The following is a 42,220-nucleotide window of genomic DNA, read 5'->3' as shown; positions in this document are numbered from 1 at the left end:
TGTAAAAGCAAGTGCGAATAAGCGCAAATTCGAAAAGAAAGTCGTTCGCAAAGAAACTCGCTCTTATCAAGAACGCCTTAAAGAAGAGATTAATCGAGACCGTGAAGAGCACGGGAAAAAGCCATTCCCACAAGATAAGTTCGATAAGGAAGAATCGAAAGAAATCAAAGAAAGCACAACCGATCCAGAAAGCGGATACTACGTTAAAGATGAACGGACAAAACAGTTCGCTTATTCTTTCCATGCCGCGGCGGACCGAAATGGTTTTGTATTAGGAACGATTGTAACGCCAGGTAACACACATGATAGTAATATGTTAGAGCCATTAGTAGATCAAGTCATTGAGAATGTTGCGAAACCTGAAGCTGTTGCGGCAGATGCAGCTTATAAAACACCTGCAATTACGAATTATTTATTAAAAAACGAAATTACTCCTGCCTTACCATACACACGCCCTCGGACTAAGGAAGGATTCTTCCGAAAACACGATTATGTGTATGATGAACACTTTGACTGTTACCTTTGCCCAGCGGGCGAGATCTTGAAATACTCAACAACGAATAAAGAAGGATATCGGGAGTACAAGTCACCAAAGCACATCTGCGCGACGTGTCCACTATTATCCCAATGTACCGAAAGTCGAGACCACCAAAAAGTGGTGACACGTCATATTTGGCAGGCTTGCATCGAGGAAGCTGATCATCTTCGCCATCATGAAGATGTAAAACCCATCTATGCAAAACGTAAAGAAACAATTGAGCGAGTATTCGCAGATGCAAAAGAAAAGCATGGTATGCGTTGGACAACGTTAAGGGGACTTAAAAAATTGTCGATGCAGGCGATGCTTACTTTCGCTGCCATGAATTTAAAAAAACTCGCCAGCTGGACATGGCGAGCTCCGAAAATGGCATAAATAATGACCTCGCAGAGGTCTACTATTCTCAATAATTGATTCAAATCCAATAAAAATTAAAAAAGGGGTTCGGAATGAGACCATTCCGAACCCCTTTTGTCTACAATCTGAAGCATCCAACTGGATGCTTTTTTTATGCTTTTACTTTAGTCGTTTGAGCACGTGCTTTTCGACGCTCTTCTAATTTTAATCGATCCACATCAGACTTCGCATTGTATTTAGGTAATTTTAGTAATTGGTATGCATTTACCGCTAATAATGGGAACAATAATAAAGTTACGTAACGATCTACGTCTTTTTCATCTACCATCAAAACGGGTAACCATTCTAACGTTGTAATAACAATCATAAAAAATAACGCAGATATGAATGCATGTTTTTTCGTCCATTTAGCTTTGAAATAAGCTACAACTAATCCTGTTGTTATTAGAATAGCCAGAAGGCCTAAATATAACCATAGTTGTGATTGCGAATTTGCAATCGGCATAAAACGAAATTTAATTAAATCAAAAATAACTAATGCAATAATTAATAACTGTACCCAGTTCCATAATGTTAAGGTTTTAAAAATATTAACACCAAATTGATGGACTGTTAAATATGCGAAAAATCCCATTTGACTTAAAACACTCATTGTCATACCAAGAAATACAAACCACAAAAAACTTGCGGCAAATTCTGCATACTCTCCACTTGCAACATATGGTGCAAATGCATCTTGCCATCGAATAATTAATCCAAGCACACCGGTAACTAGACCCCCAATTACAAGTGCCTTGAAGAAAAATATAAACCAATTTCGTATCGTCACAGCAAAAAATCCTCCGTTTTTCTCAAGTTCTTCACTTGATTGTATCAACGAATAAGCAAAAAATCTAATTTACTAATCAATATCTACATATTCTCAAGAAATATGTGAACAATAAATGAAAAGGTCAGTGGAAGAAAAGAGGTTAAGTATGCGAAAATGGATAATACTTTTAGGAATCGTCGTATTAGCAGGTTGTGGAGCACAACAAAGCAGCACCCCTTCTTATGAGGAAACGAAAAAAATGATTACGGATACCATGCAAACTGAAGAAGGAAAAAAAGTAATGCGTCAAATGCTTTCAGACCCTGAATTTAAAGAGCTTTTAATTTTGGAACAAGAAGATGTTAAAAATTCGATTGAGAATACTCTTCTGTCAAAGGATGCGGAAAAATTTTGGAAAGATACCTTTAAAGACCCAACTTTCTCTGAAACCTTTGCGAAAAGCATGAAAAAACAACAACAAGATATCATGACTGACTTAATGAAAGATGCATCATTTCAAAAAGAGTTAGAAACATTCTTTGGTCAACCGGATATGCAAAAACAAATGGAAACGATTTTACAGTCGTCAACAAATCGCAAAGAAATCGAAAAAATTGTGCAGGAAACGATTGATAGCCCGCTTCTAAAAGCGAAATGGGTAGAATTAATCAAAGCGGCTGGCACGACAGAAGAAAAAGGAAAATCGCCAGCAAAAGATTCTAGTGGTGGCGGTGGCGGCCAAGGAAATAAACCTTAATAACAGAAACCCCCGCTCGTAATATGATGAGCGGGGGTTTTACATTATTTTGTTAATTTATTAATGACTTTTGTAGCGATTTCTCCATATAGTTTACCTGTAGGATGCACCTCTGAATACACAGAAGGAGCAAAATCTTCTTCATTCCAATCAGGTTGACCTAGCGGGATTTGACCAAGGAGTTCTGTACGAAGCTCATCTGCAAGCTTCGGACCTCCTCCCTTACCAAAAACATACTCTTTTTCATTCGATGTTTTCGATTGGAACCACGCCATATTTTCGATTACGCCTAAAACTTCATGATCTGTTGAAAGCGCCATGGCACCTGCACGAGCAGCAACAAAAGCTGCGGTTGGGTGCGGAGTGGTAACAACGATTTCTTTAGATGATGGGATCATTTGATGAATATCAAGTGCCACGTCACCTGTTCCCGGTGGTAAATCAAGCAATAAATAATCTAATTCGCCCCACTCAACATCTTTAAAGAATTGATCTAATACTTTACCAAGCATAGGACCGCGCCATACTACAGGTGCGTTGTCTTCAACGAAAAAGCCCATTGAAATAACTTTTACCCCAAATCGTTCAACTGGGATAATGCGAGTACCTTCTATTTTTGGGCTTTGTTGAATGCCCATCATATCAGGTACGCTGAAGCCATAAATATCCGCATCGATTAATCCGACTTTCTTGCCTAAGCGCGCTAACGCAACTGCTAAGTTTACGGAAACGGTAGATTTCCCTACGCCTCCCTTACCAGATGCAATTGAGATAAATTCCACTTTATTTAATGGTGACAATAAATCTTGTGCTTCAGATGCAGTTGTCGTTCCGCGGAACGACGCTAACATTTCTGCTGGCAATTCTTCAAAGCGAATGCCTACTGTACCAACACCCGCTCCTTTTAATGCATCTACGACCTTCATTTGCAGTTGCATTTGTTCAGCAGTATTGATCTTAGCAATCGCAAGCTTTACGCTTACATGATTTTTTTCTTCTTTAATAGATACTTCTTTTATGCCATTTGTTTCAAGTAACGTTTTATGTAAAAAAGGGTCTTGTAATTGCCCGAGCAGTTCGCGAACCTGTTGTTCATTTATCAAATTAGACACTCCTTTAATGTACATTTCGTCCTATAGTATATCATATCAAATATAGCTAGTCGGCATTATAGGATCTTCGTTAGTGTAGGAGGCATTGAATAAATGTTATTCGTCAAACTTCTTCTTACTTTAATAAAGAGGTTATTAGCGTGTCACTGCATTTCACCATCTACGTACTCTTCAATCCCATCAGCAATTGCTTCAGCCATTTTCTTTTGATAGTCTTTAGACGTCAATAATTTTAATTCCTCAGGGTTACTTAAGAATCCTGTTTCCACTAATACTGCTGGCACGGTTGCTTTTTTCAATAAGTATACTTCTTTAATTGCTAATGCTTCACGTTCAGTATTTCCAATATGTTCTCGGATTGCGCCTTGAATAGCTTTCGCAACAGCAGCGCCATCTACATGACCTTCCTTATGGTAAAACACTTGAGCCCCACGCCATCTTGCATCAGGTATAGAATTCACATGGACACTGATAAATAAATCTGCTTCTGTGTTGGCAATCATTTCTTCACGCAATTGTAAGTCTGCACGTTTTCTTGCACGAATGGTTGGGAACGTAGCTTTGGGATTATGTTCGGCTACTGCATCTTCCTCATTCGACCTTGTCATCACAACTTCGGCACCCAGATGTTTTAATTCTTTTTCGAGTTCTTTCCCAAGTGCTAGCGTTATATCTTTCTCAACAACTTCTCCAATAGAAGCGCCACCGTCCATTCCACCATGACCAGGATCAACTACAATTCTCATTCCAGCAAGAGGCGCTGGTAAAAAGAATGCACGATCAGATGCTTGAGTTTCATAAACTACAACTGATACAGAGACTAACAATAAAAGTCCAATTGCTATCCAGCGTTTCAACGCGTACGACACCACCTTTTACACTCACTATACGTATGTCCTATACGAACTATGAGGAAAATATCGTACCTTTTTAAATTGTGAAACCTTTTCCATTTCAAGAAAAGGTTTCACAATTTAAAGACTGGAATCTTCCTTACACAGGAAGTGCCTTCACAAACAAGTATTACAAGTTGTCATCTCTCAAATCCATGTAGACAGAGCCATCTGATTGAATTTCAGCATAAAAAACTTGTTCTATCGAATTAACTCCATGCTTTTTCAATTCATTATCTAACCATTCTTCGGTAAAGTTTTGTCCAGGAAAATTCTCCGTTACGATTTTTCCCTCTGCGATAATTGTGAATGGCATATACTTTGGTACATCGATCTTAGCTTTCACATCTTGTTTTGTCGCATTTTGCTGGGCTACTTTTTTGAAGACACTAAGTTGTCCGTTTGTTTCTAATACTGCAAATTGCACATCTTGGACCGAAAAAATCCCCTGCATCCTTAACAACATATTTAAATCAACAATAGGTAGACGGGCTGACTTGAGTTCATTTTCTAAAATTTTCCCGTCTTTTATGATAATCTTCGGTATATCATCAAGTAAATTTTTTGCCTTTCTTGATTTTAACGTTATATAACTTACGAGCAGAGTAAGAACTGACCACCATACTAAAGAGGTAATCGCATTTAAGAAATGTGTATTATCATGTGAAACGATTTCTCCCGCTATTGAACCGATTGTTATTCCAGTGATGTAATTAAAAAATGTGAGTTGACCCAGTTGTTCTTTACCTAAAACTCGTGCCAAAAAATGCAATACGATAAAAGTAACAGTCGCTCTAACAATCATTTCCCAGAAACTATAATCTTCAAAGTTCATATTTGATAGTCCCCTCTTTTGGCTTCTAGGACTTCATTATTTCCTAACTTACTATCTCTTATTCAATCGCAGGAGATTGTCTTTCAAGTTAATGGTTTATGATTATTTGAAACCAAACAAATTCGCTGAAGTTACATACCATAGAGATAGGGGGGCATTAACTTGAGTGATCATCATTTTCATAAGCAAAAGAATTCAACATATACCCTACATGATTTATTAAAAGGGAAGGACCTTGACATCATTGCTGCCTCCTTATTACTTCTTGGAAAGTTAAAAGTGGAATCAGTTCATTTATTTAGAAACTCCCCTTCTATAAGTGTTACGTTAATTGGGAAATATAAAAATCTAAAAGATGATAAGTCAGAGGATATGTCTGATTTTTTAGATGAAAATGGAGACATGACACTTGATGAGGTGTTTGAAGCACTAAGTAAACGAATGAATAAAAAAAGGATGTGAACGATTGAATAATAATTATCCTCATAAAAAATCTAAGTTTGATGGTGTCAGATTTGTTAATGGGCTCTTACTCATTATCTTCATTTCTCTCCTTCTCTTTGGCTCCACCAAAATCCCTGATGAACCAGTTGTTATTAGCACCATTATTTAACATTTCATTACTCAAAAATAGCCCTGTTCCTCATTGTGAGAAACAGGGCATTAAAAATTAGGATACAATCCCAAACGTAATAATTGGAGAATAATTCTTTTTCCTTTTTACGGTTAATATGCTAGTCATTGTTCCAACACAAATCACCGTGATACCTGATAAGAGGAACGAACTATCGGTAATAATAAAGTTACCAGAAAAAACGATGAGCATATCAATTAAAAAAATAACCATTCCTGGATTTATTCTTGCATAATTGGCGATAATTTGGCCAAGCAAATCAGTCCCCCCAATGCTTGTATCAAAGCGAAGCATGAGTCCAATTCCTGCTCCTACAAATAAACCGCCCAAGATCGCGCTGGTCATTGGGTTCTGATCCAGAATAAGCCCGAGAGCCCGCAATGGATGATAAGTCAAGTCCACAATGAAAGAAGAAAACAACATACCATGAATACTGTTGTATAAGAAAGATCGATTATAAAACCAAGCAAGAATTAACACTGGAATACTCAACGTTATGACCATTAATCCCACTTGGAGCCCTGTTAAATAATGTAGTATTAACCCCATTCCAAAAGTTCCACCGTCTAACAACTCATGATTTATTAAAAAAACATTTACACCAGTTGCCATTAAAAGACTTCCCACAATAATTGATATTGATTTATGTATAAATGGCAATCGTATTCCACCTCTTTAATATCACAATACTAGATGTATATGCTAGTTTTTCAGGAATATTTAAATACCCCTAATGGCATCTTCCATATCAATACCTTTTCCACTATGAGTAAAGCCTTCAAATAATAGCAGTAACATCTAAGACATGAAGCGAATCAATTCCCTATTAAATTTTTTCATCTCACAGTAAAACAAGCCATGGCCACTATAATAAAAAGGAATCAGTTCCGAGTCTTTAATCTCTGCATGCATTAATTCACCAAATACAAATGGACAAACTTTGTCTTGCTTGCCATGAAATATCGCTGTAGGTACATGGATGTCAGCTAAATCTGGTCGTAAATCTTCATCCCTTAGTGAAGCTAGGCACATGGCAGTTGCATGACCTGCAGCTTCTAAACCTAAACTTTGAAACCAGTCTATAAAGCTTTCTGTTAAATATCGTGTAAAAAAGATATCCCCAAAATCAGCAAGCATCTGTGGACGATTGGTGTAGGTTCCTTGGATTAATTTATTGACTTCTTCTTTCGTCTTCCCATACGGATAATCTGGACGTTGAGTAAATACAGGGGCTGCCGCACCAAAAAGAGCAAGTTTTATTATTTTATGTCCTGCATGTCGAGACATGTACCTGATGGCAATGGCTCCTCCCATTGAGTGACCCGCAAGAACCACATCTTCCAACTCGAGTGCATCAATAACGGCACGAATATCATCTGCCATCCGATCATAGTTATATCCATTCCACGGACGATCTGAATCTCCAAAACCTCGGAAATCTACTCCAATACAACGGTACCCCAGTTGCGGCAGTTGGTTGAACTGATACTCAAACATCTTGTGATTAGCTGGCCACCCATGTAAAAACAAAATAGTCTTCCCATTTCCCGGGTTTATATCTTCAACAAATACCTGTACATCTTGTTCAACTGTTATGTAGTAGCCGATTTATCTTCCCCCTGAATTTTTTTCTTACTACATCCTATGTCCAGTTGATTCTTGCCATTCGACCAACCCTATTCAAGATCATCTATTCAAAAAGCCTCTTTCTAGAAAGCAGAAGAGGCTAAAAAAGACCCCCAACCAAAATGGTTGAGGGTCTTGTAACATAGAAAGATTAACGTTTTGAGAACTGAGGTGCACGACGAGCGCCTTTAAGACCTGGTTTTTTACGTTCTTTCATGCGTGAATCACGAGTTAATAGTCCTGCAGATTTCAATGCTGGACGGAAATCAGGATCTACATTAAGTAGTGCACGAGCAATACCATGACGGATTGCGCCTGCTTGACCTGTGTATCCACCACCATTTACGTTTACATGGATATCATAGCTACCAAGAGTTTCAGTTGCTACTAATGGTTGTTTGATGATTGCGCGTAAAGTTTCAAATGGTACGTAGTTTTCTACGTCACGTTTGTTGATAATGATGTTACCTTCGCCCGGTACTAAACGTACGCGTGCTGTTGAACTTTTACGACGACCTGTGCCGATATATTGAACTTGTGCCAAGGGTGTATCCTCCTCTTTAACTTTAATTATCCGCGAAGCTCATAAGCTTCTGGTAGTTGTGCTGCATGTGGATGTTCTGCTCCAGCGTATACGTGAAGTTTTGTGAATGTTTGACGACCTAAAGAGTTTTTAGGAAGCATCCCTTTAATTGCTAATTCAAGCATTCTTGTAGGATAGTTTGTACGCATTTCTAATGCTGTACGTTTTTTCAAACCACCAGAGAATTGTGTATGACGGTAGTAAATTTTGTCCGTTAATTTTTTACCAGTCAAATGAATTTTCTCAGCGTTGATGATGATCACGTGATCACCTGTGTCAACGTGTGGTGTGAATGTTGGTTTGTTTTTACCACGTAAGATTGCAGCTACTTCAGATGCTAAACGACCAAGAGTTTGGCCTTCTGCGTCTACTACTAACCATTTACGCTCTACTTCGTGACCCTTAGCCATGAATGTTGTACGCATGTATTTTGTCCTCCTAATTCGATCTAATATGATTAAAATTTTTCTATATCATCATCAACAACAAGTTTCGGGGCTTATTGTGGGGTTAATGAAATACCATGTGTCATCATATAACGCCACGGAGAAAAAGTCAAGGATTTATTTCAAAACACCAGGAAGTGTTGCTTCATTCAACATAATACACCGATTCTAAGTATAAACCCTGTGCTGGAGCGGTTTTCCCGGCTCTTTTTCGGTCCATAGCTGTGAGTATGTGTGCCATCTCAGACGGTTCACGTTTACCAATGCCTACTTCCCATAAATTCCCCGCAATAATTCTGACCATATTGTATAAAAAACCGTCTCCTTCAATGACCATATGAAGCTCTCCTTGATCATTTTCAATCAATTCCAAACGTTTTATATGTCGAACTCGATCAACTACTTCTGTTCTTGCTGAACAAAAACTAGTAAAATCATGTGTGCCTAAAAACGCTTGGGCTGCTTCTCTCATGAGTTGAACGTTCGGCTTAACTCCTGGCATATATACAACGTAATGACGCTTAAACGGGCTCTCAACGTCGCCTAACCCCCACTTATAGCGATATACTTTACCCGTGGTGCCATATCTCGCGTGAAAATCGCTCGAAACTTCTTCAACAGAGACCACAACTATATCTCCAGGCAACTGAACATTAAGTGCTCGTTGCCAACGATTAATTGGAAATTTGAGGTCTGTATCAAAATGAATAACTTGTCCAGTTGCGTGAACACCAGCATCAGTACGACCACTCGCAACGACTTTCACTTTTGTTCCTTTATGCATTTTAGTTAGTACTTTTTCTAATTCAAGTTGAACAGTACGTTCATTCGGTTGTACTTGATAGCCTGCAAAACCAAATCCATCATACATAATTGTTACTTTTAAACGTTTCACTACTGTTCCCTCCAGTTTTACGATCGCAACAACCAAAGAACTATTGTAACAACCACTAACAACAGTAGGATTGTAGAATCTCGCCAATCCCATTTCAATTGGCGGTAACGAGTTCGACCTTCTCCACCGCGATAACCACGTACTTCCATCGCCACAGCTAAATCTTCAGCCCGTTTGAACGCACTGACAAACAAGGGGATTAACAAGGGAACGACGGCTTTAATTCGCTCTTTTATTGATCCCGTACTAATATCAGATCCACGTGCCATTTGAGCTTTCATAATTTTATCTGTTTCATCCATTAAAGTAGGAATAAAGCGCAACGATATCGACATCATTAAAGCGAGTTCATGCACAGGTAATTTAAAACGCTTAAACGGATTCAACAATATCTCCAACCCATCAGTAATCGATATAGGAGAAGTTGTTAACGTTAATATAGATGTGATAAAGACCAATACTAAAAAGCGCACAGAAATGAAAATACCTTGTTTCAACCCTTCTTCATACACTTCGATAAATTGCCATTTAAACAATAAATCGCCTTCCCTAGTAAAGAAGATATGCATTAAGAATGTAAAGACCAGCAAAAATAATATGGGCTTTAAACCATTAATCAAGAAATATAAGCGAATCCGTGAAAATAACACCGTGACTAACGTGAATGCCAGTAACAAAGCATATGTAACCGCATTATTGGCTAAAAAGACAACTGCGATAAATAAAAACACAAATGCTAGTTTAGAACGCGGGTCTAATTTATGAATAAAGGAATCCCCTGGAATATAGCGACCAAAAATCATTTTCTCCATCATTTAGACTCACGCTCCCCTTGGGCAACGCGACCTATTTCTATAGCCAACTGTTCCTCTGTTAAGCATAATTTTGGTAATGGATAACCGATGAGTGCCTCAAATTCACGTTGAAAACGCACAACACGTGGTGCAGCTAATCGATATTCTGCAAGTTGTTCTTCATTACCAAAAATATCGATTGGATCGCCACTTAACACACATTGACCTTCATGCATAATGGCTACTCGGTCTGCGTAACGTGCGGCATCTTCCATAGAATGAGTGACCAAAATTGTAGTCAACCCTTTATCTACATGCAGCTTTCGAAATAGGTCCATGATTTCTAGACGTCCACGTGGGTCTAGACCAGCTGTAGGTTCGTCTAAGACTAGTACGCTTGGCTCCATTGCTAAAACGCCTGCAATGGCCACTCTGCGCATTTGACCGCCTGATAAATCAAACGGTGATTTATGGAGCACTTCCTCAGGTAAACCTAATTGCTCAATTAAGAGGCGTGCACGTCTCTCAGCCTCTTCTTTAGGCACGCCAAAGTTTAATGGCCCAAACATGATATCTTTTAACACAGTCTCATCAAACAATTGATGTTCTGGGAATTGAAATACAATCCCGATTTTCTGACGAACCGGCTTTAAGTTTTTCACTTTCTTACCAGCTTGTATCATCAAATCTCCGATAGCTACAGTACCTTCAGTAGGTTTTAGTAGTGCATTTAAGTGTTGAAGCAAAGTAGATTTCCCAGAACCAGTATGGCCAATGATTGCTTGAAATGAGCCTGACGGAATATGTAAATTCACATCGACTAACGCACGCTTTTCAAAAGGGGAATCTTTTGCATAGGCATACCCTACTTGTTGAAGTTTGATGTCCATATATCCTTCACCAACTCTTGTTCTGACATATGTGTATCTTTTAAGACGACTCCATTATTTATTAAGAGTTTGCTCATCTTTAAAGCAAACGGTAAATCTAAGCCCAGTTCTACTAACTCTTCTCCACGCGAGAAAATTTCTGCTGGTGTGCCTTCTGCATATTTACGGCCATCATTCATTACAATAATCCGATCAGCGAGCAATGCTTCTTCTAAATCATGTGTAATAGATAAGACAGTTAAATGCGTTTCTTCACGTAAACGATGGACAGTCGATAATACTTCTTCTCGTCCCTGAGGATCAAGCATCGAAGTTGCTTCGTCTAATATTAAAATTCTCGGCTTCAATGCAAGTGCACCTGCAATAGCTACACGTTGCTTTTGACCACCTGATAAATGGTGTGGTTCACTATTTAAGAACTTCTCCATTTTCACTTGAGTAAGAGACTCATGTACGCGTACTACCATATCTTCAAACGGAATCCCGTTATTTTCCAAAGCAAAAGCAACATCATCCTGCACGGTTGCCCCGACAAATTGATTGTCCGGATTTTGAAACACCATACCCATTTGTGAACGAATGTCCCATAAATTTTCTTCATTAAGCGCTTCACCAAGAACTCGTACTTCCCCATTTTGAGGGAATAAAAGACCATTCATGAGTTTCGCCATTGTGGATTTACCAGAACCATTATGACCAACGATTGCAATCCACTCGCCATCGTTCACAGTTAAAGAGATACCGTCTAATGCATTACGACTCTCTGTTTCTTCAGGTGTATATGTATAAGTAACTTCATGTAATGATAAAATCTCGTTCATAAAACATTTACCTCCTCTAACTCAGCTCAACTCAATCTACTCTATTTATATTTTATGATAATAGAAAAATACAGTATACACCACATTGGCGTATACTGATGTCTTTTTATATTTGTCTCCAAATAATGTATATGTTAAATAACTGAAATAAAATAAAAAAGCGCGCACCTCATTCAGAGAAATGCGCTCTTCTATATCTGTATCGTATCCGGTTGCTCAGACCGTCTACGTGAATGAGGTGCGTAGAGCTAGACGAGACGCTACCAAAAGGTCCGCTCATTGTAACGCTCTGCTTTTCATTATGTCGTATAAATCTTTGTTAAAAAAAGAGGGCGGCTACTAACCTAGAACCCTCTTCAAATTTTATTGATTAAACCAATTCAATTATTACTACTGGTGCTCCGTCTCCACGACGAGGTCCCATTTTCATAATACGTGTATATCCGCCTTGACGATCAGCGTAGCGTGGTGCTACATCATCAAACAATTTTTGCAAAGCATAAATTGTTGATTCATTGCCTTCTTCATCAGTAGCAGTTACTAGTTCACGACGAATATATGCTGCCGCTTGACGACGTGCATGCAAATCTCCACGTTTACCTAATGTAATCATTTTTTCACAAACTGAACGCACTTCTTTCGCACGAGCTTCAGTCGTTTGAATACGTTCGTTGATGATCAAATCAGTTGTTAAGTCACGCAACATCGCTTTACGTTGAGAACTTGTACGACCAAGTTTTCTGTAACCCATAGATGTTTACCTCCTTTGTTGAATATTAATCTTGCTTTATCAAAAAAGTCGCTTAGTCTTCTTTGCGTAATCCTAAGCCAAGCTCATCTAACTTCGCTCTAACTTCTTCTAGTGATTTACGTCCTAAGTTACGAACTTTCATCATGTCGTCTTCTGACTTATTAGCTAACTCAAGTACCGTATTGATACCTGCGCGCTTTAAGCAGTTATAAGAACGAACAGAAAGATCAAGCTCTTCGATTGTCATCTCCAACACTTTTTCTTTTTGGTCTTCTTCTTTTTCGACCATGATTTCAGCAGTTTGTGCCTCATCAGTCATACCAACAAAAATGTTTAGATGCTCAGTTAAAATTTTCGCTCCAAGCGAAATCGCCTCTTTTGGACCGATGCTGCCATCTGTCCACACATCAAGAGAAAGCTTATCGAAATTAGTCATTTGACCAACACGAGTATTCTCTACTTGGAAATTGACGCGTGAAACTGGAGTATAAATAGAGTCGATTGGGATCACGCCGATAGGAAGATCCTCACGTTTGTTTTGATCAGCAGGAGTGTAACCGCGGCCGCGTTGTGCATACATACGCATACGCAAATGACCATTTTTACCGATTGTTGCAATATAGAGATCAGGATTTAAAATTTCTACATCACTGTCATGTGTAATGTCAGCAGCTGTAACCTGTCCATCACCTTTAACATCAATCTCAATGACTTTTTCTTCATCAGAGTAGATTTTTAGAGCTAATTTCTTCACATTCATAATAACTGAAGCAACATCTTCAACTACGCCCTCAATAGTAGAGAACTCGTGAAGAACACCATCAATTTGAATAGAAGTTACTGCAGCCCCTGGTAAAGAAGATAAAAGAATACGACGTAGGGAATTACCTAATGTGTTTCCATATCCACGCTCAAGCGGTTCTACAACAAACTTGCCAAATTTGGCACCTTCGCTGATCTCAACCGTTTCAATCTTTGGTTTTTCAATTTCGATCATTCAAATATACCCTCCTTCAAAACATCGAATGTATAGGTTCGTTCCATCAGAAATCGATAGGTACTAGACTTATCGGTGATTGCACAACTCAGTTTGTACAAGAAATGATGTTCTCAATCAATTAATTAATTGAGACGCACCTATTACACGCGACGACGTTTTGGTGGTCGGCATCCGTTATGTGGAACTGGAGTTACATCTTTAATAGCTGTAACGTCAAGACCTGCAGCTTGAAGTGCACGAATTGCAGCTTCACGACCTGCACCAGGACCTTTAACCGTAACTTCTAACGTCTTCAAACCATGTTCAACAGATGACTTAGCAGCTGCTTCGGCAGCCATTTGCGCAGCAAATGGTGTCGATTTACGAGAACCTTTAAAACCAAGTGAACCAGCACTTGACCAAGATACCGCATTTCCTTGCATATCTGTAATTGTTACAATTGTGTTGTTAAATGTAGAGCGGATGTGAGCAATACCGGATTCGATATTCTTTTTCACACGACGCTTACGTGTTTGTTGTTTACGTGCCATGTTAGGAAGAAACCTCCTTTACCGATTATTTTTTCTTGTTAGCAACAGTTTTACGAGGACCTTTACGCGTACGCGCATTGTTCTTCGTATTTTGACCGCGAACAGGTAAACCTCTACGATGACGGATACCACGGAATGAACCGATTTCCATCAATCGTTTAATGTTTAATGATACTTCACGGCGAAGATCTCCTTCAACCTTGAAAGCACCAATTGATTCACGAATTTTGTTTAATTCGTCTTCTGTAAGATCACGAACGCGTGCTTCTTCAGAAACTCCTGCAGCAGCAAGAACTTTTTGTGCAGTTGTTTTACCAATACCGAAAATATATGTTAATGAAATAACAACGCGTTTATCGCGCGGAATGTCAACACCAGCAATACGAGCCATGTGTGTCGTGCACCTCCTTCAAATTAGCCTTGTTTTTGTTTATGTTTAGGATTTTCACAGATTACCATTACTTTACCGCGTCTGCGAATAACTTTACATTTTTCGCAGATCGGTTTCACAGATGGTCTTACTTTCATCTAACCCAACCTCCTTAGTGGTCCGGAGTGCAAAAGATTATTTAAAACGGTATGTGATACGTCCGCGAGTTAAATCGTAAGGAGAAAGTTCAATTGTGACTTTATCTCCAGGTAAGATGCGGATAAAATGCATACGGATTTTGCCCGAAACATGAGCAAGAATCGTGTGTCCATTTTCCAATTCTACCTTAAACATCGCGTTGGGCAAAGTCTCAACAACTGTTCCTTCGACTTCAATTACATCGTCTTTCGCCATCAACCCTGTCTCCCTTCTGTATAAAAAATCAGGTCTCATCAGCAAATCAAACGGCATGTTCCGCAAATTAAATCCCAGATGGACTTTATTCGTTTCAACATATGTTTGTTTTGCATGAGAGATGTTCGAAAGACACTCGTCAGGTTTCGCTTCTGGCAACCTACGGAGTAGACTGACCGGGGTGAACCTGTCTCCCTCATGTAAACACGAACGCTCGGAATGCCTTGGATGAGTTCCACCATATCCGTTACACAGATGCTTCCACGAAACCCATTATACCTTGTCGGAAGTAGAAATGCACGAAAGGACAAAGGGATCCTCTTAAACGTAACACTTACTATTTCGTTCTTTCGTATAGCGGGCATAATTTGCTTTTGCAGCTCTCGAAAAAAAATTCCGTTTACAGTGCCGCTAGATTCAGCTGCGTTTGCTCTCTAAAAGAGCATTTAAATCAGCAAATACCTTATGAATGTCTTGCTGACCGTTAATATTTGTTAGAACACCTTTGTCGCCATAATAGTCGAGTAAAGGTTGTGTTTGTTTCATATTTACTTCCAGACGGTTAGTGACCGTTTCCGGATTATCATCCGCGCGCTGGTAAAGCTCGCCCCCATCTTTATCACAAACTCCATCTACTTGAGATGGGTTAAAGATTAGATGATACGCAGTGCCACATTCTTTACAGATGCGACGCCCCGTTAGGCGCTTAATCAATTCTTCTTGCTCAACTTGAATATTTAGTACGTGTTCTACGTTTTTGTCTAAATCAAGCAATAGCGCATCAAGTGCTTCTGCTTGAGGAACTGTACGCGGAAACCCGTCTAATAAAAATCCGTTATCACAATCAGACTTGCTTAATCTTTCACGAACGATCCCGATCGTTACTTCATCAGGTACTAATGCACCATCATCCATAAACGATTTGGCTTTAAGGCCAAGTTCCGTGCCACCTTTTATAGCTGCTCGGAACATGTCGCCTGTAGAAATATGAGGGATTGCGTACTTCTCAACAATTTTATCTGCTTGAGTGCCTTTACCTGCACCCGGCAAACCCATTAAAACGATATTCATACGTTTTGCCCCCTGCATAATTTGCAGGTTAAAAGGAACGAAGACGTTCCTAAAAACCAAACTTTATTTCATGAAACCTTTGTAATGACGTTTCACTAGTTGTGATTCAAGCTGTTTCATCGTTTCCAGTGCAACACCGACAACGATTAGTAAGCTTGTTCCACCGATTTGAGCAGATGCTGGAAGACCAGCAAAATTAATGAACAAAATCGGCATAATTGCAACTAGTGCTAGGAAGATCGCACCCACGAAAGTTAAACGATACAAGACTGTTGTTAAATAATCTTGTGTGTTTTTCCCTGGACGAATTCCCGGAATATAAGCACCTTGTTTTTTCAGATTATCTGCAACGTTTTCAGGATTCACTTGAATGAACGCATAGAAATACGTAAATGCAATGATTAACGCAACGTAGATGAGCATGCCCACCGGTTTTGAATAATCAAATGTGTTCTGAATAAAATCCGTTACATTATTCTGTCCAAAGAAAGTAGAAAGTGTCTGTGGAGTAATGATAAATGCAACCGCAAAGATTACTGGGATTACTCCCGCAGCATTCACTTTTAACGGTAAGTGTGTTTGTTGTCCACCAGTAGCACCGCGGCCAGCAACACGTTTTGCGTACTGAATCGGTATTTTACGCAACGCTTGTTGAACGTAAATAACTCCTACAGTAACAGCAATTATCGCTAAAACAAGAAGTGCCATAATACCAATACGGATGAATAAATCATCACCAGCTCCATCTAATTGTTGTGCATAGATTTGGTTAGCAGCACTTGGCATCGCAGCAACGATACCTGCAAAGATAATAATGGAAATTCCATTACCAACACCTTTAGCAGTGATCTGCTCAGATAACCAAAGTAGGAACGCAGTTCCACCTGTTAACACAATTGCTATAACAACATAAGTCGCGAAGCCATCTTCTTTAATTAAAGAACCACCATACATACGGTTAAATCCGTATGACATCGCCATCGCTTGGATGAACGCCAACACAATTGTGAAGTAACGTGTGAACTGAGCAAGTTTACGTCTTCCGACTTCACCTTGTTTTGCCCACTCCGTAAACTTCGGTACAACATCCATTTGTAACAATTGCACAATAATCGATGCTGTGATGTACGGCATGATTCCCATTGCTAAAATCGAAAAGTTAGCAAGGGCACCGCCACCAAATGTATTTAAGAAACCAATCAAACTAAATTGGTCTGTAGCTTGCAATACTTGTGCGTCAACGTTTGGTACTGGGATAAATGTCCCAACACGGAAAACGATTAACATTAACAAAGTAAAAATGATTTTATTTCTTATATCTCTAACGCGCATAAAGTTGGAGATTGTCTGAAACATTAAACCACCTCTGTTTGTCCGCCCGCAGCTTCAATAGCTTCTTTAGCAGAAGCAGAGAATTTGTGAGCTTTCACAGTAAGCTTTTTGTCAAGAGTTCCGTTGCTAAGAATCTTAATTCCAGCTTTTTCGCTGCTCACATAACCTGTTTCAATAAGCAATGCAGGTGTAACCTCCGTGCCCTCTTCGAAACGGTTAAGTGTATCAAGATTCACAATAGCGTAAACTTTACGATTAATGTTCGTAAAGCCACGTTTTGGTAAACGTCTGAATAATGGGTTTTGACCGCCTTCAAATCCTGGACGAACACCGCCGCCAGAACGAGCGTTTTGACCTTTATGACCTTTACCTGCAGTTTTACCATTACCAGAACCAATCCCGCGACCTTTACGCTTACGGTTTGAACGAGATCCTTCTGCTGGTTTTAACTCATGCAGTTTCATATGGGTGGCACCTCCTTATTCTAAAATACTAATTATAGTTCCTTTACAGAAACTAAATGAGCTACTTTTTCAACCATCCCACGGATGGCTACGTTGTCAGCATGCTCAACAGTTTGATGCATTTTACGTAAACCAAGAGCTTCTACAGTTTTGCGTTGACCAGGTTTTGTCCCGATTACGCTTCTAGTGAGGGTAACTTGTAATTTTGCCATTGTCATTTCCCTCCCTTAACCTAATAACTCTTTAACTGATTTCCCGCGCAATTTAGCAACGTCCTCAGCACGTTTTAGTCCAGTTAAGCCGTTGATTGTAGCACGAACCATGTTAATAGGTGTGTTAGAACCAAGAGATTTAGAAAGAATATCAGTAATACCAGCTAGCTCAAGTACAGCACGAACTGGTCCACCAGCGATAACGCCAGTACCAGGAGCAGCAGGTTTAATTAAAATTTCACCAGCGCCAAAGTTACCGATAATTAAATGTGGAGTAGTACCACGTACCATAGGCACTTCGATCAGGTTTTTCTTCGCATCTTCAATTGCTTTACGGATAGCATCTGGTACTTCTTGTGCTTTACCAGTACCGAATCCTACGTGGCCATTCTTGTCACCAACAACAACCAATGCAGTGAAGCGGAAACGACGTCCACCTTTTACAACTTTAGCTACGCGGTTAATTGTAACTACGCGCTCTTCAAGTTCAAGTTTGTTTGGATCAATGTGACGCATGAAATGTGTCCCTCCTTCTTATTAAAATTCTAGGCCATTTTCGCGAGCAGCTTCAGCTATAGCTTTTACGCGTCCATGATATAAGTAACCGCCACGGTCGAAAACAACAACTTTAATGTTATTTTCAGAAGCACGTTTAGCGATTGTTTCGCCGATTGCTGTAGCAGACTCTAAGTTACCAGTACCATCGAAATCTTTTTCCATAGTAGAAGCACTTACAAGTGTTACACCAGCAGTATCGTCGATTAATTGCGCATATAAGTGTTTATTAGAACGGAATACATTTAAACGAGGACGTTCAGCTGTACCCGTGATTTTAGAACGTACACGTGCATGACGTTTTTTACGAACTTGATTTTTATCTTGTTTCGTAATCACAGAGGTCACTCCTTTCTAATGCTTAGGCAGCATTATTTACCTGTTTTACCTTCTTTACGACGAACAACTTCGCCTTCATAACGAATACCTTTACCTTTATACGGCTCTGGTGGACGTACTTGACGAATGTTTGATGCTAAAGCACCAACGCGTTCTTTGTTAATTCCTCTAATGATGATTTTAGTGTTTGTAGGAACTTCTACATTTAAACCATCTTCAGGAGTGAATTCTACTGGATGAGAGAAACCTACGTTCAATACAAGTTTTTCACCTTGTAAAGAAGCACGGTAACCAACACCTACTAGTTCAAGAGTACGTTCGAACCCTTTAGAAACACCTTCAACCATGTTTGCAAGCAAAGCACGAGTTGTACCGTGAATCGTACGGTGATCTTTTGTATCAGAAGGACGTGTTAATGTAACAACGTTTTCTTCTTTTTCGATTTTAATATCTGCATTAAAAGTACGAGTAAGCTCGCCTTTTGGACCTTTTACAGTAACCTCGTTGTTTTGACCGATAGTTACAGTAACGTCAGCAGGAACCTCAATTGGTTTTTTACCTACACGAGACATTTATTGCACCTCCATTCGATTGTTGCTTTTTACCAAACGTAAGCTACGATTTCGCCGCCAACTTGTTTAGCGCGTGCTTCTTTATCAGTTAATAGACCATTAGAAGTTGATACTAAAGCAATTCCAAGTCCATTTAATACTCTTGGTACTTCATTTGTCTTCGCATACACACGAAGACCAGGTTTAGAAATACGTTTCAAACCAGTAATAACGCGTTCGTTGTTTTGACCGTATTTCAAGAAGATACGGATGATACCTTGTTTGCTATCTTCAACGTATTCTACGTCACGAACAAAACCTTCACGTTTAAGGATCTCAGCGATCTCTTTTTTCATGTTTGATGCAGGTACTTCCAATTTTTCGTGGCGAACCATGTTCGCGTTACGAATACGTGTAAGCATATCTGCAATCGGATCTGTCATTGTCATTACATTAACCTCCTTCCCAGTTTAGGGGATTACCAGCTGGCTTTTTTCACGCCAGGAATTTGTCCTTTGTAAGCAAGCTCACGGAAACAAATACGGCAAAGTTTAAATTTACGTAAGACCGAATGCGGACGACCGCAACGTTCACAACGTGTGTAAGCTTGTACATTATGCTTTGGCGTGCGCTTTTGTTTCGCGATCATTGATTTTTTAGCCACGTTTACGCCTCCCTTATGTTTACTTTTGGAACGGCATTCCGAATTGTGATAATAACTCACGAGCTTCTTCATCAGAGTTCGCAGTTGTTACAATTACGATATCCATACCGCGTACTTTAGACACTTTATCGTAGTCGATTTCTGGGAAGATTAATTGTTCTTTAACACCTAATGTGTAGTTACCGCGACCGTCGAATGCTTTTTTAGAAACACCGCGGAAGTCACGAACACGTGGAAGTGAGATTGCAATTAATTTGTCCAAGAAGTCGTACATACGCTCACCGCGTAATGTTACTTTACAGCCGATTGGCATACCTTCACGAAGACGGAAGCCAGCTATAGATTTCTTAGCTTTAGTCACAACAGGTTTTTGTCCTGTGATGATTGTTAATTCTTCAACAGCTGCATCTAGTGCTTTAGTGTTTTGAACAGCGTCACCAACACCCATGTTGATTACGATTTTGTTCACTTGTGGCACTTGCATAACTGATTTGTATTCAAACTTGCTCATTAGAGCAGGAGAAACTTCCTTAAGAAATTTTTCTTTTAGGCGGTTCATGTGTGTACCTCCCTTCTTCTTTTACTTATTTATCGATTGTTTCGCCTGATTTTTTTGCAACACGAACTTTTTTGCCATCTTCCACTTTGTAACTTACGCGAGTCGGCTCGCCTGATTTAGGGTCGATTAACATAACGTTCGATACGTGAACTGATGCCTCTTGGCTTACAATTCCACCTTGTGGATTTGCCTGGTTAGGTTTCATGTGCTTTTTCACAAGATTCAAACCTTCAACTAAAACTCGGTCAGTCTTTGGAAAAGCAGCAATGATTGTACCAGTTTTGCCTTTTTCTTTACCTGAGATCACCATAACTTTATCGCCTTTTTTAACATGCATTCTGTCGCACCTCCTTGTTTAGCACTTTCATGTTGATTAAAGAACTTCCGGAGCTAAAGATACGATTTTCATGAAGCTATTGTCACGTAATTCACGTGCAACAGGTCCGAAAATACGAGTTCCGCGCGGGCCTTTATCGTCACGAATGATAACACATGCGTTTTCATCGAATTTGATATAAGTACCGTCTTTACGGCGTACGCCGCTTTTAGTGCGAACGATAACGGCTTTAACGACGTCACCTTTCTTGACAACGCCACCTGGTGTTGCTTTCTTAACTGTACATACGACTACATCGCCGATGTTAGCAGTTTTACGACCAGAACCACCAAGCACTTTAATTGTTAATACTTCACGTGCACCTGAGTTGTCAGCAACTTTCATACGACTCTCTTGTTGGATCACTTAGGTAACCTCCTCTCGGAATTTGGTCTGTCCCGAACTTTATTATTTAAATAATTACCGCTTTTTCTACAACTTCCATAAGACGGAAACGTTTTGTAGCAGACAACGGACGAGTTTCCATGATACGAACTACGTCGCCTAATTTAGCTTCGTTTAGCTCATCATGCGCTTTGAACTTTTTAGAGTATTTAACACGTTTACCGTAAAGTTTATGCTTTTTATATGTTTCAATCATAACAGTTACAGTTTTGTCCATTTTGTCAGAAACAACACGGCCCGTGTATACTTTGCGTTGATTACGCTCAGTCATGCTCGAAAACCTCCTTTATCAGTTATTTGCACTGATTTCTCTTTCACGAATCACAGTTTTCATACGCGCAATAGCTTTACGTACTTGGCTAATGCGTGCTGTGTTTTCTAATTGACCAGTCGCCAATTGGAAGCGAAGGTTAAAAAGCTCTTCTTTCAGTGATTTCACTTTTTGTTCAATTTCTGCAGTGGTAAGGTCACGGAGTTCATTAGCTTTCATTAGATTCACCACCAATTTCTTCACGTTTAATGATTTTACATTTCACAGGAAGCTTATGTGCTGCAAGTCGAAGTGCTTCGCGTGCTACCTCTTCAGAGACACCCGCAATTTCGAACATTACTTTTCCTGGTTTAACTACTGCTACCCATCCCTCAGGTGAACCTTTACCAGAACCCATTCGAACTTCTAGAGGCTTTTTAGTATAAGGTTTATGTGGGAAAATTTTAATCCAAACTTTACCGCCACGTTTCATGTAACGTGTCATTGCAATACGAGAAGCTTCGATCTGACGGTTAGTAATCCAGCTAGCTTCAACAGCTTGTAAGCCGAATTCACCGAAAGATACTTCTTTACCGCCTTTTGCTTCTCCGCGCATTTTTCCGCGGTGTTCGCGACGATATTTAACGCGTTTAGGCATTAACATATTATTTGCCTCCTTCCACAGAATTCTTCTTAACTGGAAGGACTTCACCACGATAGATCCAAACTTTAACACCAAGCTTACCATAAGTTGTGTCAGCTTCAGCATGTGCATAATCAATGTCAGCACGTAAAGTATGAAGTGGTACAGTTCCTTCACTGTAATGCTCAGCACGAGCAATATCAGCTCCGCCTAAGCGTCCAGATACTTGAGTTTTAATACCTTTAGCGCCAGAACGCATAGTGCGTTGTAACGATTGTTTTTGTGCACGACGGAAAGATACACGATTTTCTAATTGACGAGCAATGTTCTCAGCAACTAATTTCGCATCTAGATCCGGACGTTTAATTTCCACGATGTTAATGTGGACACGCTTGCCAGTAGTAGCATTAAGGTTTTTACGTAGTGCTTCCACTTCCGTACCACCTTTACCAATAACCATTCCTGGTTTAGCAGTGTGAATAGTTACGTTAACACGGTTTGCAGCGCGTTCGATTTCTACTTTAGAAACAGAAGCTTCTTTCAAACGTGTTTCGATGTATTCACGAATTCTTAAATCTTCATGAAGGAAAGTTGCATAGTCTTTTTCTGCATACCATTTTGACTCCCAATCACGAATAATGCCTATACGCAATCCTATTGGATGTACTTTTTGACCCACGAATTATCCCTCCTTCTTCTCAGATACCACGATAGTAATGTGGCTTGTGCGTTTGTTAATCGCACTCGCACGCCCCATAGCACGTGGACGGAAACGTTTTAATGTTGGACCTTCATCAACAAAAACTTCAGAAATAACTAGTTTATTCATATCTAAATCTAAGTTGTGCTCAGCGTTTGCAACCGCAGATTTCAATAGTTTTTCAACTACTGGAGATGCGGCCTTTGGTGTAAGGCGCAAAATCGCAACTGCTTCACCGATTTGCTTGCCTCGGATTAAATCGACGACTAATCGTACTTTACGAGGGGCAATACGCACTGTTCTAAGAATAGCTTTAGCTTGCATTAGGATATCCTCCTCTCAATTAGCGTCTTGTTTTCTTATCGTCATTACCATGGCCTTTATAAGCACGCGTAGGTGCGAATTCGCCTAATTTATGTCCTACCATATCTTCAGTCACATATACAGGAACGTGTTTACGTCCATCATATACTGCGATCGTTAATCCGATAAAAGTCGGGAATATTGTTGAACGGCGAGACCAGGTTTTGATTACTTGTTTTTTCTCGGAATCCTTTTGTGCGTCAACCTTCTTCATTAGATGGTCATCAACGAAAGGTCCTTTTTTCAAGCTACGGCCCATTGTGGTACCTCCCTCAGTGATATCGCTACGGCTCTTTGTGTGAACCGCAGATGAATCACTTTATTTTTTAGCGCTACTACGACGAACGATAAATTTGTCTGACTTGTTTTTCTTTTTACGAGTTTTGTAACCAAGAGTTGGTTTACCCCATGGAGACATTGGAGATTTACGTCCAATTGGAGATTTACCTTCACCACCACCGTGTGGATGGTCGTTCGGGTTCATTACAGATCCACGTACAGTTGGGCGTTTACCTAACCAACGATTACGACCTGCTTTACCAATGTTGATTAATTCGTGTTGTTCATTACCAACTTGACCAATTGTTGCACGGCAAGTTCCTAAGATCATACGAACTTCACCAGATTGAAGACGAATAATTACATACTTGTCTTCTTTACCTAGTACTTGAGCAGAAGTACCAGCAGAACGAACTAATTGTCCACCTTTACCTGGCTTCATTTCAATGTTATGGATTGTAGAACCCATAGGAATGTTTTGTAATGGTAATGCGTTACCCGCTTTAATATCAGCTTCTGGACCCGACATGATCATCATGCCAACTTCTAATCCTTTTGCTGCTAGGATGTAACGTTTTTCACCATCTACATAATTAATTAATGCAATGTTTGCAGAGCGGTTTGGATCGTACTCAATAGTAGCAACGCGTCCTGGAATGCCATCTTTATTTCGTTTGAAATCGATAACACGATATTGACGCTTATGGCCGCCACCTTGATGACGAACAGTTAACTTACCTTGGTTATTACGGCCGCCTTTACGTTTGACAGGTTCAAGCAATGATTTCTCAGGCTTGTTAGTCGTGATTTCAGCGAAATCCGAAGTTGTCATGTTACGTCGACCGTTGGAGGTAGGTTTGTACTTTTTAATCGCCATGTTTATTCCCTCCTTCTTGTTAGTTCAATTTGAATCCTGTATGGATTAAACCTCGAATAATTCGATGTCTTTACTTTCTGCAGTTAATTTAACAATAGCTTTACGGCGCTTGTTAGTATATCCACCAAATTTACCAACGCGTTTGAATTTACCTTTGTAGTTCATGATGTTAACTTTCTCAACATCTACTCCAAAGATTTCTTCGATTGCGTGTTTAACTTGAGTTTTGTTGGCGCGAGTGTCCACTAAGAAAGTGTACTTTTTCTCTTCCATTACTTCAGAAGAACGCTCGGTAATGACCGGACGTTTAATAATATCACGTGCTTCCATTATCCTAGCACCTCCTCGATTTTCTCTACTGCAGCTTTTGTCACAACAATTTTGTCATGTCCAAGCAAGTCAAGAACATTAATGCCTGTTGCTGATACTACTGATACTCCTGGGATGTTACGAGCAGATTTTGCTACGTTTTCATCAAGTTCAGCTGTAACGAACAAAGCTTTTTTCTCGATTGAAAGGTCTTTCAACACTTTCAAGAAATCTTTTGTTTTTGGTGCATCGAACATTAAGCTTTCAAGAACGATGAAGTTCTGTTCCAACACTTTCGCAGAAAGAGCTGAACGAAGAGCTAAACGACGAACTTTTTTCGGTAGTTTGTAGCTGTAGCTACGTGGAACTGGACCGAAAACAACACCACCACCACGCCATTGTGGAGAGCGAATCGAACCTTGACGAGCACGACCTGTTCCTTTTTGTTTCCATGGCTTACGACCACCACCAGCAACTTCAGAACGGTTTTTAACTTTATGATTACCTTGACGAAGTGAAGCGCGTTGAGCGATTACTGCATCAAATAATACATTATTGTTTGGAGCGATTCCGAAAACCGCATCGTTTAATTCGATTTCACCAACAGATGAACCTGTTTGGTTAAGTAAAGATACCTTTGGCATTCCTGTTTCCTCCTTTCTCTATTTAATTAGTTAGCTTTTATAGCAGTTTTTACTACTACTAATGCTTTACGAGAACCAGGAACATTACCTTTAACAAGTAGCAAGTTACGATCAGCATCAACTTTAACGATTTCTAAGTTTTGGATCGTCACCATAGTACCACCCATTTGACCAGGTAATTTCTTTTGTTTGAACACGCGGTTCGGAGCAACTGGCCCCATTGAACCTGGACGACGGTGGTAACGAGATCCGTGGGCCATTGGTCCACGAGATTGGTTGTGGCGTTTAATAACACCTTGGAAACCTTTACCTTTTGTAACGCCTGAAACGTCTACAATATCGCCTTCTGTGAAACTTTCAACCTTGACCTCTTGACCAACTTCGTACTCAGCTATATTCAAGCCGCGGAATTCACGGATGAAGCGCTTAGGAGTAGTGCTTGCTTTTGCTACATGTCCTTTTGCTGGTTTGTTAGAAAGCTTTTCGCGCTTATCTTCAAAACCTAATTGGATTGATTCGTAGCCATCTGTTTCAACTGATTTCTTTTGAAGCACTATGTTTGGAGAAGCTTCAATTACAGTTACAGGGATTAAGTCACCGTTCTCAGCAAATACTTGCGTCATACCGATTTTTCTACCTAAGATTCCTTTGGTCATTTGTCACACCTCCTACAATAATTGTTTGTTTAATTCTATTTGTCGTTTACCATTAAAGTTTGATTTCAATGTCAACGCCAGATGGTAAGTCAAGCTTCATTAACGCATCAACAGTTTGTGGTGTTGGGTTAACGATATCGATCAGACGTTTATGCGTACGCATTTCGAATTGTTCACGAGAATCTTTGTACTTGTGAACCGCACGAAGAATTGTGTACACAGACTTCTCAGTTGGAAGTGGAATCGGACCTGATACACTTGCACCTGAACGTTTCGCAGTTTCCACAATTTTTTCAGCAGACTGATCAAGAATTCGGTGATCATACGCTTTCAAACGGATACGAATTTTTTGTTTTGCCATAATTTTCCCTCCTTTTCGCCTATTTACTAGACATTCTCAACGAAAATTTTCCAACATCCCGCCATGGCAAAGCGGCCGGGTGTGTCGGTAACCTCTCGCATCATCGCAGTCAGATAAAGACCAACTTCAATATTATACATAAATAAAAAGAATAACGCAAGTGGTTTGACGAAATTCTTTCTAATGCTTTCTTATTGTATGATGGATCCTATTTTCTTTCAATAGCTTGATGAATTGTCCGAACATTAAGTTCTTACTTTATAACACCATGACAGCAATCCAACCGAATACTAGTAACGGAATATTGTAATGAATGAACGTTGGAACACACGTATCCCAGATGTGATTGTGTTGACCATCTACGTTTAATCCGGCAGTCGGACCAAGCGTACTGTCTGAAGCTGGCGAGCCTGCATCACCCAGTGCACCTGCAGTTCCTATTAAAGAAATGATTGCTAACGTACTAAATTCAAACTCAATAGCTAACGGAACGAATATCGCGGCGATAATTGGAATCGTTGCAAATGAAGATCCGATTCCCATTGTAATAAGTAAACCAATCAAAAGCATAAGCATTGCAGCTAACGCTTTGTTCCCTTCTAATAAAGAAGATGAACTTGCAACTAGCAATTCAATATCTCCTGTCGCTTGAATCACGGAAGCAAAACCATTTGCTGTAATCATTACAAAACCTATGAACGCCATCAAACGCATTCCATCTGTTAATAGAATATCTGCTTCTTTCCATTTAAGAGCTCCTGTTACATATAACGTTAAGATTCCAGCGAGTGCACCCATAATCATCGACTCTGTTTGAATCTGAACAACCAGTGCAGCAATTAGTGAGAGAACAGTAAAGAAAATGAGTTTTTTATTAACGTTGGTTAAGGCTGTTTCTTCTATTTTAATATCTTGCGTATACTCTCTTGGTTTTCTATAAGAAATGAAGATAGCAATTAAAAGACCTATAACAAGACCGGCTGTCGGAATCAACATCGCAAAAGGAATATCCTTCATATCGATTGCGAGGCCAGCAGCTTCCATTTGTATAGCAACAATTTCGTGGAAGATGAAACCAAAGCCATATGGTAATAATATATATGGAGCCGTCAAACCAAATGTTAACACCGAGGCGATGAGACGACGATCTAGTCTAAGTAAATTCATCACATGAATGATTGGTGGAACGAGTAAGGGAATGAAGGCAATATGAATCGGAATTAAATTTTGAGAAAATACAGCCATGAGCAATAACGCTAAAATGATGAGCGTTTTTGCCAATCCAGTTTTTTCAGTGTCCCCATCCTTTTTAATCATTTTAAGAATGCTTGCCACGAGAAGTTCTGGAATTCCGGTTTTTGAAATCGCAACTGCGAATCCTCCAAGTAAAGCATAACTCAAGGCGATTGAAGCTCCGCCTCCTAACCCCTCTGTAAAAGTCGTGATGGTATTAGTCAATGACAGACCACCAACTAGCCCACCTGAGATCGCTCCTATAAGTAAAGCAAATACTACGTTAACACGCAGTAAGCTTAATACCAACATTACTGCAACTGCAAATATTACAGCGTTCATATATATCAAACTCCTTTAGTTTGCTAATGCGTTAAAGTGCACAACTTAAATTAACAAATCGCTAAAACGTTGTCAATAGTAAGTCATTGGTTTGACTGAAGCTCGAAAAGTCTGAATATAACGAGGGCATTCTGCTGAAGCGAAGCACCTCTGACTGACGATTTGTTTCCTACGTGCTGTTTTGTCGTTTCTATTCGCAAATCTATAAAAATACAATGAACGGCATTCCAAAATTCCATTCTTTCTTATTCTAAGAACAAAGGGGATCATTCTGCGGTGGGTCGCGTTCTTCGCTCGCTAGGTATCTAGACGCTCAAAAGATTTAAAATTTTGGTTTACTAGAGAAGCGTCGCTAACTTTCTAGAGATATTTGCAGAAGATGATATTTCGACCTCTTTCTTCTTAATTTATTTTCGAGACTACGACTCTGGAAGTGGCACTTAATTTAATGGAATTATAAACGGTAGCAGATAATAATTACTTTTATGCAAAAAGGTTTCCAGTCTGCTTCGGACGCATCCAGAGCGACGAAAGCAACTGAGCCGCAAGATTACTGTAATAGTAAGTGGTGGATGTGACATCGTCATATCCACCACTTAACTTCTTCATTAGGCAAAGGTGCAGCCTGATGCTTTCCCAAGCTCCCCGGAAACCTGAGGAAAAGTGATTGCACTTTAGTAGACCTAAATGATAAATTTCTTTATTCAATAAGAAAACCCTTCGCACAACAGCGAAGGGTTTCAACTATTAAAATGAACTTGCTACAACTATACCTGTTGCAGTTTTAAGACACTCATCTAATTTGCCAATATCGTAATTGCCTCCACTTACAATAACCCCTGTACTAGACGAGGTACTTGGGAGGCGATGATGAAGAGCGACAGCCACTGCAGCTGCCCCAGCGCCTTCAACTAACATTTTTTCGCGTTCTAGCATAAAGAGGATAGATGAAGCAATTTCCTCTTCAGTTACTGTAATCACGTCATCAACATAAGCTTGAATAATTTTTGTCGTCAGCTTGCCTGGTACTCTTACATTAATGCCTTCTGCCATGGTCGGTGAAAACGCATTTGAAACAAAGTTGGTGTCTCGGAAACTCGCTGCAATGGGGGAAGTTACTTGAGCCTGAACTCCAATGACACGCACTGACGGACGGATTAATTTAACCGCAAGTGCCGTCCCCGCAAGCAAGCCACCCCCTCCTGTTGGAACAATGATGGTATCGAGGTCTGGACATTGTTGGAGCATTTCCATTGCTACCGTTGCTTGACCTTCAATAATTGCCAAGTCATCAAAAGGATGAACGAATGTTGCTCCAGTTAGAAGTTGGTGTTTCTTTGAAGCTGAATAGGCTTCATCAAAATTATTTCCAACAAGTCGAACGTCCGCCCCATATTGTCGTGTAGCCATTACCTTTGCTTGTGGTGTCGTTTCAGGCATAAAGATAATTACCGGTATTCCTTTTTCTCTACACGCGAGAGCCACACCTTGCGCGTGATTTCCCGCTGAAGCAGCAATAATCCCTTTTGCGTTTTCCTCATCGGATAATTGACTAATTTTATTGAATGCGCCACGGACTTTGAAAGAACCTGTTTTCTGTAGATTTTCAAGTTTCAAATAAACTTTACTGCCACTGATGCTATTCAATGTGCTTGATTGTTTACACGGTGTGCGGTGGACAATAGTTGCTAGTTTTTCAAAAGCGTTGTATATTCCTTCGGTTCCATAGTAATCCCCAATAATCCCATCTCCTTTAAAAGTCATTTACAGTAGATGTGTCTTTTGCTCATACTCCGCGATGTATGCATCATACTGGAACGTTAATGCAATTTCATCCCATCCATTTAAAAGCATCTCTTTCCAGTAGGGATCGATTGCAAATTCATAGACGATGCCAGCTTGTCCTTCAACAGTCTGCTCTTGCAAGTTTATGACCACCTTATATTCCTGAGCTTTCCCTTTGCGAATAAGTTCATCCACTTGGAATCCCTGCAGTCGAATCGGCAGAATGCCATTCTTCACACAATTATTATAAAAAATATCTGCAAAGCTTGGTGCAATAACTACATTAAATCCGTAATCTTGGATTGCCCAGGGCGCATGCTCGCGTGAGGAGCCGCAACCGAAATTCTCTTGAACCACTAAGATCTCTGACCCTCTATACCGTGAATCATTAAGCACAAAATCTTCTACTAGTTTTCCGTCCGAAGAGAAGCGCCAATGATGAAATAAATACTTGCCAAAACCTGTACGCTCAATGCGTTTCAAAAATTCCTTTGAAATGATTTGATCTGTGTCTACATTTTTCCGATCAAGCGGTGTTATGACGCTTACAATTTTATTAATCGGCTTCACTTGTATACCCCCCTCGCTCGTTAAGTTCATGATGTTGACACTACTTCACGTATATACGTTCGAATGTCTGTGAAATGACCTTCTATGGCAGCAGCTGCCGCCATGACTGGACTAACAAGATGTGTCATCGATCCCGCTCCTTGGCGTCCTTCAAAGTTTCTGTTGGAAGTTGAAGCGCAGCGTTCACCTGCTGGAACCGCATCATCATTCATCGCTAGACACATACTGCAACCCGTTTCACGCCATTCAAATCCAGCTTCAAGGAATATTTTATCCAAGCCTTCCTCTTCCGCTGCTCGTTTTACAGATGCGGAACCTGGAACGACGATAGCTGTTACAGAAGGATGCACTTTTTTACCTTCTACGACCTTACTTGCTGCCTGTAAGTCTCCTAACCTTGCATTGGTACAAGAACCGATAAAGACATGTTGAATAGCTATTGAAGACATCGGCGTACCTTCTTCAAGATTCATATATGCAAGTGCTTGATGCAACGCTTCACGATCTGCCTGGCTTTCGAAATCAGCTGCATAAGGTACATGTCCTGCAATGCCAGTACCCATCGAAGGATTAGTACCCCATGTGACGAATGGAGATATTTCATCACAATGAATGCTCAACGATACATCGTATGTTGCTGCCGAATCGCTTGCAAGTGATAACCAATACGCTGCTTCTTTATCAAAATCAGCGCCTTGTGGAACATGTCTTCGTCCTCTTAAGTACTCCACTGTTTTTTCATCCGGACTAATTAACCCTGCGCGAGCCCCTGCTTCAATAGACATATTACAAATTGTCATTCGTTGTTCCATCGTTAAGTTGCGGATGGCTTCACCTGTGTACTCTATAATGTGACCTGTTCCCATATCAATACCGAACTTAGCAATAATCGCCAAAATGACATCCTTAGCCGTTACACCGAAACCAAGTTGTCCATTGATGCGTATCTCCATTGTTTTGGGTTTAGATTGCCAAAGGGTTTGAGTCGAAAGCACATGCTCCACTTCACTTGTCCCGATACCAAATGCTAATGCACCAAATGCTCCGTGAGTGGAGGTATGGCTGTCCCCACAAACGATGGTTTTACCTGGCTGGGTCAACCCGAGCTCAGGTCCGATGACATGAACAATCCCTTGATCTGGATGATTGATTCCAGCAAGCGGCACACCGAACTCTTCGCAATTCTCCTGTAGGGTTTTAATCTGTATTAGGGAAATCGGATCCTTTATGGTTTCACGGTTTCTCGTTGGTACGTTATGATCCATAGTCGCAAAGCATAAATCTGGTCGTCGAACCTTCCGATTATTAAGACGCAAACCTTCAAATGCTTGGGGAGAAGTAACTTCGTGCAATAAATGAAGATCTATATATAGGAGATCCGGCTTTCCCTGTTCTTCGTAAACAATATGTTGTTCCCATATCTTTTCAATAATCGTTTTTTGCATAAGTTTCTCCTCCATTAACTAGACATATGAGTACATAATGTGTTCAGATACAAACTCTCTTTCAAGTTCTTCAATGACTTTCGTGACGAAAGTTTCAGTGGAGACGACGCGTTTTCCTTCTGTAAACAAGTCACCCGTGCAATAGCCATCTCTTAATACGCTTAATACAGCTTCTTCGATCACCAATGCTTCCGATTGAAGACCGAAAGAATGTTTCAACATCATCGCTGCAGACAAAATAGCTCCAGAAGGATTCGCTTTGTTGTGTCCAACAATGTCAGGTGCAGAACCGTGAACTGGCTCGTACATCCCAAAGCCATCGGAACGGATACTAGCAGAAGGCAACATGCCGAGAGATCCCGTGATTACGGATGCTTCATCACTCAAAATATCACCGAACAGGTTTTCAGTAACGATCACATCAAATGTACGAGGATTGGTAATCAGCTTCATGGCTGCAGAATCAACAAGCATATGCTCCACTTCGATATCAGGATAGGCTTTCTTACGTTCTTCTACAACTTCACGCCATAACTTGCTCGTCTCAAGAACATTGGCTTTATCGATAGAAGTTACTTTGCCTCTCCGTGTGCGAGCAATTTCAAACGCTTGATTGACTACGCGCTCTATTTCTTCCCTTGTATAGACTAGGGTATCAACTCCAGACTTATCAGAGTGTCGTTTTGGTTCACCGAAATACAAGCCGCTCGTCAATTCCCTTACAATCACCATGTCTACATCTTTGGCTACATCATCTTTTAAGGGTGATGAGCTTAAAAGTGAAGGGATAGCTTTTACTGGACGGATATTCGCGAACAAATCAAAATGCTTTCGGATGTTCAAAAGCCCTCTTTCTGGCCGTAAGTGAGAAGGTTGTTGGTCCCATTTAGCCCCTCCAACTGCACCTAGTAGGATCGCATCGCTGGCTTCACAAACATCCAGGGTTTCCTGAGGCAGCGGATTTCTATACTTATCTACCGCTTCACCACCGATTGCCGCGTGCTTAAAATGGAAAGTATGACCATAACGCATTCCAATGGTTTGCAGCACCTTAACTGCCGCTTTTGTAACTTCTGGTCCGATCCCGTCTCCAGGCAATACTGCTATCGTTTTTTCCATTGTAAATTCCTCCTGTTCCTATTTTTTCACCCAACCACTAATTCTACTTTTTGTCCTACTTTCACTAGCTGGCGATTTACTGCGTTTAGATAGGCTTTTGCCGTCGCTTCCAATACATCTTGTGCTACATCACGACCTGTAACCGTCTCTCCGTTATAACTTAAGTTGATAACCGCTTCGCCTAATGCATCGCGACCTTTACCAACTGATGTTACTCGGTAATCCAAAATATGAACTTTACCTTTTACGATGCGTTCCAATGTGTTGAATATCGCTTCAACTGAACCTGCTCCAATTGCGGCTTCAGCAATTAATTCACCAGTAGGTTGATAAGCAGATACGGTCGCTGTAGGAATATTCTCCGTGCTGTACTGCACTTGCACACTTGCCAATTCATAGACAGGTGTATTCTTTTCGTTAATTTGCTGATCTGTTAGTAAGATGAATAAATCGTCTTGCACAATTTCTTTTTTGCTATCTGCCAGCTTTTTAAATTCGGCAAATGCTTTATTCAATTTCTCATCACTCAGTTCAAAGCCCATTTTAATGGCACGGTCTTTGAAAGCATGTCTACCGGAATGTTTACCAAGCACCAACTCTGTACTTGCATCTCCAATCAATGCCGGAGTAATAATTTCATAAGTTAATGGATTCTTTAGCATACCGTCTTGATGAATACCAGATTCATGAGCGAAAGCATTTTTCCCGACAATCGCTTTGTTCGACTGAATAAAACTACCAGTCAATTGACTGACCAACTGGCTTGTGCGCTTAATCTCATGAAGATTCACAGTGGTGTTAATGCCATATAAGTGTTTGCGGATATGTAAAGCGACGACAATTTCTTCCAATGCTACGTTCCCCGCACGTTCTCCAATGCCATTGATTGTTCCTTCAACTTGATTTGCACCATTTTCGATGGCTGCCAGTGTATTAGCTGTAGCCATTCCCAGATCGTCATGACAATGAGCAGACAACTTAACTTTCTCGATACCCTGTACATTTTCTTTCATATATTTGAACATCGCACCATACTCACTTGGTGTCGCATAGCCCACCGTATCTGGTAGATTAATCGTTGTCGCACCCGCTTGAATCACTTTTTGAATAATATGAGCTAAAAATTCCGGATCAGAACGGGAAGCATCTTCTGCTGACCACTGGACAAGAGGAAAAAACTTTCGAGCATATTTGACTGAATCAACTGCAATTTCTACCACTTGCTCCGGTGTTTTCAACAGTTTGTGTTCCATATGGATCGGTGAAGTAGCCAAGAAAATATGGATATGGGGCTGCTCCGCTCCCTTTAACGCTTCCCAAGCTCTATCTATATCACTTTTAACTGACCGTGCAAGTCCTGTCACGATTGAATTTTTCACAGTGCCAGCAATTCGCTGCACCGCATCGAAATCACCGGCTGAAGCGGCAGGAAATCCAGCCTCGATAATCGTTGCACCAAACCGTTCGAGCTGACGAGCGATTTCAATTTTCTCAGCAGTATTTAAATTAATACCAGCCGACTGTTCTCCATCCCTTAGCGTCGTATCAAAAATTTCAATTTCTCGCACTTGCGACCACCTCTTTTACTTTTGGCTTCCCTTCGTTAATAAAAGGCATCATCGAGCGAAGTTCACGTCCCACAATTTCAATTTGATGTGTTTCTTCCGCTTTTTCAATTGCGCTAAATTCAGGGCGGTTCAATTGATTTTCAAGCAACCATCCTTTTGCAAATTTTCCAGTTTGAATGTCGCTGAGAATATCTTTCATGCGGGCTTTAGTACCGTCATCAACAATTCGTGGTCCTGAAACAAAGTCTCCCCACTGAGCTGTATCTGAAATGGATGAACGCATTCCTGACATGCCACCTTCATACATCAAATCTACAATTAATTTTAATTCGTGCATGCATTCAAAGTAAGCAAGTTCCGGTTGGTATCCTGCTTCCACAAGCGTTTCAAAACCTGCCTTCACAAGAGCAGTTAATCCGCCGCACAGTACTGCTTGTTCTCCGAATAAATCGGTTTCTGTTTCTTCTTTAAACGTCGTTTCCAGTACTCCAGCACGAGTGCTACCAATTCCTTTTGCATAAGCAAGTGCTACTTCTTGAGCTTGACCCGAAACATCTTGATGAATCGCGATTAGGGCGGGGACTCCGGCTCCAGCTTCAAATGTTCGACGAACTAGATGGCCCGGTCCTTTCGGTGCTACTAAAAATACATCCACATTTTCAGGGGCCACAATCTGGTTGAAATGAACGTTAAAACCATGAGCAAAAACTAGTGATTTACCAGCAGTAAGTCCTGGTTTGATATCATCGTTGTAGACTTGTGTCTGACGCTCATCTGGAACGAGCATCATGATGACATCCGCCACCTTCGCCGCTTCCGCTGCCGATGTAACATGCAAACCGTCCGCTTTTGCTTGATCAAAAGATTTTCCAGGTCGTACGCCTACTACCACATCAAATCCTGAATCATTTAGATTTTGTGCATGTGCATGTCCTTGAGATCCATAACCGATGATTGCGATTGTTTGACCTTTCAATACCTGTTCGTTTACGTCTTGGTTATAATACATTTTTGCCATTTAAATTCCCCCTTGGTTTTTTAATTTAAATTGATAGTTTTTCTGTATTTGATTTTTGCGTCTCCCGAACAAATGCTGAAACACCTGAACTAGTTAGTTCCTTAATGCCATATGGTTTCATTAAATCAATGAACGCTTCAATTTTTTCTGGGTGGCCAATCACTTGAAATGTGGTAATATTTTTGCTCATATCCACTACTGTCGCTCGAAATGGTTCAACAATACTGTAAATTTCATTTCTGACGGATGGTGGAGTGACTACTTTGACGAGTGCCAATTCCCTCATGACAATCGCTCTGTCTGTTATATCATTAACTTTGATCACATCAATTTGTTTCTGCAGCTGTTTCAGAAGCTGTTCAAGTTTCCCTTCATCTTCAACATTGACTACAAACGTCATTTTTGACATTCCCGCCTGTTCAGTGTGACCAACTGAAATACTTTCAATATTGAACTGCCTTTTCATTAAAAGGCCTGTAACGCGGTTCATTACGCCACTTTGATTGATTACCGTAGCTGTTATTATCCGTTTCACTCGCCACTCACTCCAATCATCTCATTCAGCCCTCTCCCTGGTGCGACCATTGGATAGACGTTTTCCATTTGCACCACCCGGCAATCAATTAGCGCAGGTTCATTGGAATTAAAGGCTTCCGTAAACACTGCTTCTGCTTCTTCCATTGTTTCAACTTTGTAGCCTTGAATATCATAAGCCTGTGCCAGTTTCACAAAGTCTGGTTGAACATGTATTAGCGACTGTGAATAACGTTCTTCGTAGAATGTTTCCTGCCACTGTCTCACCATGCCAAGACATCGATTGTTTAAAATGACGATTTTCACTGGAAGACGTAATTCCTGCAACAGGGATAATTCCTGCAAGGTCATTTGAAATCCTGCGTCTCCTACGATAGAGATTACTTTAGAATTCGGCTTCGCAAGTTGTGCCCCAATTGCAGCAGGGAAGCCAAAGCCCATCGTTCCTAACCCTCCTGAAGTTACCCAATTATGTGGATGATTAAATGAATAATATTGGGCCGCCCACATTTGATGCTGGCCAACGTCTGTCGTGACAATTGCATCACCTTTAGTTAATCGGTGGATCAATTCAATTGCTTGCTGAGGAAGAATTCCCCGTTGCTTATCCGCTTTATAGAAAAGTGGATATTTCTCTGTGTTATCTGATAAACCTTCCAGCCATTTTCCTGTATCTGGACCTGCAAATGTTTGATTTAACGCCTGCAATGCGTCCTTAGCGTCTGCCACAATCGGAATCGCAGTCGGTACATTCTTTCCGATTTCAGCAGGATCGATGTCAATATGAATCACTACTGCATTTGGTGCAAAATGAGCAAGATTGCCAGTCAAACGATCATCGAAACGAGCGCCGATGTTTATTAGTACATCACATTCACAGATTGCTGTATTTGCTGTATAGGTTCCATGCATTCCTGCCATTCCGAGAAACAATTTGTGACTGCCCTCTATGCTTCCTAGCCCTAGTAATGTATTAACCACGGGAATCTGATAGCGTTCCACAAATTCCTTTAATTCTTCTGTAGCTTTAGCGGTAAGGATACCTGCACCCGCAAGAATAAGTGGTTTTTTTGCTCGAGATAATACCTGAATTGCTTTTTGAATTTGAAGATAGTTTGGACTCCTAGTTGGTTGGTAACCAGGCAAATATACTTCCTCATCCCCCACTCCGCTTGTTTTGAATACCTCTGCTGAAATATCTTTCGGTATATCTATCACGACAGGTCCTGGACGTCCCGTGGAAGCAATATAAAATGCCTCCTTGATGATTCGTGGCAAGTTTTGTATATCCTTAACCTGATAATTATGTTTTGTAATGGGTTGCGTAATGCCTACAATGTCCGCTTCCTGGAAAGCATCCGTTCCAATTACTGAAGATGCAACCTGACCTGTAATGATCACCAGTGGAAGTGAATCGAGCATCGCATCAGCAATTCCTGTCACCAAGTTTGTTGCGCCTGGTCCCGATGTAGCAATCACAACCCCTGTTTTTCCGGAGACTCGCGCATAACCTTCAGCGGCATGTATCGCACCTTGCTCATGTCTTGCAAGTACATGACGGATAGGATTTTTATGAAGGGCATCATAAATCGGTAGCACAGCTCCTCCTGGATAACCAAAAATCAAATCAACACCTTGTTGTTTTAAAGACTGAATCAAGACATCAGCACCTCTCAATTGCTGTTCCTGTTGGGCTACATCTGTTACCTTCATGGTTACTTTCAATCCTTCCGCCTCCTTTTTGTAACTTTTGTGAAATAAAAAAGCTTTTCCATCCCTACACAAAGAAACATGTTCTTTGTATAGGGATGAAAAAGCTTCATGGTACCACCCTATTTCACTGCGTATCCGCAGCCTCATGGACAAGCAATGCTTATCCGTTGATAACGATAATCTTTTGGTGCAGATTACCGGGAAAGCCTAAACGGTATATACCTTTCAGCATTCCACTCAGAGGGGATGTCGCAAATGGGTGTATTACCGGCTTCCACCTGTACCGGTTCTCTGTGAATACAAATTCCATTTACTTTAACCTCGTCAATGATTTAAATATATGTCCCTAGTTTCTATCAAAACAAATATTTTCCAAGGAAATTTATCTTCCTGCTATTGTATTGCTGAATTTCTGAAATATTCCATCGAGTATTATTCATCAATTTTCTTCTTATTAGGTCTTTACTAAAAGTAAATTGTTGCTATCGTATCGTCTATTCGATACCTTGTCAATCGACCTTTTCTTGTTTATCAGTCTATTTAGAATATTCCTAATTTATGTATCCGTTTACATTGTTATTAGAATAACGTTCTTAAGATATAGAACTATTTTAAAATTTATTTTCAAAATAGTTGAAACATGCAAAAATAGAGTAGATTATTTTTCTGTAACGTATCGTAATTGCCTCCAAAATATTTTTTTAGATAATCTCAATCTAAGAAATTTAGTTAAATAGAAAACAAAAAAAGACCTTGCCAGCGTCCCGGCAAGGTCTTTAGAAATTATTGATTATTTAGTGATAGTCGCAACTACACCAGCACCAACAGTACGTCCACCCTCACGGATAGAGAACTTAGTACCTTCTTCAAGCGCGATTGGAGCGATAAGAGCAACAGTCATTTCGATGTTGTCTCCAGGCATAACCATTTCAACGCCTTCAGGTAAGTTACAGATACCAGTTACGTCAGTTGTACGGAAGTAGAACTGAGGACGGTAGTTAGTGAAGAATGGAGTATGACGTCCACCTTCTTCTTTTGATAAAACATAAACTTCTGCTTTGAATTCAGTATGTGGAGTAATTGTACCTGGTTTAGCCAATACTTGTCCACGTTGGATATCTTCACGAGATACTCCACGAAGAAGAGCACCGATGTTGTCACCAGCTTCTGCATAGTCAAGAAGTTTACGGAACATTTCAACGCCAGTTACTGTAGTTGATTTCGGCTCTTCAACTATACCGATGATATCAACAGAGTCTCCAACTTTAACTTGTCCACGCTCAACACGACCAGTTGCAACTGTACCACGACCTGTGATTGAGAATACATCCTCAACAGGCATCATGAATGGTTTGTCAGTTTGACGTTCTGGAGTTGGGATATAAGAGTCAACAGCGTCCATTAATTCAACGATTTTCTCTTCCCATTTTTCTTCGCCTTCTAATGCTTTAAGAGCTGAACCTTTGATTACTGGAATGTCGTCGCCAGGGAAATCATAATCAGAAAGAAGATCACGAACTTCCATTTCTACTAATTCAAGTAATTCTTCGTCGTCTACCATGTCACATTTGTTCATGAAGACTACTAAGTAAGGAACACCAACTTGACGTGAAAGAAGGATGTGCTCACGAGTTTGTGGCATTGGGCCGTCAGCAGCAGATACTACTAAGATTCCGCCGTCCATTTGTGCAGCACCAGTGATCATGTTCTTAACATAATCGGCATGTCCTGGGCAGTCAACGTGTGCATAGTGACGAGAAGCAGTTTCATATTCAACGTGAGAAGTGTTGATTGTGATTCCGCGCTCTTTTTCTTCAGGAGCATTATCGATTTGTGCGTAGCTCATTGCAGTACCACCAGAGCGTTTTGCAAGAACTGTTGCGATTGCAGCTGTTAAAGTTGTTTTACCATGGTCAACGTGACCAATTGTACCAATATTCGCATGTGTTTTAGAACGATCAAATTTAGCTTTTGCCATTATAGAAGTCCTCCTCAAATTTAAATGTTTAGTTTTTAGTATGAATAATGATGGTCTAGATCCACCATCATTCATACCTCACAAATTTAGTTATACAAGATTAAAAATCAAACTTCAATAATTAACCTTTATTTTTTTTGATAATTTCTTCAGAAATTGATTTTGGTACTTCTTCATAGTGATCAAAGTGCATTGAGAACACACCGCGACCTTGCGTGTTAGAACGCAATGAAGTTGCGTAACCAAACATTTGAGCAAGAGGAACCATTGAACGTACTACTTGCGCGTTTCCACGAGCGTCCATACCTTCAACACGTCCTCGACGTGATGTAATGTCACCCATGATATCGCCAAGGTATTCCTCAGGGATAACTACTTCTACGCGCATGATAGGCTCTAGAAGTACTGGGCTACATTTTGATACTGCGTTTTTAAGTGCCATTGAAGCAGCAATTTTAAACGCCATCTCATTCGAGTCAACATCATGGTAAGATCCGTCGAATAGACGAGCCTTGATGTCAATAAGTGGGTAACCAGCAATTACACCATTGTTTAAAGAGTCACGAAGACCTGCTTCAACAGCTGGGATGTATTCACGTGGTACAACACCACCGACGATTCCGTTTTCGAATTCAAAGCCTTTTCCTTCTTCGTTTGGAGAGAATTCAATCCAAACGTGTCCGAATTGACCACGACCACCAGATTGGCGAACGAACTTACCTTCAACTGAAGCTGATCCACGGAATGTTTCACGGTAAGAAACTTGTGGCGCGCCCACGTTAGCTTCAACCTTGAATTCACGACGCATACGATCAACGATAATATCTAAGTGAAGTTCACCCATACCAGCGATGATAACTTGTCCAGTTTCTACGTCAGTATGAGCGCGGAAAGTTGGATCTTCCTCTTGAAGTTTTTGTAAAGCTTGACCCATTTTATCTTGGTCAGCTTTTGACTTCGGCTCTACAGATAACGAGATAACTGGTTCTGGGAATACCATAGACTCAAGGATAACAAGATGTTTCTCGTCACACAATGTGTCTCCAGTAGTTGTATCTTTAAGACCAACTGCTGCAGCAATGTCACCAGAGTAAACTTGACCAATTTCTTCACGAGAGTTAGCGTGCATTTGTAGGATACGACCTACGCGTTCACGTTTACCTTTAGTTGAGTTCTGTACGTAAGAACCTGAAGAAAGAACACCAGAGTATACGCGGAAGAACGTTAATTTACCAACGTAAGGGTCCGTCATAACTTTGAATGCTAATGCAGAGAAAGGCTCTGAATCGTCTGGTTTACGTAAAACTTCTTCGTCAGAATCCGGAAGAGTACCCATCATTGGCGGTACATCTGTCGGTGCTGGAAGATAGTCGATTACAGCATCAAGCATTAATTGAACACCTTTGTTTTTGAAAGCAGTACCACAAACTACAGGGAAGAATTCAACATTTAGCGTTCCTTTACGGATAGCAGCTTTCAATTCTTCCTTCGTGATTTCTTCGCCACCAAGGTATTTTTCCATTAGTGCTTCATCAAGTTCAGCAATTCCTTCAACTAACTTTTCACGCCATTCGTTTGCAAGTTCGATATGTGATTCAGGAATTTCTTTCACTTGGATGTCTGTTCCTTCATCGTTACCATAATAAATTGCATTCATTTCGACTAAGTCGATAATAGCTTCAAAATCGTCTTCAGCACCAATTGCTAATTGAATCGGATGTGCATTTGCTTGTAAACGATCGTGGATTGTTCCTACAGAATATAGGAAGTCAGCCCCGATTTTGTCCATTTTGTTTACGAAAACAATACGTGGTACGCCGTAAGTTGTAGCTTGGCGCCATACTGTTTCAGTTTGTGGTTCAACGCCAGACTGTGCATCAAGAACCGCTACAGCACCATCAAGTACACGAAGTGAACGTTCAACTTCAACAGTGAAATCTACGTGTCCTGGTGTATCGATAATGTTTACGCGGTGGCCTTTCCAAGCAGCTGTTGTTGCAGCAGAAGTGATCGTGATTCCACGCTCTTGCTCTTGCTCCATCCAGTCCATTTGTGATGCACCTTCATGCGTTTCACCAATTTTGTGGATACGACCTGTGTAATAAAGAATACGCTCAGTAGTTGTTGTTTTACCAGCATCAATATGAGCCATGATACCAATGTTACGTGTATTCTCTAAGGAGAATTCTCTAGCCATTTTGTATTTCTCCTTCCATCTCAAATTAGAATGATTAGTGGATGAAAAATC

55 protein-coding genes are annotated in these 42,220 nt (G+C 40.4%); 3 read left to right on the top strand and 52 right to left on the bottom strand.

Features of this window, described 5'->3' with window-relative positions; genetic code table 11:
• A partial coding sequence (locus tag C8K15_RS08785; RefSeq protein WP_108586032.1) for an IS1182 family transposase occupies nt 1-913 on the top strand: 913 nt, incomplete at its 5' end.
• Between the two features lie 133 nt (nt 914-1,046).
• On the opposite strand, the gene C8K15_RS08780 is transcribed toward C8K15_RS08785, so the two are convergent.
• Nucleotides 1,047-1,724, bottom strand: coding sequence for a KinB-signaling pathway activation protein (locus tag C8K15_RS08780; RefSeq protein WP_108586031.1), 678 nt, complete (start codon nt 1,722-1,724; stop codon nt 1,047-1,049).
• Nucleotides 1,725-1,872: 148 nt separating this feature from the next.
• On the opposite strand from C8K15_RS08780, the gene gerD reads away from it, so the two are divergent.
• The gene (gerD, locus tag C8K15_RS08775) at nt 1,873-2,463 is read left to right on the top strand and encodes a spore germination lipoprotein GerD (protein ID WP_108586030.1); all 591 of its coding nucleotides are present in this window, start codon (nt 1,873-1,875) and stop codon (nt 2,461-2,463) included.
• A 44-nt stretch (nt 2,464-2,507) separates the two neighbouring features.
• Here the strand turns inward: gerD and C8K15_RS08770 are convergent, their stop codons facing one another.
• The 3 genes from C8K15_RS08770 to C8K15_RS08760 all read right to left on the bottom strand — a co-directional run bounded on the left by C8K15_RS08770 (nt 2,508) and on the right by C8K15_RS08760 (nt 5,303).
• Entirely contained in the window at nt 2,508-3,566 is a 1,059-nt protein-coding gene (locus tag C8K15_RS08770; RefSeq protein ID WP_199224081.1) for a P-loop NTPase, read from the bottom strand.
• A gap of 152 nt (nt 3,567-3,718) precedes the next feature.
• Nucleotides 3,719-4,432, bottom strand: coding sequence for an N-acetylmuramoyl-L-alanine amidase (locus C8K15_RS08765; RefSeq protein WP_108586029.1), 714 nt, complete (start codon nt 4,430-4,432; stop codon nt 3,719-3,721).
• A 166-nt stretch (nt 4,433-4,598) separates the two neighbouring features.
• Entirely contained in the window at nt 4,599-5,303 is a 705-nt protein-coding gene (locus C8K15_RS08760) for a DUF421 domain-containing protein (RefSeq protein WP_108586028.1), read from the bottom strand.
• Nucleotides 5,304-5,465: 162 nt separating this feature from the next.
• Here C8K15_RS08760 and C8K15_RS08755 point away from each other — a divergent pair, with 162 nt between their 5' ends.
• Nucleotides 5,466-5,765 (top strand): hypothetical protein, encoded by a 300-nt coding sequence (locus tag C8K15_RS08755; protein WP_108586027.1) that lies wholly within the window; start codon nt 5,466-5,468, stop codon nt 5,763-5,765.
• Between the two features lie 208 nt (nt 5,766-5,973).
• On the opposite strand, the gene C8K15_RS08750 is transcribed toward C8K15_RS08755, so the two are convergent.
• From C8K15_RS08750 to fusA, 48 genes are all read right to left on the bottom strand, one after another.
• Entirely contained in the window at nt 5,974-6,597 is a 624-nt protein-coding gene (locus tag C8K15_RS08750) for a YitT family protein (protein ID WP_108586026.1), read from the bottom strand.
• Between the two features lie 138 nt (nt 6,598-6,735).
• On the bottom strand, nt 6,736-7,545 hold the full coding sequence (locus C8K15_RS08745; protein WP_108586025.1) for an alpha/beta fold hydrolase: 810 nt from the start codon (nt 7,543-7,545) through the stop codon (nt 6,736-6,738).
• Nucleotides 7,546-7,714: 169 nt separating this feature from the next.
• Nucleotides 7,715-8,107, bottom strand: a complete 393-nt coding sequence (rpsI, locus tag C8K15_RS08740) for a 30S ribosomal protein S9 (protein ID WP_108586024.1) — start codon at nt 8,105-8,107, stop codon at nt 7,715-7,717.
• 26 nt (nt 8,108-8,133) lie between these two features.
• Nucleotides 8,134-8,571, bottom strand: a complete 438-nt coding sequence (gene rplM, locus C8K15_RS08735) for a 50S ribosomal protein L13 (protein WP_108586023.1) — start codon at nt 8,569-8,571, stop codon at nt 8,134-8,136.
• Nucleotides 8,572-8,737: 166 nt separating this feature from the next.
• Nucleotides 8,738-9,487 carry a tRNA pseudouridine(38-40) synthase TruA gene (gene truA / locus C8K15_RS08730; RefSeq protein WP_108586022.1) on the bottom strand — a complete coding sequence of 250 codons (750 nt, stop codon included), beginning with the start codon at nt 9,485-9,487 and terminating at the stop codon, nt 8,738-8,740.
• Nucleotides 9,488-9,504: 17 nt separating this feature from the next.
• Complete coding sequence (locus C8K15_RS08725) at nt 9,505-10,302, bottom strand: energy-coupling factor transporter transmembrane component T family protein (protein WP_108586021.1); 798 nt, start codon at nt 10,300-10,302, stop codon at nt 9,505-9,507.
• Nucleotides 10,299-11,171: an energy-coupling factor ABC transporter ATP-binding protein gene (locus C8K15_RS08720; RefSeq protein ID WP_108586020.1), complete on the bottom strand. Its 873-nt coding sequence runs from the start codon at nt 11,169-11,171 to the stop codon at nt 10,299-10,301. The genes C8K15_RS08725 and C8K15_RS08720 overlap by 4 nt, the downstream gene beginning before the upstream one ends.
• Entirely contained in the window at nt 11,147-11,992 is an 846-nt protein-coding gene (locus C8K15_RS08715) for an energy-coupling factor ABC transporter ATP-binding protein (protein ID WP_108586019.1), read from the bottom strand. Before C8K15_RS08715 ends, C8K15_RS08720 begins: the two co-directional genes overlap by 25 nt.
• A 370-nt stretch (nt 11,993-12,362) precedes the next feature.
• Entirely contained in the window at nt 12,363-12,743 is a 381-nt protein-coding gene (gene rplQ / locus C8K15_RS08710; protein ID WP_024536523.1) for a 50S ribosomal protein L17, read from the bottom strand.
• 52 nt (nt 12,744-12,795) lie between these two features.
• Entirely contained in the window at nt 12,796-13,740 is a 945-nt protein-coding gene (locus C8K15_RS08705) for a DNA-directed RNA polymerase subunit alpha (RefSeq protein WP_108586018.1), read from the bottom strand.
• 143 nt (nt 13,741-13,883) lie between these two features.
• Complete coding sequence (gene rpsK / locus C8K15_RS08700; protein ID WP_019415648.1) at nt 13,884-14,273, bottom strand: 30S ribosomal protein S11; 390 nt, start codon at nt 14,271-14,273, stop codon at nt 13,884-13,886.
• A gap of 25 nt (nt 14,274-14,298) precedes the next feature.
• The gene (gene rpsM, locus C8K15_RS08695) at nt 14,299-14,664 is read right to left on the bottom strand and encodes a 30S ribosomal protein S13 (protein WP_108586017.1); all 366 of its coding nucleotides are present in this window, start codon (nt 14,662-14,664) and stop codon (nt 14,299-14,301) included.
• Nucleotides 14,665-14,687: 23 nt separating this feature from the next.
• Nucleotides 14,688-14,801, bottom strand: a complete 114-nt coding sequence (gene rpmJ, locus C8K15_RS08690; protein WP_000868344.1) for a 50S ribosomal protein L36 — start codon at nt 14,799-14,801, stop codon at nt 14,688-14,690.
• A gap of 37 nt (nt 14,802-14,838) precedes the next feature.
• Nucleotides 14,839-15,057 carry a translation initiation factor IF-1 gene (gene infA / locus C8K15_RS08685; RefSeq protein ID WP_016429904.1) on the bottom strand — a complete coding sequence of 73 codons (219 nt, stop codon included), beginning with the start codon at nt 15,055-15,057 and terminating at the stop codon, nt 14,839-14,841.
• A gap of 417 nt (nt 15,058-15,474) precedes the next feature.
• Nucleotides 15,475-16,128 (bottom strand): adenylate kinase, encoded by a 654-nt coding sequence (locus tag C8K15_RS08680; RefSeq protein ID WP_108586016.1) that lies wholly within the window; start codon nt 16,126-16,128, stop codon nt 15,475-15,477.
• 63 nt (nt 16,129-16,191) lie between these two features.
• Nucleotides 16,192-17,484 (bottom strand): preprotein translocase subunit SecY, encoded by a 1,293-nt coding sequence (gene secY, locus C8K15_RS08675; protein ID WP_108586015.1) that lies wholly within the window; start codon nt 17,482-17,484, stop codon nt 16,192-16,194.
• Nucleotides 17,484-17,924: a 50S ribosomal protein L15 gene (gene rplO / locus C8K15_RS08670; protein WP_024536518.1), complete on the bottom strand. Its 441-nt coding sequence runs from the start codon at nt 17,922-17,924 to the stop codon at nt 17,484-17,486. Before rplO ends, secY begins: the two co-directional genes overlap by 1 nt.
• A 32-nt stretch (nt 17,925-17,956) precedes the next feature.
• Entirely contained in the window at nt 17,957-18,136 is a 180-nt protein-coding gene (rpmD, locus tag C8K15_RS08665) for a 50S ribosomal protein L30 (protein ID WP_108586014.1), read from the bottom strand.
• 15 nt (nt 18,137-18,151) lie between these two features.
• Complete coding sequence (rpsE, locus tag C8K15_RS08660) at nt 18,152-18,652, bottom strand: 30S ribosomal protein S5 (protein ID WP_024536516.1); 501 nt, start codon at nt 18,650-18,652, stop codon at nt 18,152-18,154.
• A gap of 21 nt (nt 18,653-18,673) precedes the next feature.
• On the bottom strand, nt 18,674-19,030 hold the full coding sequence (gene rplR / locus C8K15_RS08655) for a 50S ribosomal protein L18 (RefSeq protein WP_108586013.1): 357 nt from the start codon (nt 19,028-19,030) through the stop codon (nt 18,674-18,676).
• Between the two features lie 32 nt (nt 19,031-19,062).
• A complete protein-coding gene (gene rplF, locus C8K15_RS08650) occupies nt 19,063-19,602 on the bottom strand; it encodes a 50S ribosomal protein L6 (protein ID WP_108586012.1) in 540 nt (179 codons plus the stop codon).
• Between the two features lie 29 nt (nt 19,603-19,631).
• On the bottom strand, nt 19,632-20,030 hold the full coding sequence (rpsH, locus tag C8K15_RS08645; protein ID WP_016429896.1) for a 30S ribosomal protein S8: 399 nt from the start codon (nt 20,028-20,030) through the stop codon (nt 19,632-19,634).
• 29 nt (nt 20,031-20,059) lie between these two features.
• Nucleotides 20,060-20,245: a type Z 30S ribosomal protein S14 gene (locus C8K15_RS08640; RefSeq protein ID WP_016429895.1), complete on the bottom strand. Its 186-nt coding sequence runs from the start codon at nt 20,243-20,245 to the stop codon at nt 20,060-20,062.
• A 19-nt stretch (nt 20,246-20,264) separates the two neighbouring features.
• Nucleotides 20,265-20,804 (bottom strand): 50S ribosomal protein L5, encoded by a 540-nt coding sequence (rplE, locus tag C8K15_RS08635; RefSeq protein WP_108586011.1) that lies wholly within the window; start codon nt 20,802-20,804, stop codon nt 20,265-20,267.
• A gap of 25 nt (nt 20,805-20,829) precedes the next feature.
• A complete protein-coding gene (gene rplX, locus C8K15_RS08630) occupies nt 20,830-21,141 on the bottom strand; it encodes a 50S ribosomal protein L24 (protein ID WP_024536512.1) in 312 nt (103 codons plus the stop codon).
• Nucleotides 21,142-21,177: 36 nt separating this feature from the next.
• On the bottom strand, nt 21,178-21,546 hold the full coding sequence (gene rplN, locus C8K15_RS08625) for a 50S ribosomal protein L14 (protein ID WP_017381510.1): 369 nt from the start codon (nt 21,544-21,546) through the stop codon (nt 21,178-21,180).
• A gap of 46 nt (nt 21,547-21,592) precedes the next feature.
• Nucleotides 21,593-21,856: a 30S ribosomal protein S17 gene (gene rpsQ / locus C8K15_RS08620; protein ID WP_024536510.1), complete on the bottom strand. Its 264-nt coding sequence runs from the start codon at nt 21,854-21,856 to the stop codon at nt 21,593-21,595.
• Nucleotides 21,857-21,874: 18 nt separating this feature from the next.
• Nucleotides 21,875-22,075: a 50S ribosomal protein L29 gene (rpmC, locus tag C8K15_RS08615; protein ID WP_016429890.1), complete on the bottom strand. Its 201-nt coding sequence runs from the start codon at nt 22,073-22,075 to the stop codon at nt 21,875-21,877.
• Nucleotides 22,065-22,499: a 50S ribosomal protein L16 gene (rplP, locus tag C8K15_RS08610; protein ID WP_108586010.1), complete on the bottom strand. Its 435-nt coding sequence runs from the start codon at nt 22,497-22,499 to the stop codon at nt 22,065-22,067. Before rplP ends, rpmC begins: the two co-directional genes overlap by 11 nt.
• A gap of 1 nt (nt 22,500) precedes the next feature.
• Entirely contained in the window at nt 22,501-23,157 is a 657-nt protein-coding gene (rpsC, locus tag C8K15_RS08605; RefSeq protein ID WP_108586009.1) for a 30S ribosomal protein S3, read from the bottom strand.
• Nucleotides 23,158-23,160: 3 nt separating this feature from the next.
• On the bottom strand, nt 23,161-23,502 hold the full coding sequence (rplV, locus tag C8K15_RS08600) for a 50S ribosomal protein L22 (RefSeq protein WP_024536507.1): 342 nt from the start codon (nt 23,500-23,502) through the stop codon (nt 23,161-23,163).
• Between the two features lie 19 nt (nt 23,503-23,521).
• Nucleotides 23,522-23,800: a 30S ribosomal protein S19 gene (rpsS, locus tag C8K15_RS08595; RefSeq protein WP_016429886.1), complete on the bottom strand. Its 279-nt coding sequence runs from the start codon at nt 23,798-23,800 to the stop codon at nt 23,522-23,524.
• Nucleotides 23,801-23,860: 60 nt separating this feature from the next.
• Nucleotides 23,861-24,697 (bottom strand): 50S ribosomal protein L2, encoded by an 837-nt coding sequence (rplB, locus tag C8K15_RS08590; RefSeq protein ID WP_024536506.1) that lies wholly within the window; start codon nt 24,695-24,697, stop codon nt 23,861-23,863.
• 45 nt (nt 24,698-24,742) lie between these two features.
• Nucleotides 24,743-25,027 (bottom strand): 50S ribosomal protein L23, encoded by a 285-nt coding sequence (rplW, locus tag C8K15_RS08585; protein ID WP_017381518.1) that lies wholly within the window; start codon nt 25,025-25,027, stop codon nt 24,743-24,745.
• Complete coding sequence (gene rplD, locus C8K15_RS08580) at nt 25,027-25,650, bottom strand: 50S ribosomal protein L4 (RefSeq protein WP_108586008.1); 624 nt, start codon at nt 25,648-25,650, stop codon at nt 25,027-25,029. Before rplD ends, rplW begins: the two co-directional genes overlap by 1 nt.
• A 26-nt stretch (nt 25,651-25,676) precedes the next feature.
• Nucleotides 25,677-26,306, bottom strand: coding sequence for a 50S ribosomal protein L3 (rplC, locus tag C8K15_RS08575; RefSeq protein ID WP_024536504.1), 630 nt, complete (start codon nt 26,304-26,306; stop codon nt 25,677-25,679).
• Between the two features lie 52 nt (nt 26,307-26,358).
• A complete protein-coding gene (gene rpsJ / locus C8K15_RS08570; protein ID WP_004233624.1) occupies nt 26,359-26,667 on the bottom strand; it encodes a 30S ribosomal protein S10 in 309 nt (102 codons plus the stop codon).
• Nucleotides 26,668-26,925: 258 nt separating this feature from the next.
• Nucleotides 26,926-28,242, bottom strand: coding sequence for a Na+/H+ antiporter family protein (locus C8K15_RS08565; protein ID WP_108586007.1), 1,317 nt, complete (start codon nt 28,240-28,242; stop codon nt 26,926-26,928).
• 747 nt (nt 28,243-28,989) lie between these two features.
• Nucleotides 28,990-30,006, bottom strand: a complete 1,017-nt coding sequence (locus tag C8K15_RS08560) for a threonine/serine dehydratase family protein (RefSeq protein WP_108586006.1) — start codon at nt 30,004-30,006, stop codon at nt 28,990-28,992.
• Complete coding sequence (gene leuD / locus C8K15_RS08555; RefSeq protein ID WP_108586005.1) at nt 30,007-30,597, bottom strand: 3-isopropylmalate dehydratase small subunit; 591 nt, start codon at nt 30,595-30,597, stop codon at nt 30,007-30,009. It lies immediately after the preceding gene.
• A 26-nt stretch (nt 30,598-30,623) separates the two neighbouring features.
• On the bottom strand, nt 30,624-32,042 hold the full coding sequence (leuC, locus tag C8K15_RS08550) for a 3-isopropylmalate dehydratase large subunit (RefSeq protein ID WP_108586004.1): 1,419 nt from the start codon (nt 32,040-32,042) through the stop codon (nt 30,624-30,626).
• A gap of 18 nt (nt 32,043-32,060) precedes the next feature.
• Nucleotides 32,061-33,161 carry a 3-isopropylmalate dehydrogenase gene (gene leuB, locus C8K15_RS08545; protein ID WP_108586003.1) on the bottom strand — a complete coding sequence of 367 codons (1,101 nt, stop codon included), beginning with the start codon at nt 33,159-33,161 and terminating at the stop codon, nt 32,061-32,063.
• Nucleotides 33,162-33,187: 26 nt separating this feature from the next.
• Nucleotides 33,188-34,729: a 2-isopropylmalate synthase gene (locus C8K15_RS08540; protein ID WP_108586002.1), complete on the bottom strand. Its 1,542-nt coding sequence runs from the start codon at nt 34,727-34,729 to the stop codon at nt 33,188-33,190.
• A complete protein-coding gene (gene ilvC / locus C8K15_RS08535; protein ID WP_108586001.1) occupies nt 34,716-35,747 on the bottom strand; it encodes a ketol-acid reductoisomerase in 1,032 nt (343 codons plus the stop codon). Before ilvC ends, C8K15_RS08540 begins: the two co-directional genes overlap by 14 nt.
• 25 nt (nt 35,748-35,772) lie before the next feature.
• Nucleotides 35,773-36,282 carry an acetolactate synthase small subunit gene (gene ilvN, locus C8K15_RS08530; protein ID WP_108586000.1) on the bottom strand — a complete coding sequence of 170 codons (510 nt, stop codon included), beginning with the start codon at nt 36,280-36,282 and terminating at the stop codon, nt 35,773-35,775.
• Nucleotides 36,279-37,994, bottom strand: a complete 1,716-nt coding sequence (gene ilvB, locus C8K15_RS08525) for a biosynthetic-type acetolactate synthase large subunit (RefSeq protein ID WP_199224082.1) — start codon at nt 37,992-37,994, stop codon at nt 36,279-36,281. Before ilvB ends, ilvN begins: the two co-directional genes overlap by 4 nt.
• 790 nt (nt 37,995-38,784) lie before the next feature.
• Nucleotides 38,785-39,972, bottom strand: a complete 1,188-nt coding sequence (gene tuf, locus C8K15_RS08520; protein ID WP_108585998.1) for an elongation factor Tu — start codon at nt 39,970-39,972, stop codon at nt 38,785-38,787.
• A 121-nt stretch (nt 39,973-40,093) separates the two neighbouring features.
• A complete protein-coding gene (gene fusA / locus C8K15_RS08515) occupies nt 40,094-42,169 on the bottom strand; it encodes an elongation factor G (protein ID WP_108585997.1) in 2,076 nt (691 codons plus the stop codon).
• Nucleotides 42,170-42,220: the final 51 nt, after the last annotated feature.

Source organism: Paenisporosarcina sp. OV554, from assembly GCF_003058165.1.
In the GTDB taxonomy this organism is placed as follows: Bacteria; Bacillota; Bacilli; order Bacillales_A; family Planococcaceae; genus Paenisporosarcina.
This window is presented reverse-complemented; position numbering and strand designations above follow the sequence as displayed.

Coding starts and splice junctions, on each gene's coding strand:
- gerD (WP_108586030.1), top strand. CDS start 1,873: ATGCGAAAATGGATAATACTTTTAGGAATCGTCGTATTAGCAGGTTGT.
- C8K15_RS08760 (WP_108586028.1), bottom strand. CDS start 5,303: ATGAACTTTGAAGATTATAGTTTCTGGGAAATGATTGTTAGAGCGACT.
- rplM (WP_108586023.1), bottom strand. CDS start 8,571: ATGCGTACAACATTCATGGCTAAGGGTCACGAAGTAGAGCGTAAATGG.
- C8K15_RS08725 (WP_108586021.1), bottom strand. CDS start 10,302: ATGATGGAGAAAATGATTTTTGGTCGCTATATTCCAGGGGATTCCTTT.
- C8K15_RS08720 (WP_108586020.1), bottom strand. CDS start 11,171: ATGGACATCAAACTTCAACAAGTAGGGTATGCCTATGCAAAAGATTCC.
- C8K15_RS08715 (WP_108586019.1), bottom strand. CDS start 11,992: ATGAACGAGATTTTATCATTACATGAAGTTACTTATACATATACACCT.
- rplQ (WP_024536523.1), bottom strand. CDS start 12,743: ATGGGTTACAGAAAACTTGGTCGTACAAGTTCTCAACGTAAAGCGATG.
- C8K15_RS08705 (WP_108586018.1), bottom strand. CDS start 13,740: ATGATCGAAATTGAAAAACCAAAGATTGAAACGGTTGAGATCAGCGAA.
- rpsK (WP_019415648.1), bottom strand. CDS start 14,273: ATGGCACGTAAACAACAAACACGTAAGCGTCGTGTGAAAAAGAATATC.
- rpsM (WP_108586017.1), bottom strand. CDS start 14,664: ATGGCTCGTATTGCTGGTGTTGACATTCCGCGCGATAAACGCGTTGTT.
- rpmJ (WP_000868344.1), bottom strand. CDS start 14,801: ATGAAAGTAAGACCATCTGTGAAACCGATCTGCGAAAAATGTAAAGTT.
- infA (WP_016429904.1), bottom strand. CDS start 15,057: ATGGCGAAAGACGATGTAATTGAAGTCGAAGGAACAGTTGTTGAGACT.
- C8K15_RS08680 (WP_108586016.1), bottom strand. CDS start 16,128: ATGAATATCGTTTTAATGGGTTTGCCGGGTGCAGGTAAAGGCACTCAA.
- secY (WP_108586015.1), bottom strand. CDS start 17,484: ATGTTTCAGACAATCTCCAACTTTATGCGCGTTAGAGATATAAGAAAT.
- rplO (WP_024536518.1), bottom strand. CDS start 17,924: ATGAAACTGCATGAGTTAAAACCAGCAGAAGGATCTCGTTCAAACCGT.
- rpmD (WP_108586014.1), bottom strand. CDS start 18,136: ATGGCAAAATTACAAGTTACCCTCACTAGAAGCGTAATCGGGACAAAA.
- rpsE (WP_024536516.1), bottom strand. CDS start 18,652: ATGCGTCACATTGATCCAAACAAACTTGAACTTGAAGAGCGCGTAGTT.
- rplF (WP_108586012.1), bottom strand. CDS start 19,602: ATGTCTCGTGTAGGTAAAAAACCAATTGAGGTTCCTGCTGACGTTACT.
- rpsH (WP_016429896.1), bottom strand. CDS start 20,030: ATGACAATGACAGATCCGATTGCAGATATGCTTACACGTATTCGTAAC.
- rplE (WP_108586011.1), bottom strand. CDS start 20,804: ATGAACCGCCTAAAAGAAAAATTTCTTAAGGAAGTTTCTCCTGCTCTA.
- rplX (WP_024536512.1), bottom strand. CDS start 21,141: ATGCATGTTAAAAAAGGCGATAAAGTTATGGTGATCTCAGGTAAAGAA.
- rpsQ (WP_024536510.1), bottom strand. CDS start 21,856: ATGACTGAGCGTAATCAACGCAAAGTATACACGGGCCGTGTTGTTTCT.
- rpmC (WP_016429890.1), bottom strand. CDS start 22,075: ATGAAAGCTAATGAACTCCGTGACCTTACCACTGCAGAAATTGAACAA.
- rplP (WP_108586010.1), bottom strand. CDS start 22,499: ATGTTAATGCCTAAACGCGTTAAATATCGTCGCGAACACCGCGGAAAA.
- rplV (WP_024536507.1), bottom strand. CDS start 23,502: ATGCAAGCTAAAGCTATTCTTAGAACAGTGCGTATTGCCCCTCGTAAA.
- rpsS (WP_016429886.1), bottom strand. CDS start 23,800: ATGGGCCGTAGCTTGAAAAAAGGACCTTTCGTTGATGACCATCTAATG.
- rplB (WP_024536506.1), bottom strand. CDS start 24,697: ATGGCGATTAAAAAGTACAAACCTACCTCCAACGGTCGACGTAACATG.
- rplW (WP_017381518.1), bottom strand. CDS start 25,027: ATGGAAGCACGTGATATTATTAAACGTCCGGTCATTACCGAGCGTTCT.
- rplD (WP_108586008.1), bottom strand. CDS start 25,650: ATGCCAAAGGTATCTTTACTTAACCAAACAGGTTCATCTGTTGGTGAA.
- rplC (WP_024536504.1), bottom strand. CDS start 26,306: ATGACCAAAGGAATCTTAGGTAGAAAAATCGGTATGACGCAAGTATTT.
- rpsJ (WP_004233624.1), bottom strand. CDS start 26,667: ATGGCAAAACAAAAAATTCGTATCCGTTTGAAAGCGTATGATCACCGA.
- C8K15_RS08565 (WP_108586007.1), bottom strand. CDS start 28,242: ATGAACGCTGTAATATTTGCAGTTGCAGTAATGTTGGTATTAAGCTTA.
- C8K15_RS08560 (WP_108586006.1), bottom strand. CDS start 30,006: ATGACTTTTAAAGGAGATGGGATTATTGGGGATTACTATGGAACCGAA.
- leuC (WP_108586004.1), bottom strand. CDS start 32,042: ATGCAAAAAACGATTATTGAAAAGATATGGGAACAACATATTGTTTAC.
- leuB (WP_108586003.1), bottom strand. CDS start 33,161: ATGGAAAAAACGATAGCAGTATTGCCTGGAGACGGGATCGGACCAGAA.
- ilvC (WP_108586001.1), bottom strand. CDS start 35,747: ATGGCAAAAATGTATTATAACCAAGACGTAAACGAACAGGTATTGAAA.
- ilvB (WP_199224082.1), bottom strand. CDS start 37,994: ATGAAGGTAACAGATGTAGCCCAACAGGAACAGCAATTGAGAGGTGCT.
- tuf (WP_108585998.1), bottom strand. CDS start 39,972: ATGGCAAAAGCTAAATTTGATCGTTCTAAAACACATGCGAATATTGGT.
- fusA (WP_108585997.1), bottom strand. CDS start 42,169: ATGGCTAGAGAATTCTCCTTAGAGAATACACGTAACATTGGTATCATG.